A 55,958-nucleotide genomic window follows, 5' to 3' on the forward strand; every position below is an offset into this window, starting at 1 on the left:
ACTGGGCGAGCTGCATCGCCGTGTACGTGTCGTACTGTCCGATTGCATAGTCCAGCACGTTCCCCGGTTTTGGATTGATGCCCTTCTGTCCCGAAAACTCGCTTGGGAGGTCGATCCCCGTTCGGGCACCGAGCCCGAATGAAGCGAAGGAGCCGCGGAACTTATCGATCGTATCCGGCGCGAGCGACAGGCCGGCCCTGCGTTCATAGACGCCTCCGCCGAGCGCGATGGCGATCTTGAACATATAGACGTTCGATGAGCGGGTCAGCGCCATCATGTCGTTGATCGGGATCCGGTTATAGTCTCTTGGGTTGAACAGAGAAGATTTTTTGAGCCCGCCGATCCAGAGCGGTTCGTCGATTTTCACTTCCCCCATCGACGCCGCACCGTACTGGTAGCCTGTCAGCACAGTGGCCATCTTGACGGTGGAACCGACTTCATAGGCCATTCCGTATGTACCGAACGAAATATCCACCACTTCGTACTGGCCGTCTTTGTTTTTCACGATCTGCTTTCCGACCATGGCCAGCACTTCCCCGTTATTCGGGTTGAGCATGACGTAGAATGCACGGTCAAGAATCTGCGAACCGTAGTTGCGCTTGAGCGCGAGCAGCTTTTCGGAAACGATCCGTTCGGCTTCCGTCTGGAGTTCGCTGTCGATCGTCAGCACGAGGTCTTTGCCGGGGCGGCCTTCCTGGACGGCCACCGTGTCGATGACGGTCCCGGTCCGGTCGGTGACGTTTTTGGCGACGGTCTTCTGTCCCTGGAGGACGGATTCGTATTGCTGCTCGATATAGCTCTTGCCGACACGGTCGTTTCGGGAGTAGCCGCGGGACAGGTAATAATCGAGCTTGTCCTGCGGGATCCCCTGTTTCGGAGTCGTCGTCGTGCCGAGCACCGCGAGCGGCGAATTCCTGACGCGCTCCCAGTCGGTCGTCGTGTTGACGCCCGGCATGTCGCCGAGGCGTTCGGAGACGAGCGCGTATTCCTCTTCCGTCACGTCCCCGCTTTTGATGATCTGGGGCGAGTAGTTGTAGCCGGATGCCATTTCGCGGTAGATGGCGAGCACTTCCAGTTCTTCCGGCGTGAATGAATTGATCTCTTCATCGGTGATCCGGTCCCGCACCAGGTTGTCGAGTTCACGCTGGCGCTCGGTCTTGGACTTCGTTTCGCTGCCGTTGATCTTTTTCTTTTCGGCATCCGACACTTTGTCGTAGGCTTCTTCCTTGTGGTTGAGGATCCAGAAGTCCTTTTTGTCGCGAACGGTCACGGCGGACGGATCCTTGTCGATCAGTTCCGCCAGCTTTTGTGCCGTCTTCAGCATGTCTTCCGTCGTCGTTCGCTGCTGCTTCGTGTAAGTGATGGCGTTTTTGGGTTCATTGCCGACAAGGATCTGTCCGTTGCGGTCATAGATGCGGCCGCGCGGAACACTCGTATTCACCGATATTTCCTCGGTCCTTTCGATTTCCCGCTTGTAGTCATCCCCCTTGACGATCTGAAGATAGCCGAGACGGAGGATCAATGTCGAAAACAGCAGGAAAATGGAGAAGAACAGGACATTCATCCTGAACTGCGTATGCTTCTTGAGTTTCTGCTTTGGGGATTCCTGCTTTGAGCGGCTTTTCTTGTTCACCCGCCTCCCCCTTTCCTGATAGATTCACAAAGTTGATTGTATCGCAATCCGACAAAAAAAGCACACACCATTGGGACGGGCCCGGTGTGTGCCTGGTTTCCGCTTTTGCGGATTATTTCGTTGCTTCTTCGTAGCGCTTGGCCACTTCGTCCCAGTTGACGACGTTCCAGAACGCCGCAGCGTATTCCGGACGGCGGTTCTGGTACTTGAGGTAGTAGGCGTGTTCCCAGACGTCGAGGCCGAGGAGCGGCGTCTTCCCTTCCATGTACGGGGAATCCTGGTTAGCCGTGGACGTGATCTCCAGTTCGCCGTTGTTGACGACGAGCCATGCCCAGCCGGAGCCGAAGCGGCCTTTTGCGGCTGTTTCGAATTCTTCTTTGAACTTCTCGAAGCTGCCGAATTTCTTGCTGATCGCTTCAGCGAGTTCGCCGGTCGGCTCGCCGCCGCCGTTCGGGGAAAGGAGCTGCCAGAACAGCGAGTGGTTCGCGTGGCCGCCGCCGTTGTTGCGGACTGCCGTTTTCTTGTCTTCCGGTACGGAATCGAAGTTGCGAAGGACTTCTTCGATCGATTTGTCCGCGAGATCCGTGCCCTCAACCGCAGCGTTGAGGTTCGTCACGTACGTGTTGTGGTGCTTCGTGTGGTGGATCTCCATCGTTTCTTTGTCGATGTGCGGCTCCAGCGCATCGTATGCGTATGGAAGCTCAGGCAATTTGAAAGCCATTTCAACATTCCTCCCGGGTCGTTAAATGATGAGTACAATTCAACATTATCAAAATATCCGGGCCCCTACAAACAAAATGCACCGCCTTTTTGGGCGGTGCATCCGGTCGGGCGGAGGGCTCGGCCGTTTTTACGGAATGACGATGAGGAACAAAATGATCATCACGAGCTGGATGGACGCCTTGGCCGCAACCGATGTCAGGAAGCCGACAAGCGAGCCGATGCCGCTCTTCAGCGCACGGCCGGGAGGCATCCGGTTGAAGATCAGTTCGGCGGCGACCGCTCCGATGAACGGGCCGGCAAGAATGCCCGCCACTGGAATCACGAACGGTCCGACGATCAGGCCGACCGTGCTTCCCCACATGCCCGCCTTCGAGCCGCCGAATCGCTTGACTCCGACGGCGTTTGCCAGGAAGTCGGCCCCGAAAAGCAGGATGAGGAACAGAACTTCCGCCGCCCAGAACCACCAGGGCAGGTCGCCGAACGTGAAGAACAGGCCGTAGATGATGAAGCCGAGGAACACGAACAGCGAGGCCGGGATGACCGGATACAGCAGACCGGCAAATGAAATGATGAAACTGGCCAGGATGAGCGTCCAGGCAATGACCGACATCTGTTTTCCTCCTTTTCATCCGGATCCGGCCGGCGGATCAAAGGTTGCGGCCGAGGATCGCTTCCGCAATGTTCACCGCATGGTCGCCGATCCGCTCCAGGTTGCTGACAATGTCGACGAAGACGATGCCCGCCTGTGCCGAACACTGGCCTTCATTGAGCCGCTGGATATGCTTCTTGCGGAATTTGCGTTCCATTTTGTCGATCAGGTCTTCCTTTTCGGCCACTTCCCGCGCGATTTCCGAATCATGGTGGTTGAGCGCTTCAAGGGAACGCTTCACCGTGTCGATGGTGAGCGTGAACATTTCGTCCAGGTCGCCCATCGCGCCTTCGGTCAGGACGACGCGGTGAGCTTCCCGGTAGTCGATGAGTTCGATGATGTTCTCGAAGTGATCCCCGATCCGTTCAATGTCGCGGACCGTCTCCATCAGGATCACATGCCGCTCCGACTCGACCGTGCTGATCGACTCGGCAGAAACCTGCACTAGGTAATCGGTGATGCTGCGGTCGAGGCTGTTGATCGCATCTTCAAGCTGGTAAGCCGTTTCCGAGTGTTTCTTGTCGCTTGTGGTCAAGTAACGGTACGTTTCATCAAGTCCGCGGACCGCATACTCCCCCATGCGCAGGATTTCTTCTTTCGCCTGGCCGATCGCGATCGACGGCGACTGGTGGATGAAGGACGGATCCAGGTGCTTCGGACGGAATTCAATCGTCACATCTTCTCCCGGGATGATCTTCGTCACGAAGTATGCCCACATTCCGATCAGAGGGAACTGGATGACGGTGTTGAGGACATTGAACGTCCCGTGCGCGAAGGCAATCTGCATTTTCGGCTCCAGGCCCAGGTTCGCGCTCAGCCAGCTGACGTAAGCGGTGAACGGCACGAGGAAGATCATGAAGATGATGGTCCCGAGCACGTTGAACAGGACGTGCGTCGTGGCTGCGCGCCGTGCGGCAACCGATGCCCCGAGCGAAGCGAGGATCGCCGTGATCGTCGTCCCGATATTGTCGCCGAACAGCACGGGCAGTGCACCTTTCAGGTCGATCAGATTTTCGGCATACAGCCCCTGCAGGATCCCGACGGTCGCACTCGAGCTCTGGACGATGAGTGTAAAGACCGTTCCGATCACAACGCCGAGCGTGGAGTGCTCGCTCATGGCGACCGTCATGTCGAGGAATGCAGGCAATTCACGCAGCGGCTTCATCCCGCCACTCATCAGCTCCAGGCCGAGGAACAGGCCGCCGAAACCGAAGATGACTTCGCCGAGGTTCTTCAGCTTGTCCCTCTTGAAGAAGAACAGGAGGAACGCCCCGACGCCCATGATCGGCAGCGCATACGCTCCGACATCAAAACCGATGATGAACGCGGTCACCGTCGTTCCGATGTTTGCGCCCATGATGACTCCGATCGCCTGGCGGAGTTTCATGAACCCGGCGCTGACGAGGCCGACCACGATGACGGTGGTCCCCGAGCTGGACTGGATCAGCACGGTCACGATGATCCCGACAAGGACCCCCATGAACGGATTGGTCGTGAACCGGTCCAAAATGTCTCTCAGTCGGTCGCCCGCCGCTTTCTGAAGGCCGTCCCCCATATATTTAATGGAAAACAGGAAAATCCCGAGTCCGCCGAGAAATTGGAAAAGCATTTCCTGCCAGTTTAGCTCCACTCTTTCATTCAACCCCATTCGACAAATATTCATGCGCTCCCATTATGCTGATTCATCGGGCCGAATGTAAAGTCGGCGGGCGCAAAATTTACAAACCGTTAACATTGGGACCCGGGCGGTTCAAACAACTGTTGAACTTTCTGTCCGGCCGCTCGCATTCCCGTGATAAACTTGAGGATAGCTGGAGGCGATTCAATGAAATTTCACCAACTGTTCAAGGCGGCGCTCCATGAGCCGAAAAAACTTGCCGCATTCCGCCTGCTGCCGCTCGGCAAGGTCGTCAAATATATTTTCATGTTCGTCCTGCTGACGGCCGCCGTTTCATTCGTGAAGTTCGCGCTGACTGCGGATGAAGTCATCAGCGGCACCGACATGCCCGTTGAAGAATTAAAAGGAATCGGACCGCTTCTCTATCCCGCGGCCTTCGTCCTGCAATTCCTCATCGCCACTGTGTATTTCTATGTCAAGGCGAGCATCGCCGCCCTCGCAGGCCTCGGGTTTGTCAAGATCCGGGGCAAGCGGGGCGAATACCGGCATCTTTGGCGCACGGCCGCCATCTCGCTCACCGTGCCGACACTCATCCTGATGGCGGCCAATCTGCTGCCCGCCGGCGTTCCGTATGCCTCGGCGCTGTCATGGGCGGCTGCGTTCGTTTATATTTGGATGGCCGTCGGCTACTATCCCAAGGCGGCACCGAAAAAGAGAACTGCTCATAATTCCCCCTCCCGCTCATAGAATAGCGGAAAGGGGGTTTTTCCATGCGCATCATCCTCTCCGCCATATTAATCCTTGCCATTTCCTGGTTTATCCGCACAGATCTTCAGGTCGGCACGATCCCGATGGCCGCCTTCTACGGAGGGCCCGGCGGAGAGGATCCGGAATGCTCCGAAACGGCTGAACCGGGTTCCATTCCGGTCACCGTCGTCGCCGGTGATACCGTAAGATCCCTTTTTGCGCTGTATCCTGATAAAATGGATTTGCTGGAGCGGCTTTCCGCGTTTTACGAGCTGAATCCTCATCTGCGGAAACGGGATCCCGCGGAAGGCGAAGTGGTCTTCCTCCCGTTGAGTGCCGACCGGCAGGATTGCGACGGCCCGGACGGAACCGGTCCCCGCTCCTGATGTCGCTCACTTGTCATAACGGACCCCACATTGATAGAATAAGCAACAGTGAAGGCACTGCCTGCAAAGGAGAGACCAAAACATGGCTGAAATGACACATCGTTCGAACACTCGTCCCGTGAAGGTCGGAAACTTGACGATCGGGGGCAGCAACGAACTTTTCATACAAAGTATGACCACGACGAAAACACACGACGTCGAAGCGACGGTCGCCCAGATCAAGCGTCTGGAAGAAGCCGGATGCCAGATTGTCCGCGTGGCCTGCCCGGATGAGCGCGCAGCGCGTTCCATCGGCGCGATCAAAGAACAGATCAACATCCCGCTCGTCGTCGATATCCACTTTGACTACCGCCTGGCCCTGATCGCCATCGAGCAGGGCGCCGACAAGATCCGGATCAATCCGGGCAACATCGGCAAGCGGGAGAAAGTCGAAGCCGTCGTCAAGGCGGCAAAGGAAAAAGGCATTCCGATCCGGATCGGCGTCAACGCCGGTTCCCTGGAACGTCATATCCTTGAGAAATACGGGTATCCGACTGCGGACGGCATGGTGGAAAGCGCCCTGCACCACATCAAGATCCTTGAAGACCTCGACTTCCACGACATCATCGTGTCCCTGAAGGCGTCCGACGTGCAGCTTGCCATCGAGGCCTACAAAAAAGCATCGATGGCGTTCGACTACCCTCTCCACCTCGGCATCACCGAATCCGGCACACAGTTCGCCGGATCCATCAAGAGCGCGGCCGGACTCGGCGCCCTTCTCAGCATGGGGCTCGGAAATACAATGCGCGTCTCCTTGAGCGCCGATCCTGTGGAAGAGATCAAAGTGTGCCGCGAACTGCTGAAAGTCTTCGGCCTTTCTTCCAACTCGGCGACGCTCATCTCCTGTCCGACATGCGGCCGGATTGAAATCGACCTGATTTCCATCGCCAATGAAGTCGAAGAATACATTTCGACCATCCATGCGCCGATCAAGGTGGCCGTTCTCGGATGCGCCGTCAACGGACCGGGAGAAGCCCGTGAGGCGGACATCGGCATTGCCGGCGCACGCGGCGAGGGACTGCTCTTCAGGCACGGCAAGACCGTCCGGAAAGTTCCGGAAGAAACGATGGTCGAAGAGCTCAAGAAAGAGATCGACATCATCGCCGAGGAATACTTCGAGAAAAAACGCCAGGAAGAACTGGACATGCAGAAAGAAACTGCAGAATGAAACCGCTCCGCCTCGGCATCGACATCGACGGGACGGTCACGCGGCCGGATGCGTTGCTTCCGCACATCAACCGGAAGTTCAACTCCAGCTTCATCCTGGACGACATCACGGCCTACAGCCTGACCGAATCGTTTCCCATGCTCGACCCGGAAGAGTTTGCAGCCTGGTTCAAGGAGGCCGAACCGGAGATCTACAGGACGTCTCCCGCGCATGAACACGTGCGGGAAATCCTGCGTTCCTGGAACAAGATCCACGAACTTTTCTACATCTCGGCACGCGGCCTCGAAGTGGAGGATGTCACGTTCGGATGGTTCGAGGAACACCAAATCCCCTACCACCACATCGAGCTGACCGGCTCCCACCGGAAAATCGAGGCGGCCCGCCGCCTCGGAGTGGACGTGTTCTTTGAGGACAAGCATGACAATGCCGTTGACATCCATGAAGAAGTCGGGATCCCCGTCCTTCTGTTCGACGCTCCCTATAACCGGATGGCCGTCCCAGACGGCGTCATCCGGGTCCATGATTGGCGGGAAGCCGACGACTGGATCAAAAGCGAATACTCATTGAAAAAAGCGTGAGCCCCCGTCAAGGGCCTCACGCTTTTTCTTTGTTGAAATTTAGGAACTGCAGTCCGGGCACCGACCATATACTTCAAACTTGTGGTCTTCGATCGTAAAGCCCGGCAGCAGTTCGGCCACACGGTCCATCGGGCAAAGGTCGAGCTCTTGGATTCTGCCGCATTCCATGCAGATGAAGTGATGATGATGGCCGTCCCGGTCGCAATGCATGCGGAACTTCCGCTCGCCGCCGAGCTCGGTCTCCTCCAAAATTTCCAGGCCGGCGAACGAAGAGAGATTGCGGTAGATCGTATCCAGGCTCATCCCCGGATGCTCGAATGCCAGGGCGTCGCGGACATCGGATGCCGCCAGATAGCGGCCGTCCGAGGCAAAGAGCCGCAGGATGGATTCCCTGCTCGGGGTGCGTTTCAGCCCGTTTTCCCTCAGAAGTCGGATGGCTTTTTCAAATGTCATGCGGTTCCCCTCCGTTTCTGTTTTTGCCCGCGGCTGCCCGGATGCGTTTCACGGCCAGGATGACGAGCAGGATCAGGACAGAAATGACGACAATCGTGCCGCCGGGTGCAATGTCCAGATAAAACGCCGAAAAGAGGCCGCCGATCACGGACAATTCGCCGAACACGACCGACCAGACCATCGCCTGCCTGAACCCTTTTGCAACCTGCATGGCGGCCGCCACGGGAAGCGTCATGAGCGACGAGACGAGCAGGATGCCGACGATCCGCATGGAGGAAGCGACGACGAGCGCCGTGATGATCATGAACCAGAAGTTCAGCCGGTTCATCGACAGTCCCTGTGCACGCGAGTATTCCGGATCAAACGAAATGGCAAACAGTTCCTTGTAGGCCAGCCCGATAAACACCGCCGTCCCGACCCCCACCGCGGCAATTGTCAGAAGGTCCCCGCGTCCGACGGCGGAGACCGATCCGAACAAGTATCCCATCAGGTCGGCGCTGAATCCCTGGGCCAGCGAGATGAAAATGGCCCCGATCGCAATTCCGCCCGACATGATGATCGGGATGGCCAATTCCTCATAGCTCCGGTAAGTTTCGCGGAGCTTCCCGATCAGCAGCGATCCGGCCACCGAAGACCCCATTCCGAGATAAATCGGGTTGAGCGCCGCAAGCGGCAGATATGACTGGCTGAGAAACAGACTGCCTGCAATGCCGGCAAGCGTCACGTGGCTGAGCGCATCCGCAATGAGCGAAAGCCTTCTGACGACAATGAACAGGCCGAGCATCGGGGCGATGATGCCGATGATGAGGCCCGAGGCGAAGGCATTCTTCAGGAAGCTGTATTCGAAAATGGCGGAAATCATTCGCCTGCGCCCCCCTTGCCGTGATGCACCCTCCGCACCGGATGTCCGTACCAGTCGTTGCGGATGGACGCCTCACGCCTGCTGAACTCCTCTGAAGGCCCGTGGAAATGGATCGACCGGTTCACGCATGCCACGTGGGTCACGAGTTCGGACACCGTGTCAACGTCATGTGTGACGAGCAGGATGGCAATCCCCTGTTCACGGTTCAGCCTGCCGAGCATATCATAGAACGATTCCATGTGCTTCCGGTCAATGCCGACCGTCGGTTCATCCAGGATCATCAGTTCGGGATGGCTGATGAGCGCCCTGGCGATGAACACGCGCTGCTGCTGCCCCCCGGAAAGCTGGCCGATGCCCCGGCCGGCATACGCCTCCATGCCGACCGCCTGCAGCGCCTTCAGCACCTGTTCGTCCGCATCGGCAGGATAACGGCGGAACATGCCTGTTTTTTTGACAAGTCCGCTTCTGACGACTTCACTCACCGTCGCGGGGAACGCGCTGTTGAATGCGTTGGACTTCTGCGACACGTATCCGATCCGTTCCTTGTCCCGGAACATTGCGGCCGGCTCACCGAACAGCCGCACACTGCCCGTCCGCGGCGAAATCAGGCCGAGGATCAGCTTGATCAGCGTCGACTTGCCGGAACCGTTCGGACCGATGACGGCCCAGAACTCCCCCTTTCTCACCTGGAGGGAAACGTGGTCAAGCGCCGTTTCGTCGCCGTACCGGTAGGACACATCCTCCAGTTCAATCAATATATCCGGCATGGTGATTCCTCTTTTCAATTCGGAATGATTACGATTTAACTTAAAGAGTATAGTATGTCCGCGTCCATTTGTAAACGGAAATCAACCAAGAGGAGGGAAATCCGATTAGTTTTCATGCAACGATCGCCGGGATGAGGAAAATGCCGGACATCGAGCTCTGTGCGCTGGCGGCACAGTACGGAATCCGGCTGACCACCAGGGAAGTCAGAAAACTGCGCCCCCTTCTTGATGAAGTGTCGCCCGCCTGGATCCTGACTGGCGTTCCCGACGCATTCATCCAGAAAGTTCGCGATGTGATCGGCGAGCAGCGGACACAGGAACTCATCGACCGGTATTTGTGAACCGGAGGAAAGCGAAAAGGACGATCCCCTCCCGAAAACCGGGACGGTGATCGTCTTTTGTTTTTCACTGTGAAACAGACACGGAACTCAGACCATCATTGCCTCGATCGGCCCTCGGTCGAATGCCTTTTCGCGGAGCATGGCGATTTCACTCTTGTACGGTGCCTTGCGGCTCGCCTTGTCGGCGCCGACCCACGGGGTTTCCAGGATTTTCGGGAGTGCCTGGAATTCCGGCAGGTGGACAATTTCTGCAAGCGCCTCAAATCCGATTTCGCCGAATCCGATGTTCTCATGGCGGTCCTTCGCAGCCCCGCATACATTTTTACTGTCATTCACATGGACGACGGAAATCCGGTCCAGTCCGACTGTGCGTTCGAACTGTGTGAGCACGCCGTCGAGATCATGGATGATGTCGTAGCCGGCATCATGGACATGGCAAGTGTCGAAGCAGACGCTCAGCCGGCTGTTGTTTTCCACGCCGTCGATGATTTTGGCGATTTCGTCAAATGTCCGTCCGCACTCCGTCCCTTTTCCGGCCATCGTTTCAAGCGCAATCCGGACCGGAACATCGGAGGAGAGCACTTCATTCAGACCCTCGATGATTTTCTTGATGCCCTCATCGGCTCCCGCGCCAACGTGGGCGCCGGGATGAAGAACGATCTGGTCAGCGCCGAGTGCGGCCGTGCGCTCGATCTCCTTCTGCAGGAATTCCACACCGAGCGCAAACGTCTCCGGCTTCACCGTATTGGCGATGTTGATGATGTACGGGGCATGGACGACGATGTCGGAAATGCCGTTTTCAGACATGTGCAGGCGGCCCGCCCCGATATTCAGCTCCTCGATCGCCTTGCGCCTCGTGTTTTGCGGGGCGCCGGTATAAATCATGAATGTGGAAGCCCCGTAGGACGCCGCTTCTTCACTCGCTCCGAGGAGCATCTTTTTCCCGCTCATTGAAACGTGTGATCCGATCAGCATGCTTTATTTCCCCCTGCCCTGCCGCTCCCGGCGTTTTTCCTTCCGCCGGATTTCGGCAACTTGTTTTTCGATTTTCTTTTTATAGCCCGGTTTCACTTTCGCCGGCTTTTTGACGAGCCGTCTCGCCTTTTCATCGAGTGCCCGGTCCGTTTTCTGGCGGTTTGCACGGGAATGGCGTTCTTTCAGATCGATCCACTCGCCGTCCTTGACGTCGCGGTGGACAAACGGCACGCCCATCTTCTCGATGCGGACGAGCGCATCGTCATCGGACGGCTCATAAAGGGTGATGACCGTTCCCTCAAGACCCGCACGCGCCGTCCGGCCGGAACGGTGGACGAAGAACTCCAGGTTCTCCGGAAGGTTATAGTTGATCACATGGCTGACACCGGGAATGTCGATGCCCCGGGAAGCGAGGTCTGTCGCCACGATGTACTGATAGTCGAGCGCCCGCACGCGGTTCATCATTTTGCGGCGCTCCCTCGGATTGAGGTCGCCGTGGATCTGCCCGGCCTGGATTCCTTTGTCCGACAGCCATGATGCCACTTCCTCGGCTTCTTTCCGGGTGTTCGTGAAGATGATGGCCAGGTACGGATTCAGGGCCTCCATGACGGCGAGGAGCTTTTTCTTGCGGTCCATCCCCCGCACCGGGACGAGCGGGAACGTGATTCCTTCGGCCACGGGGCGCCGTTCGCCGATCTTCACATGCTCCGGGGACTGCATGTATTTATTCAGGAACGGCTTCAGTTTTTCCGGAATGGTTGCGGAGAACACATACATCTCCAGGTTTTTCGGCATGCGGGATGCAATCCGGTCGATGTCCTCGACGTACCCCATGTCAAACGCCAGATCGGCTTCATCGACGACCAGGACGGAGGCGGTATGCACGAGCAGCGCGCCTTCATTCACAAGATCCCACAGACGGCCGGGCGTGCCGACTGCAATATGGGGCTGCGTGCGAAGTTTTTCGATCGACCGCTGTTTGTCCGTTCCGCCGATGAACAGCCCGGTCCGGATGTCCGTGCCCTGGATGAGGCGCAGCAGTTCCGCATGGATCTGTTCCGCCAGTTCCCTCGTCGGGGCGGTGATGACCGACTGGACGCCGGCGGAGGCGGCATCGGCGCGCTCCACGATCGGAATCAGGAAGCTGTGTGTTTTTCCCGTCCCCGTGTGGGCCTGTCCGATCGTGCTCTTGCCCCGCATCATGAGCGGGATCACGGCCTCCTGGATCGGTGTCGGCTGCTTGAAGCCGATGCTGCGGATGGATTCCCGCAAAAACGGCTTCAGATTCATTTCGTCAAAGTTAGGCATTCATTTTCCTCCTCATTTCCTCTATTTTATCAGCTATCGCCAAGAAGTTCATGCGGGAAAAGCAATTCTTCCCTGACGGTCCGCCGCCCGGGTGGCAAGCGCCGCCGGATTGCATATGATGCAGGGAGAAAGAACTTTTTCAGAAAGGAGCCCGCGCCATGCGATATCAGTCATTTTATCCCTTTTCGGCAAGCGGCAGAACACAGGGAATGCCGGGCGCATTTTCCCCTCCGTCCCGGCCGTTCCCGATGCAGGGAGGGTTCGGCGGTCCAGGGGCCGGCGGATACGGGGGACCCGGGTTCGGCGGTTTCGGTGGAGGCGGTTTCGGTGGAGGAGGATTCGGCAGTGGCGGTGGCGGTGGCGGCATGCCGTTCGGCGGCGGTGGTGCGGGACAAAACCCTTCCCGGCTTGAATCGCTGATGGGCACGGCCGATAAATTTTTGAACACCGCCCAGCAATTGTCGCCGATCATCAACCAGCTGTCGCCGATGATGCAGAATCTTCCCGCCTTATGGCAGATTTACCGCGGCTTTTCGGGAAGCTCCGCTTCGGGCGGAGCCGGGGCAGCCGCGGGCGGAGGCGGAACCGCAGCGGCCGGCGCGGCCGCCGCGCGCGCATCCTCCCCGGGTCCTGCCGCGACCGGCGGAGGACTGTCCGTGCCCCGAATCTTCCAGCCGCCTTCATGAATCTTTGAAACCGGCGTCCCGCTCGGCTATAATGGAGTCAGCGATTCCTTTAAGGAGTGGATTCCATGAAAGTCAATAAAATCACGCCGCGCGGATACTGTTACGGGGTTGTCGACGCGATGGTCATCGCGCGCAACGCCGCAATGGACAAATCGCTTCCCCGGCCGATTTATATATTGGGCATGATCGTCCATAACAAGCACATCACCGATGCCTTCGCGGAAGACGGCATCATCACGCTTGACGGGCCGAACCGCCTGGAGATCTTGGAAAAGGTCGAAAACGGGACGGTCATCTTCACGGCGCACGGGGTTTCTCCGGAAGTCCGGGAGCTTGCCCGCCGCAAGGGGCTCGTCTCCATCGATGCCACCTGCCCGGATGTCACCTCCACGCATGACCTGATCGAGGAAAAGACCGCCGACGGCTATGAAGTCATCTATATCGGAAAAGACGGCCATCCCGAGCCGGAAGGCGCCATCGGGGTCGCGCCCGACAAAGTCCACCTCATCCAGACGATGGAGGATGCCGACCGTCTGGAAGTCACGGCTGAAAAGCTGATTGTGACCAACCAGACGACGATGAGCCAGTGGGATGTCGCCCATATCATGGAGCGGCTCCAAGAACGTTTCCCTCATCTCGAAGTTCACCGGGAGATCTGCATGGCCACTCAGGTGCGCCAGGAGGCCGTCGCCAAGCAGGCGGGCGAAACCGATCTGCTGATCGTTGTCGGGGACCCGAAGAGCAACAACTCCAACCGGCTCGCGCAAGTATCCGCCGAAATTGCCGGCACGACCGCATACCGGATCTCAGACGTATCCGACCTGAAGCTTGAATGGCTGGAAGGCGTGGAAACGGTCGGCGTGACGGCAGGCGCTTCCACGCCGACCCCGATCGTCAAGGAAGTCATCCAGTTTCTTGAGAAGTTTGATCCGGAAGATCCGTCCACACACGACCACGACTCTAAAGTCGCGATCGAAAAGATCTTGCCGAACATCAAAAACCCGAAACCCGTCAACCGGATCGAGCCTTATCCGATCCCATGACGAAGAATGCCCGGAAAGCATCCAGCTTTCCGGGCAGTTTTTTTGAGGTGAGTTTGTGAGTGGAATCATATCGCCGACGAGTGAGCGCGAAGACGGCTCGAGTGGCATCATACGGCCACCGAGTGAGCGCGTTCACGGGGCGAGTGAATTCATTCAATGAAAAACCTCGATTCTATACACGTCACGGGTACCACACAGCACCCCGTGACATCAGACGAACCGGAACGGTTCGGTGATGATTTCCGACTCTTCAAATGTGCAGTCAAGGCCCCTTTCGGCCGCTGCTTTTCGGAGATGGCCTGCGACGCCGCCGACCATGATGCGCTCGATGTGATGACCGGGATCGATGACCGACAGTCCGAGGGCCGCCGTGTCCTGCGCAGTATGATAGTCCATGTCTCCCGTTACGAATGCATCCGCACCGCGTGCAGCGGCGTCGGCTGCATACTTGCCTCCTGAACCGCCAAGAACCGCGACGGTCCGGATCTCCGCGCAGCCGCCGTCGACGATGCGGAGTGCCGGGACGTCCAGCCGCTCCTTCACATGTTTCGCAAACTCATCAAGAGTCATCGGTCGTTCCAGCCTGCCGATCCGGCCGATGCCGTATTCTTCCAGGCGCTGATCCAGGACAAAGAAATCATAGGCCGGCTCTTCATAAGGATGGGCCTTGATCATCGCCCGCTCGACCCGCGAGCGGATGGACGCGGTGAGGACCACCTCGATCTTCGTTTCTTCGACCGCCTCGGGCTTTCCGACTTCTCCGATATACGGATCGGCGCCGCCCGAAGGCGTGAAACGGCCGGTCCCCTCGATTTCATACGTGCAGTTCACATAGTCCCCGATGGCGCCTGCACCGGCCTTCCCAAGCGCTTCCCGGACCTTTTCCACGCTGTCATGCGGCGTGTACACGGCCAGTTTGTAAAGCGGTTCGACATATGTCTCGGTGAGGACGGACGTCTCCTTGATCCCGAGTTGTTCTGCCAGCATGTCGTTGACGCCGCCCGGTGCGACATCCAGGTTCGTGTGCGCCGCAAAAACGGAAATGCCGCGGCGCAGGCATGCCTCGACGAGCCGGCCCTGAACCGTATCGGTCCGGACCGATTTCATCGGGCTGAAGATCGGCGGATGGTGGGCGATGATCAGGCCCGCCCCTTTCTCCTCCGCCTCGTTCACCACTTCCTCCGTCACGTCGAGCGTGACGAGCACGCTGCTGATTTCCGCATCGGGACGCCCGATCTGAAGGCCCACCGGATCCCAGTCATAGGCGAATTTCTTCGGCGCCCATTCCTCCATCAGCCCGATGATGTCACTTACTTTCGTTTTCCCCATCTCCAAGCACCTCCGTCGCCAAGTTGATGGCCTGTTTGAGGCCCTCTTTTCTCAAGCTGATTTCTTCTTCCCTCGAAGATTGCCCCATCTGCTCCAGAATGATTTCCCATGACTTGCGCTCGCGCTCCCATTTTTCACGGAACGCCTCGTTTTTTTCCTTCATGAGGAATGGCCCGAACAGCAATTCCTTTTCGTCATAGGCGGCGCTGCCGCGCTCGAGCACCAGCACTTCGTAGATTTTGCCGTCCTCCTTGAGGATCTGTTCGCCGGTGATGAGCCACCCGTTCGCCATGCCCCATTCCCGGACGGCCTTTGCATTGATGTTTGGCTGGAGGATGAGCCGTGAGACTCCGTCCAGACGGGTGCGGCCGTTTTCCAGGATTGAGGCGATGAGGGGCCCTCCCATCCCCGCGATCGACACCGTGTCTACCCCGTCTTCGGGACGGACGGCGTCCAGGCCGTCCGCGAGCCTCGGCAGGACCTTGCCTTCCAGACCCGCTTCCCTGACGGTCTGGACGGCGGACTCATACGGCCCTTTCGCCACTTCGCCGGCGATGCCTTTTTGTATGCGTCCCTCCAGTGCCAGATGGCAGGGGAGATAGGCATGGTCGCTTCCGATATCGGCCAGTACGGCCCGAGGTCCGACAAAAGCGGCAACGGCAGCCAGACGTTCGGAAAGTCTTTTTGTATTCAAGCACAGGTCCCCTTTCTCTTGATTCAATTCGATGGTTGCCGGCAAGTTTCCTGCATGCCAAAGCCCTTACCCGGCATGCCGGATAAGGGCTCCATTCTTTTCATATCAAGACTCTTGAAGTGAGACAACCCAGTCCGCCATGGCGTCGAGATTCTCGTCCGGCACGAGGCCACCTGGCATGGTGCCTTTGCCGTTCTTCAGAACGTCCTTGACCGTGTCCTTGTCATCCGTAATCTCGTGAAGGTTCGGTCCGATCGACCCTTCAAAGTTCTGGCCGTGGCAAGACACGCATTTCCCTTCAGCAAAAGCCTGAGGGTCGAAGTCGCCGGAGTCAGCTTCTCCGTCGCCGGATGCCGTGCCTTCTCCGCCTTGTTCAGTCTCTTCGTGATCGGCTGCAATCTCTTCTTTTTTATCGAGTCCGTAGAGGGACATGAAGAAGATGAGGCCGATACCGAGGGCCATGATCAAGATATAAGGTACAATAGGATTTCTGTTCATCGACTAAAACCCCCTTTTCCATGAGATACCCTGTACAATACAGTGAACAATTCATATTGTACTTCATTGTGCGGGAAACTGAAAGTATTAGCCGAGAAGTTTTGCGTGTTTGTGACAAATTGGACAAAAATCCGCTTTAAACTCCGATTTGCCGCGCAATGACCATGTGCTGGACTTCCGACGTCCCTTCGCCGATCTCCAGCAGCTTGGCATCCCTCATATAGCGCTCGACTTCATATTCCTTCATGTAGCCGTAGCCGCCGTGCAGCTGGATGGCCTCGTCCGCCACTTCCATCGAAATTTCGGATGCATACAGTTTGCACATGGCGGCTTCCTTGGAAAACGGACGCCCCTGGTCTTTCAGCCAGGCTGCCTTGTGGACCATGTTCCGGGCGAGTTCGATTTTGAGCGCCATGTCGGCCAGCTTGAACTGGTTCACCTGGAACTCCGAAAGGGACTTGCCGAACTGCTTGCGTTCTTTCGAATAGCGCAGCGCCCGGTCAAATGCCGCCTGGGCAATCCCGACCGCCATCGCTCCGATTCCGATCCGGCCGCCGTCGAGCGTCACGAGAAACTGGCGGAAGCCGTTTCCGCGCTTGCCGAGCAGGTTTTCCTGCGGCACTCTGACGCTGTCCATGACGAGTTCGGTTGTATTGGAGGCGTTCAGCCCCATTTTTTCATAGTTGTCGATCACCTTGAACCCGTCGGCATCGGTCGGCACGATGATCGCGCTGATTTCCTTTTTGCCGTTCTGCTCGCCCGTGATGGCGGTGAGCGCCAGGTGCTTGGCGTAGCTTGCGTTCGTGATGAAGACTTTTCCGCCGTTGATGACGAAATCATCGCCGTCTTCCTTTGCCGTCGTCTGCGTCCCTCCCGCATCCGATCCGGCATTCGGTTCGGTCAGGCCGAACGCGCCGAACGATTCGCCCGTGCAGATCGGGGTCAGGTACTTTTCTTTCTGCTCCTCTGTCCCGAACAGGCTGAGCGGTGCGCCGCCGAGAGAAATATGTGCAGAATAAGTAATGCCCGTCGATGCGCAGGCGCGGCTCAGTTCCTCGGTGACGATGGCGAAGCTGACCGTATCCGCTCCGGCACCCCCGTATTTTTCATCGAACGGCAGCCCCATCATTCCCATGTCGGCCAGCTGCCTGAAAATCTCAATCGGAAACTCCTTTGTCCGGTCCCGTTCAATCGCGCCCGGCGCCACCACTTCGTCCGCAAACTCGCGGATTGTCCGCCGGATCATTTCCTGTTCTTGTGTCAGGTCAAAGTTCAAATGGAACATCCCCCTTCGTGAATACGCTTTCATTGCCATTATAACTGAACGAGCGCTCGCTCCACAACCAAAACTATCATCCGGCCAGCCGGCATCCGACCCAAATAGAGTCGCGCGACGGACCGGGTGCCGGTCCCCCGCGGTTCGGCCCAACGCGAAAAACCGCTCCGGCTCAATGTCCGGAACGGCTTTTGCTTGGCTTCAATGATCATTCAAGAAAGTCTTTGAGACGCTTGGAGCGGGACGGATGGCGCAGCTTGCGGAGCGCCTTCGCCTCGATCTGGCGGATCCGCTCCCGTGTGACCCCGAACACTTTGCCGACTTCTTCAAGCGTGCGGGTGCGCCCGTCGTCCAGGCCGAACCGGAGACGGAGCACGTTCTCCTCCCGGTCTGTCAGCGTATCCAGCACGTCTTCAAGCTGCTCCTTGAGAAGCTCGTATGCCGCATGGTCGGAAGGGGACTGCGCGTCCGAGTCTTCGATGAAGTCGCCGAGGTGGGAATCGTCCTCTTCGCCGATCGGCGTTTCAAGGGAAACCGGTTCCTGGGCGATTTTCAGGATTTCCCGGACTTTTTCGGCCGGAAGATCCATTTCTTCGCCGATTTCCTCCGGAGACGGCTCCCTGCCAAGGTCCTGGAGCAGCTGTCGCTGTACGCGGATCAGCTTGTTGATCGTCTCGACCATATGGACCGGAATCCGGATGGTCCGGGCCTGGTCTGCGATCGCGCGGGTGATCGCCTGGCGGATCCACCAGGTCGCGTACGTACTGAACTTGAAGCCTTTTTCATAGTCGAATTTCTCGACCGCCTTGATGAGGCCCATGTTCCCTTCCTGGATCAGGTCGAGGAAGAGCATGCCGCGGCCGACGTACCGTTTGGCGATGGAAACGACGAGACGCAGGTTCGCTTCCGCAAGTTTCTTCTTCGCCATGTCGCCGCGGTCGAGTGCCAGTTCGATTTCCGGTGTTCTCTCGGCACCCTGGTCAAGTTCTTTCAATGCCGCCGCCCCTGCCTCGATCCGCTTGGCAAGTTCGATCTCCTCTTTTGCGGAAAGCAGGTCGACGCGGCCGATTTCCTTGAGGTACATCCTCACCGGGTCGTTGATCTTGACGCCGGGAGGAACGCTCAGGTCGTTGAGGTCAAACTCTTCCTCTTTCTCCCCTTCGCCGTCAGTGCCGTTGTTCCGGTCCAGCTCGATGCCCTGCTCCTCGAGCTGGTCAAGGAACTCCTCAAAGTGATCCGGCTCCATGTCGAAAGCGGACAGCTTTTCGGTCACATAATCAAACGAAAGCTCACCCTGCTTTTTGCCCTGTTCGAGCAATTGCGCCTTCATCTCATCAATGGTCATTTCATGTTCTTGGTCTTTCGGTTGCCCTGAAAGTTCCGCCATTTTACTCCTCCTCCTAGAAGCCGGCTCCCCTATACCGCCGAAAGGGATTTCTTCAACTCAATAATCTGCTTGGATAATTCAAGGGCGCGGAGATGGTCATGCAGCTTCTCGGCTTCCCTGGACTGTTGCATCTTTTCGCGGATCTCCATTTCGATCCGATATTTCCGGATGTGACGGATGCAGTCCTGCACTTCCTCGCCGACATGCTCATCCGAGAGTTCGGACATCGCCGTTTCCATGACAATCCGGCGAAGTTCCGGATCCTGCAGGCTCTCCGCGAACCGGTGTACGTCCGGTTCGCCGAATTCCTCATAAAAACCTGCAAGATTGACGTATATGGCTGTATATTCATCATGGAAGAAAGGATTCCCTTCTTCTGAATCCCGTATACCGGCGAACACCGCGCCATCCCTCAATATATGGGACAACAGGATGCGTTCCGCCCTTGAAACCGGTGTATTTCTCGTTTTCCCGGCCGGTTTTTCGGGCGGTCGCTCTTGTTTGTGCGGTGTCGGCTTCTCCGCACGTACATTTTTGGCCTCCGCCTTGCGGAACTGGGCGGTCAGCGCCTCGGCGGACACGCCGGTCTCCCTTGACAGCTGATTCAGGTAGAGGTCGCGTTCCACGGGCGTCGTGTTGCCGGCCAGTTCTTCCAGCACTTCATGAATATATTGAAGGATGTCGTTTTCGTTGTTCAGGTTTTTGCCGCGCCGGGCATACATCATCGCAAACGACAGAAGTGTATGAGGCTGGCCGATCACCTGCTCCCTGAACTGTTCTCCGCCGTGTTTGCGGATGTAGTCATCCGGATCCATGCCGTCCGGAATGACGGCCACCGTGGCCTCTGTCCTGCCCGTTTTGAACAGCCGGGAAAAACGTCTGGCTGCTTCCCAGCCGGCATTGTCGCCGTCGGTGCAGATGACGACGCTTCGGGTGATCCGGCCGAGCAGGGACAGGTGCTTGTCCGACAGGGCCGTTCCCATGATGGCCACGCCGGATTGTATGCCCGCCAGGTCGGCGGAAATGACATCCATGAAACCTTCGAACAATATTACATTACCCGATTTTCTCGCAGCAAGTCGGGCATTGTGATAATTGTAGAGGATTTCTCCCTTGTTGAAAATCGGCGTCTCGGGGCTGTTGAGGTATTTTGGCTCGTTTTCAGCCTTTTCGATCACCCGCCCCGAGAAGGCGACCGTCCGTCCGTTTGCATCGTGCAGCGGGAACATGATCCGGTTCCTGAAGCGGTCGAACGGGCTGCCGCCGTGCTCGGGCCTGATCACCAGTCCCGCCTCTTCCATCTCTTCCTCGGAAAATCCTTTCCTGGAAAGCAGCCGGGCAAGGGAATCGCTGTTTCCGAGCGAATAGCCGACGCCGAACTTCTCGATCGCCCCGTCAGTGAACCCCCTGCCCCTGAGGTATTCGAGCGCTTCTTCCCCCTCCACCGTATTCAACAATAAATGCTGATAATATTCAGCGGCAAACGTGTGGGCGTCGATGAGACGGCGATGGCTTTCGGGCATCCGCTCCCTGGCACTGCCTTCCGTGTCCGGGACTTCGACTTCCACACCCGCACGCACTCCGAGCTTGGCAACCGCTTCGGTGAACGGGACATTCTCGACGTCCATGACGAACGTAATGGCGTTCCCGCCCGCCCCGCAGCCGAAGCAGTGGAACATCTGCTTGTCCGCAGACACCGAGAAGGACGGCGAATTTTCATCGTGGAATGGGCAGAGCCCAAACCAGTTGCGTCCCCTTTTGGTCAGTTGGACATATTCGCCGATGAGTCCGACGATATCCGTAGCGGAACGGACGGCTTCAATCTTCTCCTCCGGAATCCGCTTCATCGAGATCACCCACACTTTCTTGTCTTATACTTGAATTCGAGATTCACGGCTCAATTCCTTCATCTTTCGACAAAAAAGTGCGCAGAAGGGAGTTAAACGCCCACTTTGCGCATTTTAATCACAATAACTGATTATAAGGTTCCCCGTCACAGAATGCCAGCATTATATCCGGACATTCGAAAAAGCCGGTCTCTGATCAGCCGGCGTGGGGTGTTCTGCGGTTAATTCCGGTTCTGGCGGATGCCGAGTATGACGTTCGCCGTTTCTTCGACAGCCCGGTTCGTCACGTCGATCACATGGCAGCCGATCCGGTCGGCCACCCGGTAGAAGTGATCGATCTCTTTTTTGATCCGTTCAATTCTCGCATAGTTGGCATCGTCTTTCAGCCCGAGCGCCTTCAGCCGCTCTTTCCGGATGGTGTTGAGCTTTTCGGGGGTAATGACGAGCCCGAAGCATATGTCCGGATTGACGCTGAACAGCTCTTCGGGCGGCTCCACTTCCGGCACGAGCGGGACGTTGGCCACTTTTAGCCGTTTGTGTGCCAGATACTGGGACAGCGGCGTCTTTGACGTCCTGGAAACCCCGATCAGGACGATGTCCGCAAGAAGAAGGCCTCTCGGATCGCGCCCGTCGTCGTATTTCACCGCGAATTCAATCGCTTCGATTTTCTTGAAATAGTCTTCGTCGAGCAGGCGCACGCGGCCGGGTTCCTCGGAAGGGGATTCGCCGAGCTTGTTGGAGATCTCCTGGATGACGGGACCGAGGAGATCGACGGCCGGGATGTCCCGGCGTCCGCATTCCGTCCGGAGAAATGCGCGCATCTCTTCCTTGACGAGCGTGTAAAGAATGATGGCGCCCTGGTCTGCGGCAATCACCGTCACTTCCCTCAGCTGTTCCACCGATTCCACGTGTGGAATCCGCCGGACCGCTGTTGACTCGAAGTTTTGCCGGAACTGGCTGATCGCCGCCTTTGCCACGAGATCGCCGGTTTCCCCGAGTGAGTCGGAAACGATGTAGATGTTCAAGTGGTTCATAGGGCACCTCCTTTCAGAAATCGTGGTTTTCTGCCAGCGACAGGAATGCTTTGGTAATGTTCGTTTTCGTGAGCCTGCCCACGACGGACAGGCCGCCGTCCGCATCCTCCACGACCGGCAGTGCATCGATCTGGCGCTCGATCAGCAGCTTTGCCGCCTGCACGAGCGTTTCGTTTTTGTGGCAGTAGGAGATGTTCGGCATCCTCGTCATGATCATGTGGACCGGAATCTTCTCAAGCTCGGTCGTCCCGATTGCGGTTCTGAGCAGGTCCTTCCTCGACAGAATGCCCGACAGGAAAGAGTTGTCGTCCACGACGATGAGCGTGCCGACGTCCTCAAGGAACATCTGCGTGATCGCGTCATAGACCGAGAATGACTCCTGCACGACAACCGGAATCGACTGGAAATCCCGGACTTTCATATTCATCATGTTCTCGGTGAGCTGCTGCTCTTTCTTCTTGCCTGAATAAAAATACCCGACGCGCGGACGGGCATCCAGGAATCCGGCCATCGTCAGTATGGCGAGGTCGGGCCGGATCGTGGCCCGCGTGAGGCTCAGCCGTTCGGCGATCTGCTCGCCGGTGATGGGCCCCTCCGCTTTGACGATCTCCAGAATTTCATCCTGGCGCTTATTGAGTTCCATTCGACTCCCCACCCATCCGTCGGCAACCGGACCGTCCTCGAACGAAAACATTGCCGACCACTTAGTTTATGTATCCGCCGGGCAACCTCCCCGGCTTGCTTCGCCCCGTTCATTATAGCCGATTCGGACTCTGATTGCGAAACGATTGCCCGCATGCTACAATGTTGTCAAAGTCCATACGGCAATGACGGGACAATGAATTAGTATCCGCCGACAGCGAGCAGGGAGAGTGAAAGCCTGCATGGATACGAAGCGGCACCCCGGAGCCGAATCACTGAAAGCGGGCCGGTTTTCCGGCCAATCGGGGTGGAACCGCGGGGCATGATGCACCCGTCCCCGGACCTTGTGTCCGGGGACGGGTGTTTTTTAATTTCAACGAGGAGGAATCAGTCATGGCTACAATGGAAACGATCGTCAATCTGGCAAAGCACCGGGGGTTTGTCTTCCCGGGGTCGGATATTTACGGCGGGCTCGCCAACACATGGGACTACGGTCCGCTCGGCGTTGAACTGAAAAACAACATCAAGAGGGCCTGGTGGAAGAAATTCGTTCAGGAATCCCCTTACAATGTGGGCCTGGATGCCGCCATCCTCATGAATTCCCGTGTCTGGGAAGCTTCCGGCCACGTCGGGAACTTCAACGACCCGATGATCGACTGCAAAGCGTGCAAATCACGCCACCGTGCAGACAAACTGATCGAGAACAAGCTGGAGGAAGAAGGCAACGAACTCGTCGTCGACGGCATGCCGTTTGACAAGATGGAAGAACTGATCAAAGAGCACGGAGTCACTTGCCCGGATTGCGGTGCACAGGACTTCACGCACATCCGCCAGTTCAACCTCATGTTCAAGACGTCGCAGGGTGTGACGGATTCCTCGAGCAATGACATTTACCTGCGTCCTGAAACCGCCCAGGGGATCTTCGTCAACTTCAAGAATGTCCAGCGCTCGATGCGTAAGAAGCTTCCGTTCGGCATCGCGCAGGTCGGCAAGAGCTTCCGGAATGAGATCACGCCGGGCAACTTCACTTTCCGCACACGTGAATTCGAACAGATGGAGCTTGAATTTTTCTGCAAGCCGGGAGAAGACATCCAGTGGTATGAATACTGGCGCGACTTCTCGAAAAACTGGCTTGACAGCCTGAGCATGTCGGATGCAAACGTCCGCATGCGCGAACATGACGAGGAAGAACTGTCCCACTACTCAAATGCCACCGTCGACATCGAATACAAATTCCCGTTCGGCTGGGGCGAGCTTTGGGGCATCGCAGACCGCACCGACTTCGATTTGAAGCGCCACATGGAACATTCAGGCGAGGACTTCACCTATACTGATCCGCAGACCGGAGAAAAATTCGTCCCGTACTGCATCGAGCCTTCCCTCGGCGCCGACCGGGTGACGCTCGCGTTCCTCTGTGATGCGTATGATGAAGAAGAAGTCGGCGATAACGACACGCGGACAGTGCTCCGCTTCCACCCGGCGCTTGCGCCGTTCAAGGCAGCGGTGCTCCCGCTTTCCAAAAAGCTCAGCGACGAAGCCGGGGAAGTCTGGTCCGAACTGCGCAAGCACTTCCCTTGCGACTATGACGACTCCCAGTCGATCGGGAAACGGTACCGCCGGCAGGATGAGATCGGCACACCGTTCTGCATCACGTTCGACTTTGACTCCAAAGAAGACGGCCAGGTCACGGTTCGCGACCGCGACTCGATGGAACAGGTCCGCATGCCGATCGGCGAAGTGAAAGCCTTCATCGAACAGCGGCTGGAATTTTGACCGGACACTGGAATGAATAAAGAAAGCCTGCAGAATGCGCTGAACTGCGCACTGCAGGCTTTTTGTTGTTTTCATGGTCAAGGGGATGGTGTCCACTGTCTCGCAGATTTCTTCTCCTCCTGACTGGAATTCATACAGAGAACAGGGAACAATCTCTTAGAGACCGATTCCTCCGCCTAAGAGTCCGATTCCACTCGCTAAGAGACCGATTCCTCCGCTTAAGAGTCCGATTCCCCTTCGTAAGAGTCCGATTCTCCTCCGGCTTCAGGCGGCGCGGGGTCCTCCGCCGAGTCCGTCGTCGCTTCGGGTTCGGGGGCCCGCTTGAATTCCGGCATGCGGGCGAGCTGATCAAGAAATGCGGCGGACTTCAGCCTGACGCCGACCTGCTCATCATAGATCGTCCGCACGAGCTTGCGCATGAACGCTTTGGTCGCCGGCTTCAGCGTCAGCTTGCCGACCTGGTCGATCGGCACCGTGTAGAACGTCCGGATGAGCCGCACCTGCGCCGGCGAGAGCCGGACCAGATAAGGATCGCGGTCAAAGCACCGGTGGCAGAGAAAGCCGTTTTCCCGAAAGGAAAAAGCGAATTCCCCTTCCGTCGCGCCGCAGCTTGCACACTGGTGCAGCACGGGATACACGCCGGCCACCGGCAGCATCTTCCATTCGACGAACAGCGTGATCGCTTCTGGATCGTATTCCTCATTGATCGCATGGAATGCCTGAAGAAGAAGATTGAATTCGGCCGGGGCCGGGCGTCCGTCCTCGATGAGTTTATCCATCAGCTCCGCAATGAAGCTGGCATAGGCGGCGGCCGTGATGTCCTGGTGCAGGAAGCGCATCGGCTCCAGCGGATCCCCGGACTGGAGCGTCCCCATTCCCCGGCCGGATCTGACGAGAAACAAGCCGTGGGTGAACGGCTGTGTGACGCCGGCAAGGCGGCTTGCCGGCTTTTTGGCGCCGCGTGCCATCGCCGAAATCTTCCCTGCCTCCCCGGTCAGGATGGTGACCACCTTGTTCGACTCCCCGTACGGCCCTGTCCTGAGGACGATTCCTTCCCATTTGTTCAGCATGATGCGTCCCTCCCCGTTTTGCGGGATTGTTAAAGGCGCGGGCCTGCCGCCCGCGCCCTGTCAATATTCATCTTCCCTGAAGCCATACTCCCTAAGCTGGGACTGGCGGTTTCTCCAGTCTTTCTGCACTTTCACCCACAGTTCAAGGTATACCTTGCTGCCGAGCAGCATTTCGATGTCTTTCCTTGCACGGGTCCCGATTTCTTTGAGCAGGGATCCTCTCTTGCCGATGACGATCCCTTTCTGGGAATCCCGCTCCACGATGATCGTTGCCTGGATGTCGACTGTTTCCTCGCCTTGGCGCTTGGCGATCCGCTCGATGACCACGGCGATGGAATGCGGAATCTCCTCGCGCGTCAGGTGAAGCGCCTTTTCACGGATCAACTCGGAAATGATGAACCGCTCGGGATGGTCCGTCACCTGGTCGGCCGGATAATACTGCGGTCCTTCCGGCAGATACGACTTCACCACATCCAGCAGTCGATCGACGTTGTTGCCCTGCAGTGCGGAAATCGGCACGATCTCGGCGAAATCCAGCAGGTTCTTGTAAGAAACGATGGACTCCATCAGTTCATCCGGATGAATCAAATCGATTTTGTTGATGACGAGGATGACCGGCGTCTTGCTTTCGCCGAGCATCTCGATGATGAACCGGTCACCTTTTCCGAGCGGTTCATCCGCGTTCACCATGAACAGGACGGCATCCACTTCCTTGAGCGTGTTGCGCGCGACCTTCATCATGAAATCGCCGAGCTTGTGCTTCGGCTTATGGATGCCCGGCGTGTCGATGAAGATCATCTGGCTGTCGTCCGTGGTCACGACGCCCTGCACTTTGTTTCTCGTCGTCTGCGGCTTGTCGCTCATGATGGCGATTTTCTGCCCGACCACCCGGTTGAGGAATGTCGACTTGCCGACGTTCGGCCGTCCGATGATTGAAATGAAGCCCGAACGGAATCCTTCATTCTGCTGCATGATTCATGTCCTCCGCTCTGAAAGCTCCCGGCAGAAGTCCCGAAACCGTTGTTTCAAGCACATCGCCCTCCAAATTGGTCAAATACACCGGCATGTCGCCGGAACAGAATTCGGTCATCACCTGGCGGCACGCACCGCACGGGGAGACCGGCCCGGGCGTGTCCGCCGTGACGGCAAGCGCCGCAAATTCCGTGTCGCCTTCTGAAATGGCCTTGAAGAAGGCCGTCCGTTCCGCACAGTTCGTCATGCTGAAGCCGGAGTTTTCGATATTGCATCCGTGATACACCTTGCCGCCCTTTGTCAGGAGCGCGGCGCCCACGGGGAATTTGGAATACGGGACATAGGCGCGGTCCCGGGCCGTTTTCGCCTCTTCCATCAACTGCTGTTTGTCCATGGCTCTAACCACCTTCAATTAAATAAATTCCACCATTTCGGCAGGAAAACCACACAACCGATCACGGCGCTCGCCGCCGCATAAATAAGGACGGCCGCGGCTGCCGCATCCTTTGCCTGCCCGGCGAGGGGGTGCCATTCAGGCGATGCCTTGTCCACCACGCGCTCGACGGCCGTGTTCATCAGTTCAAGCGACAGCATCCCCGCGATCAGCAGGAGGATGACCGACCACTCCGCCGCGGACAAGCCCGTGAGTGCGCCGGCAATCACCACGGCGGTGCCTGCCGCAAGATGAAACCGGAAGTTCTGCTCGGTCCGGGCCGTCCGGACGATCCCTTTTGCCGCGTAGCGGAACGATCTGAAAAATTTACGCGCGTCCATCCTGCCCACGTCCGAGTCCGAACGATTGCAGGATTTCGTCCTGCCTGCCGAACATTTTCCGTTCATCCGGATCCGTCATATGGTCGTATCCGAGCACATGGAGAAATCCGTGGAGTGCCAGGAACCCGAGCTCCCGCTCCCGGGAATGGCCGTACTCTCCGGCCTGACGCTCGGCCGTTTCCGTGGAAATCAGGATGTCGCCGAGCATCCGGGGCATGCCTTCCGGCTCCGGCACCGGCTCCTCTCCCTCCGCCGTTTCTTCCATCGCGAATGAAATGACGTCAGTCGGCCGGTCCTTGTCCCGGTATTCCCGGTTCACTTCCCGGATGGAGGCATCGTCCATGAAGGTGACGGAAAGCTCTGCCTCTCTCGTGATTCCTTCCATTTCTGCGGCATGTCCGAGCAGTTCCCGGATCAGCCGTTCGTCTTCGGGCCGGATGGTGCCCGTTTCATCCATTAAATCGATCATCAGCGGCATCGCGTTCACCTCGTTCTTATTCCGGATATTCAATCCGGTTATGGAATATTCCGTTGAGTGTCGTGCAGATGACGGCGCCCACCTGCTTGAGTTCCTTGAAGCTGAGGTCGCATTCGTCAAACTGGCCGTCATTCATTTTATCGCGGATGATCGCCCATACCAGGTTTTCGATCTTTTCCGGCGTCGGCGCCTTCATCGAACGGACCGCCGCTTCGCAGCTGTCCGCGATGGAGATGACCGCAATTTCCCGGGTCTGCGGTTTCGGGCCCGGGTATCTGTATGAATCTTCCGGGACTCCGGGCTGTGTTTCTTTCGCCTTGACGAAAAAGAATTTCAGCAGGCTCGTCCCGTGGTGCTGGCGCGCAATGTCGACCAGCTCTTCCGGCATTTTATGCTCTTTCAGGATGGCCGCCCCGTCTGATGCATGGGCCACGATGATGTCCCGGCTTTTTTCGGGCGGCAGCGAATCGTGCGGGTTGACGCCGTTCATCTGGTTTTCGATGAAGAATGCCGGCCTGACCGTTTTTCCGATGTCATGGTAATAGCTGCCGACACGGGCAAGAAGCCCATTCGCTCCGATTGCCTCGCAGGCGGCGTCGGACAGATTGGCGACCATGACGCTGTGGTGGTACGTGCCGGGCGTCTCCGTCAGGATCTTTTTGAGCAGCGGGTGGTTCGGGTTGGACAGCTCGACAAGCCGCATGTCGGACAGGATGCCGAAAAGTGATTCGAAGAACGGCATGGTGCCGATGGTGAGCGCACCGGACAAAAGCCCAGACGCAAGGGCGGCCGCCATGTAAACCGCCAGTTCATGCACTTCAAGCTGCGAGCTGAGCATGAGCATGTGGAACAGGATGTATACGCCGTTGACCACCGAAACACCGAGGCTTGTCGCCAGAATGCTCGATCGCCTGCCGTCCTCCTGGATGAGATAATAGCCGGCCAGCCCGCCGAATAGCATGTACAGAGCGAATTCCATGTTGATGACGGAGGAATAGCCCTCATGGAGGACAAGCCCGCCCGTGACGGCGACGAGCACCGTCATGATCAGGGCAAGCTTCCGGTCTGCCAGCAGCCTGACGAGCAGCGGAACAAGCGCCGTCGGGAAAGCATAGGCGATCGTCATATCAAAGTCCTTTTCAAGGCCCGCCATGAGCCGCATGGCGATCAAGACCAGAAAGTAAATGACCAGGACGATGGAAAGCCATTTTTTCTTTACCCGGTCCGGCTGTTCCACACGCTTGAAATGACGATAGATGAACCAGAAGATCAGGCCGGTGAACAAGGCGAGCCCTGCTGCCGGCCTCGATGAAGACTGTTCATTCAGGAGGCCCGCAAGCTCCAGCTGCCGGTACACCTCGCGGTCGATGATCTGCCCTTCCTGCACGATGACCTGGCCCTGCAGGATCCGTGTCGGTTCGACGGAAGCCTTCGCCTGGCTGATCCTCTCCTCGGTCTTCACTTCGTCCGGCGTGTCATTGGCGATGATGCTCTCCCGGCCGATCGCGGCGGCCGCGTCTGCGAGCGAGCCCGGGATCGGCGCCTTGCCGATGAGCCGCTCCGTTTCCGCCTTGGCTTCAGCCAGCTCGTTTTCGCGGACGGGCTGCTCCATCGCTCTTTTCACGATGGCGGACACGGCATCCCTTGCCGCCTCCAGGTCCTTTTTATCTGCCTTGATTAGGCCGTTCAGCATGTCATCGTCGAGGCTGAACGAGGCTTCCTTGTCCCCCAGGTGCGACAGCTTGTCTTTTAGGATGACGAGCTGCTTGGCCGGAGCATTGGAAACCGCCTCCTTGTCGTCCGGCTTCGGATCGCCTTTTGCCTCGATCGCAAAGTCGAAAATCGATGTGACGAGGGCAGACCGGTTTTTCGCCGCTTCCTCGTCAAAATCATACACAGGCGTGATCTCGGAGGCGGCCCTTTCCCGTTCCTCCTCCGTCTTGACCGGGTCCTCCACCGTCTTCGGAGCGCGGATGGTCTCGTTGGCAAGCTGGAACAGCCGAATGTCATACGTTTCGTCCCTGACGCTGCCGAGCATGACGGCAAAAGCCAGCACGGCCGCCAGAACAAGCACGGCGGCTGAGAGGACGGCGAACGAAAAACGGTTCAGCAGGTTCCTCAGGCTCTGAAGCATGGTCTCCCCCCTTTGGGCGCATGCGGACGTTCTCTCTCTGTGCGGCCGCATGCCGTTGGACTGGCTGAAAAGGCGAAACAAAAAAGCAGACGGCAGGACTGCAGCGGAAACCCGCAGATCGGCCGGCGCCTCCGGGTTCCCGTCCTGCCGGAAAAGGCCCGGGCAGACGCTTCGGTGCGCTGTCCCGGGCCGACCCGGCAATGACGGCCCTTTCCGGCCGGTCCATCTGCAGATGCCCTGCACCCTGTCCTCTGCATCATAAGATTGATCGCTTAGCGGTCTGCCGCTTTGTCGTAGGCCTCGATGATCCGGGCGACGAGCGGATGCCGCACGACGTCACCTTGTTCAAATTCCTGGAAGTGGATTCCCTGGACACCTTGCAGGATTTTTTCGGTAACGATCAAGCCGGATTCCGTATTGCGCGGCAGGTCGATCTGGGTCTTGTCCCCGGTGACGACCATTTTGGATCCGAATCCGAGACGCGTCAGGAACATCTTCATCTGCGCCTTCGTCGTGTTCTGCGCCTCGTCGAGGATGACGAAGGCGTCGTCAAGCGTCCGGCCCCTCATGTAGGCAAGCGGGGCGATCTCGATCGTTCCCCGTTCAATGAGGCGCTCGGTCTGCTCTGCACCGAGGACATCATTCAGCGCGTCGTAGAGCGGGCGGAGATAAGGATCCACCTTCTCCTTCAGGTCTCCGGGCAGGAAGCCGAGGTTTTCGCCGGCTTCCACCGCGGGCCGCGTCAGGATGATCCGCTTGACCTGTCCGTTTTTCATCGCCTGCACGGCCATGACGACGGCAAGATAGGTCTTGCCGGTCCCGGCCGGCCCGATGCCGAACACCATGTCATGCGCACGGATCGCGTGGATGTACTCCCTCTGTCCGATCGTTTTTGCGCGAATGGCCTTCCCCTTCGTGTTCCGGGCGATTTCTTCGTCATAAAGTTCGGCAAAGTATTCGATTGTCCCGTTTTTCACCATCTCGAGTGCCGTGGATACGTCCCGGAGTCCGATGTTGATCCCTTTGCGGATCACTTTCAGAAGCTGGGCGAGCAGCTCCCTTGCCGTTTCGGCGGCTTCAGGATCTCCCTTGACCGAGATGATGCCTCCCCGGGTGAGGACGCGGATGCCGAGCTCCTCCTCAAGGAGCTTCATGTTCTGGTCGGAAATACCGAGCAGCATGACCGCTTCATTCGGGTCTTCCACATGCAGTTGTACCGTGTTGTCTTCCAAATGATCAGTCTCCTTGGGCTACAAGTTTTCTTACGGCAATATTTTCATTTATGAGAAATAATATGGTCCCCTCTACTTTATCATTATCATAATGCACACGCAAAATTTTTTCATCTTTTACCTTCGCTCCGGGGGTGAGTGACTGGCGCAGTTTTTCCCGCAGCAGGCCGGGCACCAGCTCTTCTCCGTTCTGCTCATCCAGCTTGACCGAAAGCTGCCTCGTTTTCACTGTCTCATCGATGCTGAGCACGCTGCCCAGCACCCCCGGCAGCTTGACCTCGCGCCAGGCTCCTCCGGCGGCCGTTTTCCCGCCGCCCGCACGCGACACCTTGTATTCACGGCCGGAAGACAGGGAATAGCGGACCGTCGACGGCATCGTGAAATTCATTTCAACAAAGAAATCGCCGTACACCTTTCCGGCCGCCCCGGTCAGGACCGACTTCTCCCCCTGGGTTACGATCCCCGATGCCAGTATGTCCCCCTTTTCCACGGTTGTATTCGGCAACACGTGGCGTACGCCGCTCGTCAGCTCAAACCTCGTGACGACCGCACGGCGGGATGCCGCAAGATGTGCGGGCGCTTCCTTCTTGTCCGCATCCAGGCCGGCGGCCGGCGCTTCCACGGCGTGGATGATGAGCCGGCTGCCCCTGCGCTCCATCCTCACCCAGGCCAGTCCGGGATCTGCCGTCATCAGGGCGTTGCGGACCGCTCCTTCATCCGGTACAGAGGCAATCCTCATTGGGGCCGCGACCCCCTGTTTTCCGAGCCAGGCGCCGATCCGCTCTTCCCTCTCCGGAACCCCGCCCTCGACGCCGACCGTCCAGATGAACACCGACAGTAAAAGAGGCGGGATGAGGAACAGGGCCAGCCCCGCAAGGCTCCGCGCGCTGAGGAACAGCGAGCCGCGGTCCGCCTCGCCGGCAAGCCGCAGCCGGACGCGGTGTTTTCTCCGCAACGGCCGCAGCGCAGGCATGTCCGATTTTCTGGCGGAGAAGCGGAGGACTTCCCCTTCCCGCCGGACATTGCGCACCGTGATTCCCCGTGCGGCCGCTTCGGAAAGAAACAGATCCGCCCTTCCTCCGTGCACTTCGACCGAGATTCTTCCCGGACGCTTCAGCCGGTCAGTCCGCATGATCCCGCGTCCTGATCAGTGTGAGCCGGTCAAGCCGGCCAAACGTGATGAGTGCGGCTTCCTCCCCGATTTCATCCACGAGCATCTCTTCCCCTTCCAGCGTCAGCGCAAAAGGGGCGATGCGGATGTTGACTGACCTTGAACCGATCTTTTCCACCTTGAAAACTCCGTTCAGACGCAGCGTGCGGTGGTCTTCGATCTCAAGAAACGGCACCATCCTCAGAAATCTGCGCATAAAAATAACCCCCTTGGCCTTCATTTTATGAAAGCCGGGAGGGGGTCATGATTATTTGCGCCTTGCTTTTGGAGGTCCGAAGATTTCGGAGAAGATCACGCCCCTGACAAGGTCGTCCCTCGTCTCGGGGAGCAGGCGGGACGATCCGATCTCGCCTTGTCTGATCGGATCGTCGGCGGTCTCGCCGAGTCCTTTTCCGGTCAGATCGCCTGCACGGACCGATCCCCTTCTCTGAGAAGGCTCCCGGCCTTTCTTCCGTTCCTTGGCAGCCGGCGCGGGTGAGTCCGGTTGTCCGGGACGGCTTGCCCGCGGGCGCTCCTCACGCTCTTCCCTGCGAGGCTCTTCGCGGAATTCCTTCATTTCTTTCTTGACTTCCTGCTGCAGGTCTTCGTACAGCTGGCGGGTCAGATCCCTGAGGCCGCCTGCACGCCCGGGCTTCGGCTGCGCCGGTCCTTGCTGCAACGGCTTCTGTTGCATCGGTTCCGGGCGCGGCGGCCGGTTTCCGGGTGTTTTCTTTTTGTCGCTCCCCTTCATGAGGGAGCCGACGATGAGGGAAATGATCAGCAGGATGATCGGTTCCATGGCCTCATCCCCTTTCGGTCCGGGTGGCGTTCAATTATTTTTCCCTGCCGGCCCCGGACGATTGGTCGGTGCCCACTTTGCCGAGCGCTTCGCGCATGGCCGTGTCCGCCTGGATGTTGTGGTAATTCACGTAGTCCATGACGCCGATGTTGCCGTCGCGAAGTGCCGCCGCCATGGCAAGCGGAACTTCCGCTTCGGCCTCGACGACCTTCGCTCGCATCTCGCCGACTTTGGCGCGCATTTCCTGCTCGCCCGCAACCGCCATGGCACGGCGTTCTTCCGCCTTTGCCTGGGCGATTTTTTTGTCGGCCTCGGCCTGCTCGGTCTGGAGCTCGGCACCGATGTTCTTGCCGATGTCCACGTCGGCGATGTCGATCGAGAGGATTTCAAACGCCGTTCCGGAGTCCAGGCCCTTTGCGAGGACCGTCTGTGAGATCATGTCCGGATTTTCAAGGACAACGTTGTGGTGCTGTGCAGAACCGATCGTGGAGACGACGCCTTCGCCGACACGGGCAACGATCGTTTCTTCACCGGCACCCCCGACGAGGCGGTCGATGTTCGCACGAACAGTGATCCGGGCCTTCGCCTTCACTTCGATCCCGTTCATCGCCACGCCGGCGATGAACGGTGTTTCGATGACTTTCGGGTTGACGGACATCTGGACGGCTTCCAGCACGTCCCGTCCGGCCAGGTCGATGGCGGCTGCGCGCTCGAACGACAGCGCGATGTTCGCACGGTGTGCGGCAATCAGCGCGTTGACGACGCGGTCCACGTTACCGCCCGCAAGATAGTGGCTTTCCAGCTGGTTGATCGCAACATCAAGACCCGCTTTGTGCGCCTTGATGAGCGGGTTGACGATCCGGCTCGGGATGACCCGCCGGAGCCTCATCCCGACGAGTGTGAAGATGCTGACCTTCACGCCCGCGGCCAGTGCGGAAATCCACAATGTCACCGGCACAAACGTAAAGAAGATGGACAGGGCGATGATCACCAAGAAAATGACGATGACCAGCCCGATCGTTCCAAAACCTAACATACCGTTTCCTCCTATTCGGCGTCCGCTTCCCTCACGACGACCCGGGAACCTTCCACCTTGATCACTTTCACTTGTTTCCCTTTTTCAATGAACCGGCCTTCCGTGACAACGTCCAGCAGCTCGTCGCCGATTTTGACGGCGCCCGACGGCCGGAGGGCGGTCATGGCAGCGCCTTCCCTGCCGATCAGCTCAAGACGGTTCTTGTTCGAGACGTAACCGCTTTCCGTGTCGGTGGAGTCCATGAGCACGAGCTTGCTCAGGAGATGGAGCCGTTTTCCGAAGAACTTCATGAGGATCACCATTCCCATTACCATGATGACGAGCGCGATTGCGACAGAAACTCCCATCACGAGCGGATCGCCTCCCGCCATGATGATCCCCGCCACGACGGCGACGGCCCCGGCAACGCCGAGGAAGCCGCCCGAGACAAAGAGCTCCGCGATGAGCAGCCCCGCACCCAGCAGGAACAGCAGGATCGCTTCATAGCCCGCGAGCCCCGCGACCATATGCCCATAGAAGAACAGCAGCAGCGCCGTGATGCCCATCGTTCCCGGCACCCCGAATCCCGGCGAGTACAGCTCGACGATCAGTCCGAGCCCGGCAATGGACAGCAGGATCGGCACGACAACCGGATTCGTGATGAACCGGGCTATCTTTTCACTGAACGTTTCCTTCATGTTCACGATCTCCGCCCCGTCAAGACCGGTTTTCTTCAGGAGATCGTCAAAACTTGCGACAGTGCCGTCACTGTATTTCACCTGCTCGGCTTCCTTGGCGGAAAGGGTCAGCAGTTCGCCCTTTCCCGCGCGGAATTCCGGCATGTCCATCGACGCATCCGCCATGGCAAGCGCGTATTGCGGATTCCTGCCGTGCGATTCGGCAGCGCTCTTCATCGCGGTGCGCCAGGCGCTGTCCGCCTTCGTATCCGCAGCGTTGCCGGCCTGGTCGATCACCTGCGCGGCGCCGATCCTTCCGGCGGGATCCATGTAGATCTGGTCGGCATGAAGTGCGAGGAACGCCCCGGCGGAAAGTGCGTCGCGGTTGATGTAGGCAATGATGCGCTGATCGGCTGAATCCATCAGGCGGGCAATTTTACCGGCTGCGTCCACGAATCCGCCGGGTGTATTGATCTCAAGGATGATCGTGTCCGCACCGGCTTTTTCCGCTTCACTGAACGAGCGCTCCAGAAACGCATAGAGCCCGCGCTCCACTTCATCTTCCAGCGGGACGTGATACACTTTCTCTCCCTTTGCGCCGGCGGACGGCATGAACAGCAAGACGGCGGCAATCAGCGTGAACAAGATCCGGCCAAACCGGATAGTTTTCAAGTCCTCACCCCCATTCTTTTGAAACAGTGCTCATCTATTCTACGGACGGAGACGGCGCAAAGTTTCATCCATATGAAAAGAAACCGGAAAATCCGTTATGGAATCTTCCGGTCTCACCATATTCGTTCATTCGTTTGAAGGTTTGCCATTCCGGACGCAGAGGTGACCGAGGGGATCAATACTTGCGCTTGCGGGCAGCTTCGGATTTCTTCTTCCGTTTTACGCTTGGCTTATCATAATACTCGCGTTTGCGGACCTCTTGAATCGTACCCGATTTGGACACGGTACGTTTGAAGCGGCGAAGAGCATCTTCGAGCGATTCGTTTTTACGAACGACAGTTTTTGTCATGTCTTTTCCCCTCCCTCCGAGCACACTTCGATACATGAGCAACTCATGTACTCAAAAATTATAGCCTAAACCGGAGCTCCGGTCAATCATTATCTCACAAATTAATAGTCGGAAGAAGAGCTGAGCCCCTGCATGATGGCCACGCCGGAGCTGGCGCCGATCCGGGTCGCCCCCGCCTTGATCATTTTCTCGACGTCTTCCAGGCTCCGGACGCCGCCGGATGCCTTGACGCCCATTTCTTCGCCGACCGTAAGCCGCATGAGCGCCACGTCTTCCACAGTGGCGCCTCCCGTGGAGAAGCCGGTCGACGTCTTGACGAAGTCTGCACCCGCTTCCTTCGCAAGACGGCACGCCGTGATTTTTTCATCATCCGTCAGCAGGCTCGTCTCGATGATCACCTTGACGAGCGTGCCGGAAGCCGCTTCCACGACGGCTTGGATATCCTCGAGCACCGTTTTTTCGTCACCGCTTTTCAAGGCACCGATGTTGACCACCATGTCGATTTCCTGCGCGCCCTTTTCGATGGCGTCTTTCGTTTCAAATGCCTTTGTCTCTTTTGTGTTGGCCCCGAGAGGGAATCCGATGACGGTGCACACTTTCACTTCGGACCCGTCCAGTTCGCGGGCGGCTGTTTCGACCCATGCCGGGTTCACACAGACGGATGCGAACGAATGGACCTTCGCCTCCGCACAGAGCACGATGATCTGCTCGGCCGTCGAATCGGCTTTCAAAAGTGTATGGTCGATATAGGATGCAATATTGGCTGTCATGAGCTGCTCTCCTCCTGTGATTGCGGTTAGTTCTTTTCCCAAAGAAAAAAGACGGCAGGGCATGCGCTTTTCTGCACTGCTCCCTGCCGTGCGGGCGTTGCCGGTCAGACGGCCGGCTCCGGTGAATCTTCCAGCACGCGGACGAACGCACCTTCGTTGTACGGGTAGCCCGCTTTTTGGATTTTGACGCGGACGATCTTGCCGACCATCGACTCATCCGCCGGAACGACGACTTTCAGGTAGTTGTCGGTATAGCCTTCATAAAGGCCGCTTTTCGGATCTTCCTTGTACGGCTCTTCGGGGATCATTTCAAGCACTGTCCCCTCATAGGCGGAAGCATACTCTTTCGCAAGCTGGTCGTTGAGGTCGATGAGCCGGTGGACGCGCTCATTCTTCACTTGTTCGTCGATCTGATCCGTCATTCGCGCGGCAGGCGTGCCGATCCTCTGTGAATAAGGGAACACATGCAGTTCCGCGAAACGGTGATCGCGGATGAACGAGTACGTTTCCATGAATTCCTCTTCGGTTTCGCCCGGGAAGCCGACGATGACGTCGGACGTGAGGGCGAAATCCGGAAGCGCTTCACGGAGCCGCTCCAGCCGCTCAGCGAAGAAGGCCATTGTATACTTTCTGCGCATCCTGCGGAGGACCGTGTCGGAACCCGACTGGATCGGGATGTGCAGATGGCGGACGACGATATTGGATTCTTTCAGGACACCGATGACTTCATCCGTCAGCTGGCTCGCTTCGATCGAGGAGATCCTGAGGCGTTTGAGCCCCTTTACATTCGACTCGATGTCACGCAGCAGCTGTGCGAGATTGTAGTCTTTCAGGTCTTCGCCGTATCCGCCGGTATGGATGCCCGTCAGGACAATCTCCAGATAGCCGGCGTCAACAAGCTGCTGTGCCTGGTGCACGACTTCCTGAGGATCGCGCGAGCGCATGAGGCCGCGGGCCCACGGGATGATGCAGAACGTACAGAAGTTGTTGCAGCCTTCCTGGATTTTGAGGGAGGCCCGGGTCCGGTCGGTGAACGACGGCACGTCCAGTTCCTCGTATACCCGGTTTTTCATGATGTTGCCGACTGCGTTGATCGGCTGCCTTTCCAGGCGAAACTGATCGATGTAGCCGAGCAGGTTCGTGCGGTCTTGTGTGCCGACGACAATGTCCACGCCCGGGATTTCCATGATTTCCGCGGAAGATGTCTGGGCATAGCACCCTGTCACGCAGACGACCGCGTCCGGATTTGACCGGATCGCCCGGCGGATGACCTGCCGGCTTTTCTTGTCGCTCGTGTTCGTGACTGTGCATGTATTGATGACATAGACGTCCGCACGGCGTTCAAAATCCGTCCGTTCGTAGCCGGCGTCCTTGAACAGCTGCCAGATCGCCTCTGTCTCGTAGTGGTTCACTTTGCAGCCCAATGTATGAAATGCGACTGTCGACATGGGGCTCACCTCTTTCCTTCTATTTCGCTGGATATGGCGGCCAGCGCATAAAGCGGCGCAGTTTCCGCGCGCAGGATGCGGGGGCCGAGCGAAGCCGGGATGAATCCTGCCCGGCGGAGCTTTTCCGCCTCTTCCCGGCTGATCCCGCCTTCGGGACCGAATACGGCCAGCACCTTTTGTCCATGATACACGTTTTCCATAAGACCGGCAATCGGGCGCCCGCTCCGGTCCTTGGCGGATTCCTCGTCGGCCATGAGCAGAAGATCGTACTCCGCAGAACGGGCGATCAGTCCCTCAAGGTCCAGCATTCCGCCGATTTCGGGGACAACGCTCCGATGCGACTGTTCGGCGGCTTCTTTCGCGATTTTCTGCAGCCGGCCGATCTTCTTCTCGCTTTTCTGTTTGTCCCACCGGACGATGGACCGTTCGGCGGCAACCGGGATCAGCGCGTGCATGCCGAGTTCGGTTCCTTTCTGGACGATCAGGTCCAGCTTGTCGCCTTTTGGCAGTCCCGCGGCGATGGTCACTTGGACCGGCATTTCGTTTCCGGGCAGGGCACCGCCGGATTTCCGGACGGTGACCGCATCGGACCCGAGTGAAATGATTTCGCATTCAAAGGCCTCGCCGGCCGAGACGGCAATGACCCGGTCACCGATCTGCATGCGCATCACTTTTTCTATGTGGCGCGCGTCCTCCCCTGCGATCAGCGCCGTGTTGCCGCTTTGGAACGCCTCTTCAAGAAAGTAGCGCTGCATCCGTCTCACCTTCCGATGGTTTCCTGGCGATGATCGCCGTCCAGTCTTCCATGACCATCACTTCGACGATGTCAAACCCGGAGTTCCGGAGCGCCTCCTTCACTTCGTCCTTCTTGCGGGAAATGATGCCGGACGTGATGAAGAGACCGCCCGGCTCAATTGTCCGGAACGCGTCGTCCGTGAATGTGATGATCACTTCGGCCAGAATGTTCGCCACGGCGATGCGGGCCGTCCCGCCGTATGCGTCAAGCAGGTTGCCCTGCCTCACGTCGATCCGGTCCGACAGCCGGTTCAGCGCCACATTATCCTTTGCGGCCGCGACCGCCACTTCGTCAAGGTCAAGCGCCGTCACACGGCCCGCGCCGAGCAGTGCGGCGCCGATCGACAGCACGCCCGATCCGGTGCCGATGTCTACGACTTCATCGCCTTCTTGCACGGTTTTTTCGAGCGCCTGCAGGCAAAGGACCGTCGTCGGGTGGGTGCCGGTGCCGAACGCCATGCCCGGATCCAGCTCGATGATCAGTTCATCGGAAGCGAGCCGTTCATAGTCTTCCCAAGTCGGCACGATTGTGAACCGGCGGGAAACCTTGACCGGATGATAGTACGCCTTCCAGGAAGTGGCCCAGTCCTCTTCGTCTACTTCGGACATCGTGACGGTGTTCCGTCCGGTATCCAGACCATATTCGGACAGCCCCGATATTTTCCGCTTCAATGAGCCGACCGTCTCCATCAGGAAACTCGAAACCGGCAGGTATGCCTTCAGGATGACGCCGTCCGCCGGGTAATCTTCCCGGTCGAGGTCGTACAGCTCGCCGAAGCGGTCCTCCCGCTCCAGATCCGGTTCGCGGGAATCCTCGATGACCACGCCGCTGGCCCCGGCTTCGTGCAAAATGTTCGACACGGCTTCCGCCGCCTCGTTTGTCGTATGAACTGCAATTTCAGACCATTTCAATTCAATCCGCCCCTTCAGTCGCCCTTGACTTTCCGTCTCAGCCGGTCGAACAACGAGCTCTGGTATTCTTCAGGAATATCATCTCCGCTGATTTCCGCAAAATCCCGAAGCAGCTGTTTCTGCTTTTCCGTCAGTTTTTTCGGGGTCAAGATGTTCACGACCACGTGCTGGTCGCCGTTTCCGTAGCCGTGCACGTTTGGAACGCCTTTTCCTTTCAGGCGGAACTTCGTGCCGGACTGTGTGCCAGCCGGTATTTTCAGCTTCACTTTCCCGTGGACGGTCGGCACTTCGATTTCATCGCCGAGGGAGGCCTGCGGGAAGGTGATCGGCAGGTGCAGGTAAATGTCATCGTCTTCGCGGATAAACCGGTCATGAGGCCGAACCCGGAATTCCACATACAGATCTCCTGCCGGGCCACCGTTCACGCCCGGTTCCCCCTGGCCTGCAACGCGGAGCTGCTGTCCGTCGTCGACGCCGGCAGGAACGTTCACCCGGATTTTCTTGCGCTTTGTCACTCGGCCCCGGCCATGGCATTCCGGGCACTTCTCCGGAATGATCTTGCCTGTTCCGTGACATGCCGGGCATGCCCGCCGGTTGACCATCTGGCCGAACGGCGTGTTTTGAGTGACGCTGACCTGCCCCGTGCCGCCGCATTCCGTACAGGTTTCCACTTTGGTTCCGGGCTTGGCTCCGTCGCCGTGGCAAGTGCCGCACTCTTCCTCGCGGTCGATTTCGATTTCCGTATCTTTGCCGAATACGGCGTCCATGAAGTCGATCGTCATGGCGTAGCTCAGATCGCTTCCTTTGCGCGGAGCATTCGGGTCGCGGCGCCGGCCTCCGCCTCCGCCACCGAAGAATGTGTTCAAGATGTCGTCGAAGTCAAAGCCCGCACCGCCGGCTCCTCCGAATCCGCCGAAACCTCCGCCGCCGAATCCCGCATTCGGGTCGGTGTGGCCGAACTGGTCGTATTGTGCCCGCTTTTGTTCGTCGCTGAGCACTTCGTACGCTTCCGAAATTTCCTTGAATTTCTCATCGGCATCCGGATCTTTGTTGATGTCCGGGTGATACTGCTTTGAAAGCTTTCTGTAAGCTTTTTTGATTTCTTCCTTTGAAGCGGATTTCGTCAATCCGAGCACTTCGTAATAATCTCGCTTGGCCATTTCTCACACTCCTGACTGACTGCATAAGGGTTATTGTACACTAGACAAAATAGACTTTCAAAAAGGGCAGAAGAAAAGCCAAAGCCGAAACCGACTTTGGCTTTCCGCTAGCGGATTATTTGTTTTGATCGTCGACTTCCTCGAAGTCTGCATCGACGACCCCGTCATCGGAGGCTCCGCCGCCCTGCTGCTGCTGTGCCTGCTGGGCAGCCTGCTCATACATCTTGACGGAGAGTTGCTGAACGATTTCCATGAGCCGGTCTTTCTTCGTCCGGATCTCATCGATTTCGCCTTTTTCAATCGCCGCTTTCAGTTCGTCTTTCGCTTCTTCGGCGTTTTTCTTTTCTTCCTCGGAAACCTGGTCGCCCAGATCCACGAGCGTTTTCTCCGTCATGAAGACTGCCTGGTCGGCTTCGTTGCGAAGCTCGGCTTCTTCTTTTCGTTTCTGGTCGGCTTCCGCATTGGATTCGGCTTCTTTGACCATCCGGTCGATCTCTTCGTCGCTGAGGGAAGTGTCGGACTGGATGGTGATGTTCTGTTCTTTGCCCGTGCCGAGGTCTTTCGCCTTGACGTTGACAATCCCGTTTTTGTCGATGTCGAATGTGACTTCGATCTGAGGGATGCCGCGCGGTGCCGGCGGAATGTCGGTGAGCTGGAAGCGGCCGAGCGTCTTGTTGTCCGCGGACATCGGCCGCTCGCCCTGGAGCACGTGGATATCAACGGCCGGCTGGTTGTCCGCAGCAGTCGAGAAGACCTGGGACTTGGAAGTCGGGATCGTCGTGTTGCGGTCGATCAGTTTCGTCATGACGCCGCCCATCGTCTCGATGCCGAGCGACAGAGGGGTGACGTCGAGGAGCACGACGTCCTGGACATCGCCGGACAGCACGCCGCCCTGGATGGCAGCACCCATGGCGACCACTTCGTCGGGGTTCACGCCGCGGTGAGGCTCTTTGCCGGTTTCTTTACGGATGGCATCTTGTACGGCCGGGATCCGTGTGGAACCGCCGACGAGGATGACCTGGTCGAGCTCATTCGGGGAAAGGCCGGCGTCTTTGAGCGCCTGGCGTGTCGGAACCATCGTCCGCTCGACGAGGCCAGCCGTCAGCTCATCGAACTTCGCGCGGCTGAGCGTCAGTTCCATGTGGAGCGGTCCGGCTTCCCCAGCCGTGATGAACGGGAGGGAGATCTGTGTCGACGTCACGCCGGACAGGTCTTTTTTCGCCTTTTCCGCAGCGTCTTTCAGGCGCTGCATCGCCATTTTGTCCTTGGAGAGGTCGATGCCGTTTTCTTTCTTGAACTCCTGGACAAGGTAGTCGATGACCGCGTTGTCGAAGTCATCGCCGCCGAGGCGGTTGTCTCCGGCTGTTGCACGGACTTCGAACACACCGTCGCCGAGCTCGAGGATCGAGACGTCGAATGTCCCGCCGCCCAGGTCATAGACGAGGATCGTCTGGTCTTCGTCCGTTTTTTCAAGGCCGTAGGCGAGCGCAGCGGCCGTCGGCTCGTTGATGATCCGCTCGACTTCGAGGCCTGCAATGCGTCCGGCATCTTTTGTCGCCTGGCGCTCCGCGTCGTTGAAGTATGCCGGCACGGTGATGACCGCCTTGGTGACTTTCTCGCCGAGGTAGTCTTCGGCATAGCCTTTCAAGTACTGGAGAATCATTGCAGAAACTTCCTGAGGCGTGTATTCACGGTCCTCGGCGGACACTTTTTTGTCCGTGCCCATGAGGCGCTTGACGGACATGATCGTGTTCGGGTTGGTGATGGACTGGCGCTTGGCCACTTCACCGACCTGGCGTTCGCCGTTTTTGAACGAGACGACGGACGGGGTAGTCCGGTTGCCTTCCGGGTTCGGGATGACTTTCGGTTCGCCGCCCTCCAGGACAGCGACGCAAGAGTTGGTCGTACCAAGGTCAATACCGATGATTTTGCTCATTATCCATTCCTCCTAAGAATCACAAGTCGTTCCGCCGCCGTGCGGCGCAGTCACACCGGGATGCATTCAGCGTCCGGCCGCATCCTTCGCCGGATCCGGCCGCCCTGGCATGCCCTTCCCGGTCACTGGTTCACTTTCACCATGGCCGGTCTGAGAATACGGTCTTTCAGCTTATACCCTTTTTGGAGTTCTTCCAAAACGGTGCCGGACGGCTTGCTGTCGTCTTCGCCCTGCATGACGCCGTGGTGGAAATTCGGATCAAACTCTTTTCCTTCGGCTTCGATTTCTTCGAGGCCTTCGCGCTCCATCGCCGTGCGGAAAGACTGAAAAATCATTTCCATGCCTTTCTTGAGGGCGACCGCTTCCTCCGATTCCACTTCCGTATCAAACGCACGCCCGAAGTTGTCGAGCACCGGAAGCAGTTCCGTCATCAGACGCTGGGAGCGGTATTTCTCGGTCGCCTGCAGCTCTGCGGCGTTCCGGCGCTTGAAGTTTTCGAATTCCGACAACAGGCGCAAGTACTTGTCCTCGCTTTTTTCCAGGGCTTCCTCCAACTCGGTGATGCGTTCATCTTTCGGGTCCGGAGAATCGCCGTCCGGAACTTCGGATTCGGCGGGATCCGCGGTTTCCGGGGTTTCCGTTCCGGCGGTTTCCGCTGCTTCCTCCGTGTTTTCCGTCAAGCTTTCTTCATTCGTTTCTTTCTTTTCCTCTGCGGACATGTAAACTCCTCCTTCATCCGGCAACTCAAGGCAGCCGGCCTAGTTCGCGGGAGAGGCCCCGGCTCATATAATCCAGGATCGAAACGACCCTGCCATAGTCCATCCTTGTCGGGCCGACGATGGCAATGGCCCCTTTCCTTCCTTCGCCCGCTGTATAAGAAGCAGTGATGACACTGCAGTCTTCCATGGCCAGATGGCCGTTTTCCGAACCGATCCGGATATGGATGCCTTCTTTGCCGAAATCCAGGAGCATGCCCGCGAGCGGGGCATCCTCCATGTAGTGGATCACTTGACGCGCTTTGTCCGGGTCGTGGAATTCCGGCTGGGAAAGCATGTTCAGCATGCCGCCGAAAATAACCCGGTCATCATCGTTTGCCGAGCTGACGGCCTGGCGGAAGGAAGTGAACATCTTTCCGTACCGGCCGACGTGGCGCTCCAGCAGCCTGGCCATCTCATGGCCGAGGCGGGCGTCCAGCTCATGAAGCGGGATGTTGACGAGCCGGTCGTTCAGCAGGTTCACCATCCGCTCGATGTCGGCCGGATGGACGTCTTCCGGAACGTGGAACGTCCGGTGCTCCACATGCCCGGCGTCCGTGACGATGATGGCCACTGCAGAGTCGGCGGACAGCGGGATGATCTGGAACTTCTTCACCCGGTGCTGCTTGACATCGGGTCCGAGCAGGACGGACGTATAGTTCGTCAGCTCGGACAGGATATCGGCCGTTTTCCGGATCAGCAGCTCGGCCTCAAGGAGCCGGTCGTTGAAAATGCCGCGGATCCTGCTGAGATCTTCTTTGTTCAGATGCTCTTTTTCAAGAAGGTGGTCCACATAGAAACGGTAGCCCTTCTCCGACGGCACCCGTCCGGATGAAGTATGGGTCTTCTCGAGAAAACCGAGTTCCTCGAGGTCGGCCATGTCATTCCGGATGGTTGCGGCGCTGAAAGGGACCGTTTCCAGTTTTGATAGTTGGCGCGATCCGACAGGCTGTGCCGACTGGATGAACCCGTCGACGATCGCTTGCAAAATATGCAACTGACGCTCTGTCATCATGATCATCACCTCTGTTAGCACTCTAGATGATTGAGTGCTAAGCTATGGTTCCAATTTATCAAAATCGGTTGCGTCCGTCAAATAAACTGCACAATCAGCCGATGAACTGTGCGAATACTTCGTTCCCGAGGAAAACGCCCTTTTCGGTGAGCCGGACGCATCCCTCTTCTTCTTCCAGCAGCCCCTGATTTTCCAGGCGGCTGATCTGGTTTCCGTAAACGTCCCGGATATCGCGGCCGAACCGCTTCCTGAACGCCGCTCCCGATACCCCGTCGATCATCCGGAGGCCCAGAAACATTTCCTCTTCCATCTCTTCACCGGCAGTGACCCGGTGTGTTTCAAACACCGGACGGCGTCCTTCCGCCACTGCGTTCATATACTTCTTCAGCGGGCCGTGATTGGAATAGCGTTCCCCGTTCACGTATCCGTGTGCGCCGGCACCCGCCCCCGCATAGGTCCGGTTCTGCCAGTACAGCTTGTTGTGGGCGGACTGGAAGCCTTCCTTGGAGAAGTTGCTGATTTCATATTGTCGCAGCCCGGCGCTTTCCATCCGGTCCATCAGCATCCGGAACATGTCCGCCTCCGCATCTTCCCCTGGCAGAGGCAGCAGGTTTTTGTTCATCAGGTTGTAAAACACGGTCTTCGGCTCGACGATGAGCGAGTAGGCCGAGTAATGCGGCAGGCCGAGCGCCAGCGCGCGATCGAGCGTGTCTTCCCACTGGGCGCCCGTCTGGCCGGGAAGACCGTACATGAGGTCGATGCTCAGGTTTTCAAATCCTGCGTCACGGGCGTCGCGGATCACGCGTTCCGCATCTCCGGGCCCGTGAGTCCTGCCGAGGCGGCGGAGAAGCCCTTCGTCAAACGATTGGACGCCGATGCTGAGCCTGCCGACACCCCTTTCTTTCAGGGAGGCCAGCTTGTCGGGAGTCAGTTCATCGGGATTCGCCTCCGTCGAAAACTCGACGAGCCGGCCTTTCGGGACCGAGCGCTCAATCGATCCAAACAGTTTTTCCAGCTGCCGGACGCTGAGCGCGGTCGGCGTGCCTCCGCCGATGAAAATCGTCAGCGGCCCTTCTCCGAAAATCCCTTCTTCATTCATCATCTGCAATTCCTCGCCGAGCGCATCGAGGTAGCCGTCGACCGGCTGGTTCTCGAAAAACACTTTGTTGAAGTCGCAATAATGGCAGATCTGGTGGCAAAACGGGATGTGGATGTACAGTCCGTCTGTCATGATTCATTCCTTCTTTCATTCCTCAAACACGTTCAGCGAAAATAAAATAAAACGGCGGGGCAAAACGGAAACGACCGCTGCCTGCCCCGTCTCCCGGCGTCCCCGCCGTCTTTATTTTTCCATGAGTGTGATTACTTTTCCTCGTCCATGCTCAGAACGGCCATGAATGCCTCCTGCGGGACCTCGACGGAACCGACCTGCTTCATCCGCTTCTTGCCGGCCTTCTGCTTTTCAAGCAGTTTCCGTTTCCGCGAAATGTCGCCGCCGTAGCACTTGGCCAGGACGTTTTTGCCCATTGACTTGATCGTCGAGCGGGCCACGATCTTGTTGCCGATCGCCGCCTGCACCGGCACTTCGAACTGTTGCCTCGGAATGAGTTCCTTCAGCTTTTCCACAATCGCTTTTCCGCGGTCGTAGGCGAAGTCGTTGTGGACGATGAAGCTGAGGGCATCCACTTTTTCGGCATTGAGCAGGATGTCCATCTTGACCAGCTTGCTCGTCCGGTAGCCGATCAGTTCATAGTCGAAGGACGCGTAACCTTTCGTGTTCGACTTCAGCTGGTCGAAGAAGTCGTAGACGATTTCGGACAGCGGGATTTCGTAGATGATGTTGACCCGCGATGCGTCCAGGTAGTTCATCGTGACAAAGTGGCCGCGCTTGCGCTGGCTCAGCTCCATGACGGCGCCGACATAATCGTTCGGCACCATGATGGACGCCTTGACATACGGCTCCTGCACTTCTTCGATCTTCTGCGGATCCGGCATGAGCGACGGGTTGTCCACTTTGAGGACGGTGCCGTCCGTGAGCACGACGTCATAAATGACGCTCGGCGCCGTCGTGATCAGATCGATGTTGAACTCCCGTTCGATCCGCTCCTGAATGATTTCCATATGCAGGAGTCCGAGGAATCCGCAGCGGAACCCGAATCCGAGCGCCTGGGAAGTCTCCGCCTCGTACGTGAGTGCCGAGTCATTCAGTTCCAGCTTCTCGAGCGCCTCCCGGAGATCATTGTATTTTGCGGTGTCGATCGGATAAAGGCCGCAGAACACCATCGGGTTCATCTTCCGGTAGCCGGGCAGCGGCTCCGCTGCGGGCCGGCCGGCGAATGTGATCGTGTCACCGACGCGCGTGTCGGCCACGTTCTTGATCGAAGCGGTCAGATAGCCGACGTCACCGACGGTCAGTTCCTTCCGCGGTGTGGCACGGGGCGTGAAGACGCCCGCCTCCACGACTTCGAATTCTTTTCCGGTCGCCATCATGCGGATCTTGTCCCCCGGCTTGACGGTGCCTTCCATGATCCGGATGTAGGTGACGACGCCCCGGTACTGGTCGTACAGGGAGTCAAAGATGAGTGCCTTGAGCGGAGCTTCCGGATCACCGGTCGGCGCCGGGACCTTTTCGACGACCTGCTCCAGGATGTCTTCGATTCCGATGCCCGCCTTGGCCGACGCCAGGACGGCTTCGGAGGCATCGAGTCCGATCACGTCCTCGATCTCCTGCTTCACGCGCTCCGGATCGGCAGCCGGCAAGTCGATCTTGTTGACGACCGGCAGGATCTCCAGGTCATTGTCCAGTGCAAGATACACGTTTGCAAGCGTCTGCGCCTCGATTCCCTGCGCCGCGTCGACGACGAGGATGGCACCTTCGCAAGCGGCCAGGCTCCGGGATACTTCATAGGTGAAGTCGACGTGACCCGGTGTGTCGATAAGGTGCAGGATGTATTCCACACCGTCCTTAGCCGTGTAAGTGAGCTGGACGGCATTCAGCTTGATCGTGATGCCCCGTTCCCTTTCCAGGTCCATTGAGTCGAGGAGCTGGTCTTTCATTTCGCGGGATGTCAAAGTTTGGGTTTTTTCAAGAATCCGGTCGGCAAGCGTGGATTTCCCGTGGTCGATATGGGCGATGATCGAGAAATTCCGGATATGCTCCCGCCGGGTGATGCGTTCTTCAGGGTTCATGCTGTCCACTCCTCTACAAACTATTTGAATTATAACAGCGGACAACCGAGACATCAATCTGCGGCCTGCCGCGGCGCCGGGCGGATTTATCATGAAGGTTTGGCGTGATCGGGGGGAAAGAGGAAAAGACAGGCGAGTGACGCAAGTTTGATTCCGAGTGGCGCGAGTTCAGACGTGAGTGGCGCAAGTTTGGCCTCGAGTGGCGCAAGTCCCGCCGTGCGCGATTTTTCCGGAATGCCAAAAAGGCCGCGCGTCATGCGGCGGCCCTTGGGTTTATTGACCGTTTGCAGCGAGCACTTCCGCGGCGGCTTTGGCGATGACGGCGGCGGTCCGGTTGAGTTCGTCTTCCGTGTTTTCGGTGCCGCCCATTTCGATGAGCAGCAGGCGCGGCGAAAGATCCTGATTGTAGATGCCGTTCACGCCCCTCCCGCCCTTCGTGATGATTCCCCGGGAAATGCCGGGGACCAGTTCGTTCATCTTTGCGGAAATTTGTTCGGCGAGCTGACGGTTGTTTTTGTGTCCTGGGTGGTCGACGCCGATGACGAAGGCCGCCTTTGCGTATGTACCGTCTTTGCCGGAAACTGTTGTTTTGTCCCGCCCGATCGAGTCTCTGTGAATATCCAGGATCAGGGAGTAGTTCTTCTCCCCCACCTGCTTTCCGACATACGGGCGGATGGCCGAGTAGGCCCGGCTGTTCGGGACGCCGGCCGCTTTCATCTGCCCGCTGTTGTCGTAGTCCAGCACATCCAGCTGGATGCCGTGGAGTTTAAAATGGGAGGAAAACACCGCCCCGAGGCTCATGATGTTGTCTTGGCCGTGGTAGACGGCAACCGTTCCGTGCTTCGCCTTGACGATCGGGGCGAACGCTTCGTGGGAATGGGTGAAGTACATCAGTGCATCCGTAGAAACACCGGGGGTGCCGGTGAGGGATGCGGGGGCCGGGTCCGCGGGAGCTTCTTCTGCGGAGTCCGTTTCATAGTCGAACAAATTCGCTGCGTAGACAAGCCGCCCGCCGTCCGCGGCAACTTGCCGGCTGCCCGGCTGTTCCGGTCCGGGGAAGTGGATGATCAGGATCGGAAGCAGGAAGAGGAACAGAATGAACAGCGAATGGAACTGCCATGATTTCTTCATGAAAATCCCCTCCTCCCGCACTATATGGCGGAAGAAGGGGATTCAGAACCCGGACTGCCGGGTGCCAGCCAATTGATCAGGCCGGCCGAAATGAGCGTGGCGTACTGCAGGATCCACGCATCCGTTTCTTTCGGGGTGACGAACATTCCCTGTTCGTCCGATGACAGCACTTCTTCAAACAGCTGCTGCTTGTCTTCTTTGGACCACTGGGACCATTCGCCGAAGATCGGCTTCAGCACTTTCTTGTCCGCCGGTTCGGATTTGTCATGGAGCCACGGCGTGACGGCAAGTGCAGATGACGGCGCGTTGCTTTGTTCGATTTTCTGGGCAATATAATTGAACACCGACTCAATGGCATCCGACACCATCACCGGCCCGTCCACGACGGTCGGGATGCCGATCGCCGTCACGGGGATGCCGAGCACCTCGCTGGAAATTTCTTTTCTTGAATTTCCGACACCGGAGCCGGGATGGATGCCGGTATCCGTGATCTGGATCGTCCGGCATAGCCGCGTGCTGTCTCTTGCGGCGAGCGCATCGATGACGATGATCAGGTCCGGCTTCATCCGTTCGCCGAGCGCCGCGACAAATTCGCTCGTTTCAAATCCGGTCTGGCCGGTGACGCCGGCGGCATAGGCGATGATCGTCCGCTCGTCGGCCGGCACGATCGGCACGGATTCCTGGAGCCGGTCGATCGCATACGGTCCGACGGCGTCCGGCGTGACCGACCGGTTGCCGAGCCCCACCACGAGCACTTTCGGAGTTTCCGGCAGACCGAGCGGGCGGTGCATGTCCTTCAGCTTGCGCGACAGGATGGCCTCCAGATCCGCAAAGCCCTCGGCGTCGTCCGCCGTCAGTCCGGGGGCCGTCAGCGTGATATAGGTGCCGGGCTTTCGGCCGATTTTTTCGCCGCCGTCAGCGTTCACACGGATTTCGGTCACGATGAAACGGCCTTCCCGCTTTTCTTCAAACTCGATGCCCGACGACTCGCTCAGCTTGTCTTTTTCCTGCTCGGTGCGGTGGCGCACCATCTCTTCCGACTCGTCCAGCAGATCGGTTCTCCCGAAACTGATTGCCATATCCTTCACCTCCGTCACAGTTTGCCCGGCTGTCAAGGAAATATTCTTGCGGTTTGTTTATTGCAATCGCCGCGCGCTTTTGATAGAATAACTTTTGTTGCACGGAAACGGCATGATCCGAATCGGGCTACTTTACCCCACCCTGAATGGAGGTGAATCCATTGCCAAACATCAAACAAGCGATCAAACGCGTACGCCAGAACGAAGCTGTGAACGCACAGAACACGATGCAGAAATCTGCTATGCGTACGGCAATGAAGAAAGCTGAAACTGCTCTTCAAAACAAAGATGAAAATGCTAACGAGCTTCTCAAGGACGCAGTCCAGAAACTCGACAAAGCGGCAAATAAAGGGCTGATCCACAAGAACACGGCTGCCCGCCAAAAATCCCGTCTGACGAAAAAGGCTCAATAATTTCCGTCCGGGAAAACCCCGTCCGATTTATTCGGACGGGGTTTTTGTCTGCCGCCGGGCGCTCTTGTTCCGAAATGAAGCCATCCGCGGGGAAAACCGGTCCCCGGGATGGCTTTCGGCCGCTTGGTCAGTTGGAATTCGTTCCGTTCAGCCCGTCACCGGGTGCAGCAGCACGAGTTCGAGCACCCGCTCCCGGTTTCCGGACACGGTTTTCAGCCGGAGGTCCGCTTCGGCCAGCCGCGAAAGAACCTGCAGCAGACCGGCTTCGTCCGCCATCCTGCGGTTTTCCAGAATCAGCTTCACCCGGTATGGATGGACTTTCAGCTGCTTGGCGATCTGCGGCTGCTGATACCCTTTGCGCTTCAGCACGCCGACCTGGATCATGAGGCGCACCTGATTCGCAAGCAGCGCGTTCAGACGGATCGGCTCTTCCCGGTTACGGAGGAGGTCCCGGTAGATCGACAGAGCCTCTCCCGTGCGGCCGCCGATATAGGCGTCCAGAAGTTTGAAGGCATCGTCCTCAGGCGTCTTCGGAATCAGGAGGTTCACGGTCTCTTCGCCGATCTCGTGTCCTTCGCCCGCATACAGGTCGAGTTTTTCCATTTCGGTGCCGAGCTTCAAAAGGTCTTCCCCCGCACGCGATATGAAGGTCCGGACCGCGGCGTCCGTGATCCGGCTCCCCTGCCGGGCGGCTTCCTGCTTCACCCACGTCTCGATGTCGTGCGGCTTGAGCGGCTCTGCCTCAAGACAGACGGCCTGCTTTTTGAACTGCTTGACGATTTTCTTTCTGGCATCAAGCTTTTCGTACGGAGCGAGGAAGAGGGTGACGGCGCTTTCCGGCGGATGCTCGAGCCAGTTCGCAAGTCGGTCCAGATCATGGACCACTTTTTCCCTGGATTTATCGGCGGCTCTCAAAAAGTTGGCATTTTTTGCGATCAAGAGCTTCCGGTCGCTGAAAAACGGCACGGTGTCGGCTTCTTCGATCACCGCCTCCACCGGGGTTTCGTCCAGGTCGAACACCGACAGCTCGGAGGTTGCCGCATCCGGAAGGGCTTCCTTCAGCCGTCGGATCGTCTCGTCGAAAAAGTACATTTCCGTTCCGCTGATGAGATAGACAGGCGAGAGCCGGCCTTCCGCAATTTTTCTCCACTGTTCCGTGATCATCGTCGAACACTCCATTCCCCGCTGTTTCTATCCCTATTATACATGAGCCGCCCGCACCTGAGTTTGTGAAGAATTTATGAACGCTTTGAGAACGCGGGACGAACCGCCCGAACAATATAGCTTTTTTCGGTGTCATCCCTTATAATTAGTTTTGAATTAGGAGGGGTAGCAATGAACGAATTCGAACAGGATCCGCAAACGAAGCGCAACGACGTACTTGATGCCGGCATGGGCTTTGTCGTATCTTTTGTTTTCTTTTCTCTTATCTTTGTCATCGCTACGATTGTCGAACTCGTTGCACGCTGATTGAAACAGGGACTCCCGCTTTGCCGGGGGTCCTTGTTTTTTTATTGCCCTTTTTCCTGAGTTGTCGTTTCAATCAGCAGCCGTCCTCTTTTTGAAATGACCGTGATCGAGCCGTGATCGGCGGTGGATGCCGTACTCAGTCCCAGCTCGCCGAACCGGGCGACCACTTCGGGATGCGGATGCCCGTACCGATTGTTCCGGCCGGCCGAGATGATGGTCAGTTCCGGGGCGGCGGCTGCCAGAAACTCTTCGGAGCTGGACGTTTTGCTGCCGTGGTGGCCGGCTTTCAGCACGGTCACCGGCAGGAGCGTCTCCCCGTATTTCTCCACAATCGCCTTTTCGCCTTCCGCTTCCAGGTCCCCTGTGAACAAAAACCGATGTTCCCCTTTTTCCGCATGCAACACGAGCGAGTCATTGTTTCCTTCATAGTCCTTCTCCGGCTCCGGGCTCACATATCGGAAACGGACTCCTCCTGCGGTCCACGCGTGACCCTCCCTCATTTCCCGGATCGGTGATTTCCGCTCCGCCGCCGCTCTCACGGCGGCGGCATACCCCGGATCTCCGTAAGTGTCCGGCCCGATGTGGATTTCCCGCACGCGCAGTTCCCGGATCACTTCGTCGGCCGCTTCGGCATGGTCCGCATCCGGATGGGAAAGGACAAGCTGATCCAGCGCACCGATTCCCCGGCCTTTCAGAAACGGAATGACAATCTGGTTGCCGACTTCAAAGCGGCCCTGCCGCTGCTGCCATTCTTCCGGCTGAAAACGGAGCACGCCGCCCGTATCTGCGAGCAGCACCCCGCGCCGGTGCGGCAGTTCGATCACCGCCGCGTCCCCCTGTCCGACGTCGAGGAACGTGACCCTCAGAGAAGGATCCCCATGGTGCCAAAAAGTGAGGACCAGCACCGGCAGCAGCAATGCGGCGGCTGCTGCCTTCACCGGCTTCCATCTCTTTTCCACGAGCACGAAAAACAGCAGGATGCCGGCGGTGAGCAGCAGCAGCCCGGCAATCTCCGGCCGGCCGGGCGTCCAGACGGAATACGGAAGATCTCCCGCGATCCGGATCCATTCGCCGAGAAGGCCGCGGACCGGCACATAAAGACCGAACAGCAGGTCCGCAACCGGCGGGACGGCATAGCTCAGGAACAGGAACAGCAGATTGGCAGGCAGGACGACGGCAGAAAACAGCGGGACGAACAAAAGATTCGCCAAGAAGGCGGAAATGGACGTTTCAAAAAAGTGGATGAGCAAGATGGGGGTGACGGCGATCTGGCAGACCGCCGTGACGAGGAATGATTGCTGAAGCGCGTTGGCGGCGCGTGAGAGGATGGCTTCTGAATGGATCAGCGAAAAAGCGGCTGCATAGCTCATCTGGAAGCCGGGCTTGAAGACGGCGTGGGGGTCGATGAGCAGAAACAGGATCATGCCGGCGGTCAGATAAAGGTCCAGCCTCCGGGTGCGGAGTCCCCCGCCGCCGATGAGAAGGAGGGACGACACGAGCACCGCCCGCCAGACGGACGGTGCCCCTCCGGCGATCAGCGCGTAGCAGGGCAGGAACATCAGCAGGAGGAGACGGACCAGATGGGTTCGGAGGCGGATTCTCAGCAACCCTTCCCGCAGCAGAAAAGTCAGGATGCCGACATGCAGTCCGGAGATCGCGAACAGATGCGTGATGCCGAGACGGCGGTAGGCCCGCTCGTCTTCCGGATCGACCCCAGTACGTTCGCCGATCAGCAAGGCCTCCGCCTCGGCGGCGACAGGCTCGGGAAAGGTTTTCCGAATATGCGTCCTGAGCCGCTCGCGGTGTCTCCGGAGTGCCGCCGCGGGGCCGGGTGCAGGGCCGGCATACACCGCTTCCTCGATTTCGATCACACCTGCGGCTCCTTCCGAACGGAGCCACTTTTCCATATTGAATGCATACCGGTGTGAGGGAGGCGCCGGGGTTGACCGGATGGCCTTGACGCCAAAACGGCGCCCGGCCGCCCCGGCGGAAACATACTGTTCTTTCTCGGCTGGGTTGCGGAACCGGTAAGTCGCATACCAGCGGCGGCCTTCCTCACCGCGCACAAAGCCTCTCATCGTATCGCCGTCGATCGCCACCCGGTCCGTCCACTCGATCAGGTCCGGCGCCTGACCGGGATCAGGCGGCGGTTTTTCACCGGCAGACATGAAGGCAAAGATGACGGCTGCGGCAACGAGAGAGGACAGCCAGGCCTCCGGCGGTTCGCGGCCGAACAACAAAACGGCCCCCGCCGGCAGGACCAGCAGCAGATACACCGGTGATCCCGCCGCGGAGGCCGCGGCTGCAACGGCCGGCAACGCAAGGAAGACGACCGGATTGTCCAGCAATGTCAGACGAATAGCTCTTTCACCTTCTTTTCATAATCGGCGACCATGCCGGGATCGGCGCCCGCTTCTTCCAGGCGCCCGATCAGTTCCTCATACAGGCCGAGCTTTCTTTCCGCCAGAAAATCGATTTTCCCTTCTTCAAAAGGAACCTTGACCACCTGGACGCCGGCCTGTGCCAGCAATTCGACCGCATATTCGTGGTTCTTGTAGTCTTTTGCATAGACCAGTTTGGAGATACCGGCCTGGATAATGGATTTCGTGCACTGAAGGCAGGGGAAATGCGTCACGTAAATTTCCGAGCCCGCCACCGGTATCCCGTACTTGGCACACTGGAGAAGTGCATTCATTTCAGCGTGGATCGTGCGGATGCAGTGATTGTCGACCACATAGCATCCCTTGTCGATGCAGTGGTCCCCGCCCGAAATGGAGCCGTTGTAGCCGCCGGCGACAATCCGGTTGTCCCTGACGACGGTGGCCCCCACCGCGAGCCGGGTGCAGGTGCTGCGCAGGGCAAGAAGATGGCTCTGCGCCATGAAAAACTGGTGCCATTCAATTCGCTCCATGGAGTACGCCTCCCGTTGATGTTTGTCCATCTAAGTGTATCGGTTGAAGAAATTGCCGGCAAGCTCTTTTACCGGGCAATGATGAGTTCTTCCAGCCGGGCGAACGTCTTTTCGCCGATCCCCGAAATCTGCATGAGGTCCTCGGGGCTGCCGAACGGCCCGTTTTGCTCACGGTGGGCAATGATCGCTTCCGCCTTCGCCGGGCCGATTCCCGGCAGTGTCATCAGCTCTGCCGCATCCGCCGTGTTGAGGTTCACCCGGCCGTCATCTCCTCCCCAGACGGGAGGACCGGGCGCCGCGGACGCTCCGGCCGTTTCTTCCTCCCCGCCCTCTTGGAGCAAAAACGGCACGTAGATGACCATCTCATCCCTCAGCCGTTCGGCATGATTGACGGCGTCCGGCACCGCATCCGGCAGGAAGCCCCCCGCCCGGCCGACGGCATCGATCACCCGGTCCCCTTCTTCCGCGCTGTAGACGCCCGGCTTGGCCACCGCCCCCTTGACATCGACAAAAATGACCGCAGCGGAAGAATCCGCCCGGTCATCGGCAGTCACGCCGGTCACCCCTTCGTCGGAAGCGATGAACAGATCCGTCGGTTGGACCGCGGATCGGCTTGACATTGTATACAGGATGATGCAGAGAACGAAGAAGGAAGCGGCAATCGGGGGGATCAGCTTCCTCCAGTACATCTTCAGCCAGGCCGCGATGAAAGGCTCAGTCCTTCCTTCGGGCGGCGGGCCATGGAGTCCCCTCCACTATAACCGATTTGGCTCATGGAAGGAAGCCCTCATTTCACCGCATGGAAAAACAGCCGCTCGCTTTCCGGCTGAGGCGGCCCGTCCGTCCAGTCCGCCGTGATGCCCGGAACCGAAAATCCCTGTTGCACGAGAAGTTCCGCGTACACTTCCGGCGGGAACGACCGCTGCAGATGGAATTCCTCCCGCCTCTCGTACAGGCCGTCCGGCCGTCGGATGAAGAAACTCAGCTCCGACTCGACCGACAGCGGCTCGTCTCCCGGATAGGTGTGCCAGATATAAGACACCTCATCCAAATCTGCAGTGAACGGGCCGTCGAGGAACAGATCGGTCATCTTGAACGGGGAATGGACATCAAAAATGAAATGGCCGCCCGGCGACAGCGCGTCCCAGACGCCCCTGAACACCGACCGTACCTCGTCGAGGCCCGCCACGTAGTTC

The 55,958-nt window shown here is 58.1% G+C and carries 57 protein-coding genes (2 of these 57 running past the window's edge); 10 read left to right on the forward strand and 47 right to left on the reverse strand.

Translation table 11 applies throughout. The features are described from left to right. The 4 genes from ACFFIY_RS10925 to ACFFIY_RS10940 form a co-directional block, all read right to left on the reverse strand. Positions 1-1,633 carry the 5' portion of a peptidoglycan D,D-transpeptidase FtsI family protein gene (locus ACFFIY_RS10925; protein WP_354195259.1) on the reverse strand. It extends 560 nt beyond the left edge of the window, so the window shows 1,633 of its 2,193 coding nt (coding positions 1-1,633); it begins with the start codon at positions 1,631-1,633; its stop codon lies beyond the left edge, outside the window. Between the two features lie 112 nt (positions 1,634-1,745). Then, positions 1,746-2,354 (reverse strand): superoxide dismutase SodA, encoded by a 609-nt coding sequence (gene sodA / locus ACFFIY_RS10930; protein ID WP_354195257.1) that lies wholly within the window; start codon positions 2,352-2,354, stop codon positions 1,746-1,748. Positions 2,355-2,483: 129 nt separating this feature from the next. Then, complete coding sequence (locus tag ACFFIY_RS10935) at positions 2,484-2,966, reverse strand: DUF456 domain-containing protein (protein WP_354195255.1); 483 nt, start codon at positions 2,964-2,966, stop codon at positions 2,484-2,486. Positions 2,967-3,003: 37 nt separating this feature from the next. Continuing rightward, the gene (locus tag ACFFIY_RS10940) at positions 3,004-4,614 is read right to left on the reverse strand and encodes a Na/Pi cotransporter family protein (protein WP_376837273.1); all 1,611 of its coding nucleotides are present in this window, start codon (positions 4,612-4,614) and stop codon (positions 3,004-3,006) included. A gap of 216 nt (positions 4,615-4,830) precedes the next feature. Here ACFFIY_RS10940 and ACFFIY_RS10945 point away from each other — a divergent pair, with 216 nt between their 5' ends. The 4 genes from ACFFIY_RS10945 (at position 4,831) to ACFFIY_RS10960 (ending at position 7,541) form a co-directional block, all read left to right on the forward strand. Next, a complete protein-coding gene (locus ACFFIY_RS10945) occupies positions 4,831-5,370 on the forward strand; it encodes a DUF1189 family protein (RefSeq protein ID WP_354195251.1) in 540 nt (179 codons plus the stop codon). A gap of 23 nt (positions 5,371-5,393) precedes the next feature. Next, positions 5,394-5,756: a protein YqfZ gene (gene yqfZ / locus ACFFIY_RS10950; protein ID WP_354195249.1), complete on the forward strand. Its 363-nt coding sequence runs from the start codon at positions 5,394-5,396 to the stop codon at positions 5,754-5,756. An 82-nt stretch (positions 5,757-5,838) separates the two neighbouring features. Further along, the gene (gene ispG, locus ACFFIY_RS10955) at positions 5,839-6,963 is read left to right on the forward strand and encodes a flavodoxin-dependent (E)-4-hydroxy-3-methylbut-2-enyl-diphosphate synthase (RefSeq protein WP_354195247.1); all 1,125 of its coding nucleotides are present in this window, start codon (positions 5,839-5,841) and stop codon (positions 6,961-6,963) included. Beyond that, positions 6,960-7,541, forward strand: a complete 582-nt coding sequence (locus ACFFIY_RS10960; RefSeq protein ID WP_354195245.1) for a 5' nucleotidase, NT5C type — start codon at positions 6,960-6,962, stop codon at positions 7,539-7,541. The genes ispG and ACFFIY_RS10960 overlap by 4 nt, the downstream gene beginning before the upstream one ends. Positions 7,542-7,580: 39 nt before the next feature. Here the strand turns inward: ACFFIY_RS10960 and ACFFIY_RS10965 are convergent, their stop codons facing one another. From ACFFIY_RS10965 to ACFFIY_RS10975, 3 genes are read right to left on the reverse strand one after another with little or no spacing between them, the layout of a single operon-like run. Next, entirely contained in the window at positions 7,581-7,994 is a 414-nt protein-coding gene (locus ACFFIY_RS10965; protein ID WP_354195243.1) for a Fur family transcriptional regulator, read from the reverse strand. Next, on the reverse strand, positions 7,984-8,856 hold the full coding sequence (locus tag ACFFIY_RS10970) for a metal ABC transporter permease (RefSeq protein ID WP_354195241.1): 873 nt from the start codon (positions 8,854-8,856) through the stop codon (positions 7,984-7,986). Before ACFFIY_RS10970 ends, ACFFIY_RS10965 begins: the two co-directional genes overlap by 11 nt. Then, on the reverse strand, positions 8,853-9,623 hold the full coding sequence (locus ACFFIY_RS10975; protein WP_354195239.1) for a metal ABC transporter ATP-binding protein: 771 nt from the start codon (positions 9,621-9,623) through the stop codon (positions 8,853-8,855). The genes ACFFIY_RS10970 and ACFFIY_RS10975 overlap by 4 nt, the downstream gene beginning before the upstream one ends. 131 nt (positions 9,624-9,754) lie before the next feature. On the opposite strand from ACFFIY_RS10975, the gene ACFFIY_RS10980 reads away from it, so the two are divergent. Next, entirely contained in the window at positions 9,755-9,964 is a 210-nt protein-coding gene (locus ACFFIY_RS10980; RefSeq protein ID WP_354195237.1) for a hypothetical protein, read from the forward strand. A gap of 87 nt (positions 9,965-10,051) precedes the next feature. Here ACFFIY_RS10980 and ACFFIY_RS10985 read toward each other — a convergent pair whose 3' ends face one another. Together ACFFIY_RS10985 and ACFFIY_RS10990 are read right to left on the reverse strand one after the other, a co-directional pair. Further along, positions 10,052-10,939: a deoxyribonuclease IV gene (locus tag ACFFIY_RS10985; RefSeq protein WP_354195235.1), complete on the reverse strand. Its 888-nt coding sequence runs from the start codon at positions 10,937-10,939 to the stop codon at positions 10,052-10,054. A 3-nt stretch (positions 10,940-10,942) separates the two neighbouring features. Further along, positions 10,943-12,247 (reverse strand): DEAD/DEAH box helicase, encoded by a 1,305-nt coding sequence (locus ACFFIY_RS10990; protein WP_354195233.1) that lies wholly within the window; start codon positions 12,245-12,247, stop codon positions 10,943-10,945. Positions 12,248-12,405: 158 nt separating this feature from the next. On the opposite strand from ACFFIY_RS10990, the gene vrrA reads away from it, so the two are divergent. Further along, positions 12,406-12,933, forward strand: a complete 528-nt coding sequence (vrrA, locus tag ACFFIY_RS10995) for a VrrA/YqfQ family protein (RefSeq protein WP_354195231.1) — start codon at positions 12,406-12,408, stop codon at positions 12,931-12,933. A gap of 65 nt (positions 12,934-12,998) precedes the next feature. Further along, positions 12,999-13,976 (forward strand): 4-hydroxy-3-methylbut-2-enyl diphosphate reductase, encoded by a 978-nt coding sequence (locus ACFFIY_RS11000; protein WP_354195229.1) that lies wholly within the window; start codon positions 12,999-13,001, stop codon positions 13,974-13,976. Between the two features lie 210 nt (positions 13,977-14,186). Here ACFFIY_RS11000 and ACFFIY_RS11005 read toward each other — a convergent pair whose 3' ends face one another. The 8 genes from ACFFIY_RS11005 to ccpN form a co-directional block, all read right to left on the reverse strand. Next, complete coding sequence (locus tag ACFFIY_RS11005; RefSeq protein ID WP_354195227.1) at positions 14,187-15,305, reverse strand: Nif3-like dinuclear metal center hexameric protein; 1,119 nt, start codon at positions 15,303-15,305, stop codon at positions 14,187-14,189. After that, a complete protein-coding gene (locus ACFFIY_RS11010) occupies positions 15,283-15,999 on the reverse strand; it encodes a tRNA (adenine(22)-N(1))-methyltransferase (protein WP_354195225.1) in 717 nt (238 codons plus the stop codon). Before ACFFIY_RS11010 ends, ACFFIY_RS11005 begins: the two co-directional genes overlap by 23 nt. A gap of 105 nt (positions 16,000-16,104) precedes the next feature. After that, entirely contained in the window at positions 16,105-16,497 is a 393-nt protein-coding gene (gene cccA / locus ACFFIY_RS11015) for a cytochrome c550 (RefSeq protein ID WP_354195223.1), read from the reverse strand. Positions 16,498-16,633: 136 nt separating this feature from the next. Beyond that, positions 16,634-17,773 (reverse strand): acyl-CoA dehydrogenase family protein, encoded by a 1,140-nt coding sequence (locus ACFFIY_RS11020; RefSeq protein ID WP_354195221.1) that lies wholly within the window; start codon positions 17,771-17,773, stop codon positions 16,634-16,636. A 208-nt stretch (positions 17,774-17,981) separates the two neighbouring features. Continuing rightward, positions 17,982-19,160, reverse strand: a complete 1,179-nt coding sequence (gene rpoD / locus ACFFIY_RS11025) for an RNA polymerase sigma factor RpoD (protein WP_354195219.1) — start codon at positions 19,158-19,160, stop codon at positions 17,982-17,984. Between the two features lie 29 nt (positions 19,161-19,189). After that, positions 19,190-21,007 carry a DNA primase gene (gene dnaG, locus ACFFIY_RS11030; protein ID WP_354195217.1) on the reverse strand — a complete coding sequence of 606 codons (1,818 nt, stop codon included), beginning with the start codon at positions 21,005-21,007 and terminating at the stop codon, positions 19,190-19,192. Between the two features lie 221 nt (positions 21,008-21,228). Further along, positions 21,229-22,041, reverse strand: coding sequence for a pyruvate, water dikinase regulatory protein (locus ACFFIY_RS11035; RefSeq protein ID WP_354195215.1), 813 nt, complete (start codon positions 22,039-22,041; stop codon positions 21,229-21,231). A gap of 13 nt (positions 22,042-22,054) precedes the next feature. Beyond that, positions 22,055-22,684: a transcriptional regulator CcpN gene (gene ccpN, locus ACFFIY_RS11040; RefSeq protein WP_354195213.1), complete on the reverse strand. Its 630-nt coding sequence runs from the start codon at positions 22,682-22,684 to the stop codon at positions 22,055-22,057. A gap of 392 nt (positions 22,685-23,076) precedes the next feature. On the opposite strand from ccpN, the gene ACFFIY_RS11045 reads away from it, so the two are divergent. Further along, entirely contained in the window at positions 23,077-24,456 is a 1,380-nt protein-coding gene (locus ACFFIY_RS11045) for a glycine--tRNA ligase (RefSeq protein WP_354195211.1), read from the forward strand. Positions 24,457-24,674: 218 nt separating this feature from the next. Here ACFFIY_RS11045 and recO read toward each other — a convergent pair whose 3' ends face one another. From recO to gpr, 25 genes are all read right to left on the reverse strand, one after another. Beyond that, on the reverse strand, positions 24,675-25,526 hold the full coding sequence (gene recO, locus ACFFIY_RS11050; protein WP_354195209.1) for a DNA repair protein RecO: 852 nt from the start codon (positions 25,524-25,526) through the stop codon (positions 24,675-24,677). Positions 25,527-25,586: 60 nt separating this feature from the next. Further along, entirely contained in the window at positions 25,587-26,498 is a 912-nt protein-coding gene (gene era, locus ACFFIY_RS11055; protein ID WP_354195207.1) for a GTPase Era, read from the reverse strand. Beyond that, a complete protein-coding gene (locus tag ACFFIY_RS11060; protein ID WP_354195205.1) occupies positions 26,485-26,892 on the reverse strand; it encodes a cytidine deaminase in 408 nt (135 codons plus the stop codon). The genes era and ACFFIY_RS11060 overlap by 14 nt, the downstream gene beginning before the upstream one ends. Before the next feature lie 14 nt (positions 26,893-26,906). Further along, positions 26,907-27,272, reverse strand: a complete 366-nt coding sequence (locus ACFFIY_RS11065; protein WP_354195203.1) for a diacylglycerol kinase family protein — start codon at positions 27,270-27,272, stop codon at positions 26,907-26,909. Continuing rightward, positions 27,259-27,750: an rRNA maturation RNase YbeY gene (gene ybeY, locus ACFFIY_RS11070; RefSeq protein ID WP_354195202.1), complete on the reverse strand. Its 492-nt coding sequence runs from the start codon at positions 27,748-27,750 to the stop codon at positions 27,259-27,261. Before ybeY ends, ACFFIY_RS11065 begins: the two co-directional genes overlap by 14 nt. Before the next feature lie 16 nt (positions 27,751-27,766). After that, a complete protein-coding gene (locus ACFFIY_RS11075) occupies positions 27,767-29,884 on the reverse strand; it encodes an HD family phosphohydrolase (RefSeq protein ID WP_354195201.1) in 2,118 nt (705 codons plus the stop codon). A gap of 272 nt (positions 29,885-30,156) precedes the next feature. Continuing rightward, on the reverse strand, positions 30,157-31,116 hold the full coding sequence (locus tag ACFFIY_RS11080; RefSeq protein ID WP_376837274.1) for a PhoH family protein: 960 nt from the start codon (positions 31,114-31,116) through the stop codon (positions 30,157-30,159). 4 nt (positions 31,117-31,120) lie between these two features. Beyond that, positions 31,121-32,248: a sporulation protein YqfD gene (locus ACFFIY_RS11085; RefSeq protein ID WP_354195200.1), complete on the reverse strand. Its 1,128-nt coding sequence runs from the start codon at positions 32,246-32,248 to the stop codon at positions 31,121-31,123. After that, positions 32,238-32,483 (reverse strand): hypothetical protein, encoded by a 246-nt coding sequence (locus ACFFIY_RS11090; protein ID WP_354195199.1) that lies wholly within the window; start codon positions 32,481-32,483, stop codon positions 32,238-32,240. Before ACFFIY_RS11090 ends, ACFFIY_RS11085 begins: the two co-directional genes overlap by 11 nt. Positions 32,484-32,534: 51 nt before the next feature. Then, on the reverse strand, positions 32,535-33,065 hold the full coding sequence (locus tag ACFFIY_RS11095) for a hypothetical protein (RefSeq protein WP_354195197.1): 531 nt from the start codon (positions 33,063-33,065) through the stop codon (positions 32,535-32,537). Positions 33,066-33,099: 34 nt separating this feature from the next. Beyond that, a complete protein-coding gene (gene floA, locus ACFFIY_RS11100) occupies positions 33,100-34,101 on the reverse strand; it encodes a flotillin-like protein FloA (RefSeq protein ID WP_354195195.1) in 1,002 nt (333 codons plus the stop codon). A gap of 11 nt (positions 34,102-34,112) precedes the next feature. Continuing rightward, positions 34,113-35,420, reverse strand: a complete 1,308-nt coding sequence (locus ACFFIY_RS11105; protein WP_376837291.1) for an NfeD family protein — start codon at positions 35,418-35,420, stop codon at positions 34,113-34,115. Positions 35,421-35,604: 184 nt separating this feature from the next. Further along, a complete protein-coding gene (gene rpsU / locus ACFFIY_RS11110; protein WP_040228853.1) occupies positions 35,605-35,778 on the reverse strand; it encodes a 30S ribosomal protein S21 in 174 nt (57 codons plus the stop codon). Positions 35,779-35,879: 101 nt separating this feature from the next. After that, complete coding sequence (gene deoC / locus ACFFIY_RS11115; RefSeq protein ID WP_354195192.1) at positions 35,880-36,548, reverse strand: deoxyribose-phosphate aldolase; 669 nt, start codon at positions 36,546-36,548, stop codon at positions 35,880-35,882. Between the two features lie 104 nt (positions 36,549-36,652). Further along, positions 36,653-37,996 carry a tRNA (N(6)-L-threonylcarbamoyladenosine(37)-C(2))-methylthiotransferase MtaB gene (gene mtaB / locus ACFFIY_RS11120; protein WP_354195190.1) on the reverse strand — a complete coding sequence of 448 codons (1,344 nt, stop codon included), beginning with the start codon at positions 37,994-37,996 and terminating at the stop codon, positions 36,653-36,655. Positions 37,997-38,001: 5 nt separating this feature from the next. Further along, positions 38,002-38,751: a 16S rRNA (uracil(1498)-N(3))-methyltransferase gene (locus ACFFIY_RS11125; RefSeq protein ID WP_354195188.1), complete on the reverse strand. Its 750-nt coding sequence runs from the start codon at positions 38,749-38,751 to the stop codon at positions 38,002-38,004. Then, a complete protein-coding gene (prmA, locus tag ACFFIY_RS11130; protein ID WP_354195186.1) occupies positions 38,732-39,703 on the reverse strand; it encodes a 50S ribosomal protein L11 methyltransferase in 972 nt (323 codons plus the stop codon). The genes ACFFIY_RS11125 and prmA overlap by 20 nt, the downstream gene beginning before the upstream one ends. A 14-nt stretch (positions 39,704-39,717) precedes the next feature. Beyond that, positions 39,718-40,863, reverse strand: coding sequence for a molecular chaperone DnaJ (gene dnaJ, locus ACFFIY_RS11135; RefSeq protein ID WP_354195184.1), 1,146 nt, complete (start codon positions 40,861-40,863; stop codon positions 39,718-39,720). A gap of 115 nt (positions 40,864-40,978) precedes the next feature. After that, on the reverse strand, positions 40,979-42,799 hold the full coding sequence (dnaK, locus tag ACFFIY_RS11140) for a molecular chaperone DnaK (RefSeq protein ID WP_354195182.1): 1,821 nt from the start codon (positions 42,797-42,799) through the stop codon (positions 40,979-40,981). A 122-nt stretch (positions 42,800-42,921) separates the two neighbouring features. Further along, on the reverse strand, positions 42,922-43,518 hold the full coding sequence (gene grpE / locus ACFFIY_RS11145) for a nucleotide exchange factor GrpE (protein ID WP_354195180.1): 597 nt from the start codon (positions 43,516-43,518) through the stop codon (positions 42,922-42,924). 25 nt (positions 43,519-43,543) lie between these two features. Then, complete coding sequence (hrcA, locus tag ACFFIY_RS11150; protein ID WP_354195178.1) at positions 43,544-44,569, reverse strand: heat-inducible transcriptional repressor HrcA; 1,026 nt, start codon at positions 44,567-44,569, stop codon at positions 43,544-43,546. 94 nt (positions 44,570-44,663) lie between these two features. Beyond that, a complete protein-coding gene (gene hemW / locus ACFFIY_RS11155) occupies positions 44,664-45,800 on the reverse strand; it encodes a radical SAM family heme chaperone HemW (RefSeq protein ID WP_354195176.1) in 1,137 nt (378 codons plus the stop codon). Between the two features lie 131 nt (positions 45,801-45,931). Continuing rightward, complete coding sequence (gene lepA / locus ACFFIY_RS11160; RefSeq protein WP_354195174.1) at positions 45,932-47,758, reverse strand: translation elongation factor 4; 1,827 nt, start codon at positions 47,756-47,758, stop codon at positions 45,932-45,934. A 273-nt stretch (positions 47,759-48,031) separates the two neighbouring features. Further along, the gene (spoIIP, locus tag ACFFIY_RS11165) at positions 48,032-48,889 is read right to left on the reverse strand and encodes a stage II sporulation protein P (protein ID WP_354195172.1); all 858 of its coding nucleotides are present in this window, start codon (positions 48,887-48,889) and stop codon (positions 48,032-48,034) included. A gap of 20 nt (positions 48,890-48,909) precedes the next feature. Beyond that, positions 48,910-49,968 carry a GPR endopeptidase gene (gpr, locus tag ACFFIY_RS11170; RefSeq protein ID WP_354195170.1) on the reverse strand — a complete coding sequence of 353 codons (1,059 nt, stop codon included), beginning with the start codon at positions 49,966-49,968 and terminating at the stop codon, positions 48,910-48,912. A 161-nt stretch (positions 49,969-50,129) separates the two neighbouring features. Here gpr and rpsT point away from each other — a divergent pair, with 161 nt between their 5' ends. Beyond that, a complete protein-coding gene (gene rpsT, locus ACFFIY_RS11175) occupies positions 50,130-50,381 on the forward strand; it encodes a 30S ribosomal protein S20 (protein ID WP_354195168.1) in 252 nt (83 codons plus the stop codon). A gap of 147 nt (positions 50,382-50,528) precedes the next feature. On the opposite strand, the gene holA is transcribed toward rpsT, so the two are convergent. Continuing rightward, on the reverse strand, positions 50,529-51,545 hold the full coding sequence (gene holA, locus ACFFIY_RS11180; protein ID WP_354195166.1) for a DNA polymerase III subunit delta: 1,017 nt from the start codon (positions 51,543-51,545) through the stop codon (positions 50,529-50,531). A 171-nt stretch (positions 51,546-51,716) separates the two neighbouring features. On the opposite strand from holA, the gene ACFFIY_RS11185 reads away from it, so the two are divergent. Next, a complete protein-coding gene (locus tag ACFFIY_RS11185; RefSeq protein WP_354195164.1) occupies positions 51,717-51,851 on the forward strand; it encodes a YqzM family protein in 135 nt (44 codons plus the stop codon). Between the two features lie 41 nt (positions 51,852-51,892). Here ACFFIY_RS11185 and ACFFIY_RS11190 read toward each other — a convergent pair whose 3' ends face one another. The 4 genes from ACFFIY_RS11190 to ACFFIY_RS11205 all read right to left on the reverse strand — a co-directional run. Continuing rightward, positions 51,893-54,199: a DNA internalization-related competence protein ComEC/Rec2 gene (locus tag ACFFIY_RS11190; protein ID WP_354195162.1), complete on the reverse strand. Its 2,307-nt coding sequence runs from the start codon at positions 54,197-54,199 to the stop codon at positions 51,893-51,895. Positions 54,200-54,201: 2 nt separating this feature from the next. After that, positions 54,202-54,762: a ComE operon protein 2 gene (locus ACFFIY_RS11195; protein ID WP_354195160.1), complete on the reverse strand. Its 561-nt coding sequence runs from the start codon at positions 54,760-54,762 to the stop codon at positions 54,202-54,204. A 68-nt stretch (positions 54,763-54,830) separates the two neighbouring features. Further along, a complete protein-coding gene (locus ACFFIY_RS11200; protein ID WP_354195158.1) occupies positions 54,831-55,451 on the reverse strand; it encodes a helix-hairpin-helix domain-containing protein in 621 nt (206 codons plus the stop codon). Between the two features lie 98 nt (positions 55,452-55,549). Then, positions 55,550-55,958 carry the 3' portion of a class I SAM-dependent DNA methyltransferase gene (locus ACFFIY_RS11205; RefSeq protein WP_354195156.1) on the reverse strand. Its footprint extends 335 nt past the window's final position, so the window shows 409 of its 744 coding nt (coding positions 336-744); the start codon falls outside the window, past its right edge; it ends in the stop codon at positions 55,550-55,552.

Source organism: Bhargavaea ullalensis (genome assembly GCF_042432615.1).
GTDB classification, from domain to species: domain Bacteria; phylum Bacillota; class Bacilli; order Bacillales_A; family Planococcaceae; genus Bhargavaea; species Bhargavaea ullalensis.

Excerpts from the sequence above, each read along its gene's own strand:
- ACFFIY_RS10945 (WP_354195251.1), top strand. The coding sequence starts at position 4,831 with ATGAAATTTCACCAACTGTTCAAGGCGGCGCTCCATGAGCCGAAAAAA.
- deoC (WP_354195192.1), bottom strand. The coding sequence starts at position 36,548 with ATGACAGCCAATATTGCATCCTATATCGACCATACACTTTTGAAAGCC.
- ACFFIY_RS11090 (WP_354195199.1), bottom strand. The coding sequence starts at position 32,483 with ATGCGCAGATTTCTGAGGATGGTGCCGTTTCTTGAGATCGAAGACCAC.
- floA (WP_354195195.1), bottom strand. The coding sequence starts at position 34,101 with ATGTTAGGTTTTGGAACGATCGGGCTGGTCATCGTCATTTTCTTGGTG.
- ACFFIY_RS11200 (WP_354195158.1), bottom strand. The coding sequence starts at position 55,451 with ATGTACTGGAGGAAGCTGATCCCCCCGATTGCCGCTTCCTTCTTCGTT.
- ACFFIY_RS11195 (WP_354195160.1), bottom strand. The coding sequence starts at position 54,762 with ATGGAGCGAATTGAATGGCACCAGTTTTTCATGGCGCAGAGCCATCTT.
- grpE (WP_354195180.1), bottom strand. The coding sequence starts at position 43,518 with ATGTCCGCAGAGGAAAAGAAAGAAACGAATGAAGAAAGCTTGACGGAA.
- ACFFIY_RS11005 (WP_354195227.1), bottom strand. The coding sequence starts at position 15,305 with ATGGGGAAAACGAAAGTAAGTGACATCATCGGGCTGATGGAGGAATGG.
- ACFFIY_RS11075 (WP_354195201.1), bottom strand. The coding sequence starts at position 29,884 with ATGCTTCAGAGCCTGAGGAACCTGCTGAACCGTTTTTCGTTCGCCGTC.
- rpsU (WP_040228853.1), bottom strand. The coding sequence starts at position 35,778 with ATGACAAAAACTGTCGTTCGTAAAAACGAATCGCTCGAAGATGCTCTT.
- ACFFIY_RS10970 (WP_354195241.1), bottom strand. The coding sequence starts at position 8,856 with ATGATTTCCGCCATTTTCGAATACAGCTTCCTGAAGAATGCCTTCGCC.
- holA (WP_354195166.1), bottom strand. The coding sequence starts at position 51,545 with ATGATCACGGAACAGTGGAGAAAAATTGCGGAAGGCCGGCTCTCGCCT.
- ACFFIY_RS10985 (WP_354195235.1), bottom strand. The coding sequence starts at position 10,939 with ATGCTGATCGGATCACACGTTTCAATGAGCGGGAAAAAGATGCTCCTC.
- ybeY (WP_354195202.1), bottom strand. The coding sequence starts at position 27,750 with ATGCCGCTGATGATCGATTTAATGGATGAAACGGGCACCATCCGGCCC.
- ACFFIY_RS11065 (WP_354195203.1), bottom strand. The coding sequence starts at position 27,272 with ATGGACGCGCGTAAATTTTTCAGATCGTTCCGCTACGCGGCAAAAGGG.
- ACFFIY_RS10940 (WP_376837273.1), bottom strand. The coding sequence starts at position 4,614 with ATGCTTTTCCAATTTCTCGGCGGACTCGGGATTTTCCTGTTTTCCATT.
- hemW (WP_354195176.1), bottom strand. The coding sequence starts at position 45,800 with ATGACAGACGGACTGTACATCCACATCCCGTTTTGCCACCAGATCTGC.
- yqfZ (WP_354195249.1), top strand. The coding sequence starts at position 5,394 with ATGCGCATCATCCTCTCCGCCATATTAATCCTTGCCATTTCCTGGTTT.
- era (WP_354195207.1), bottom strand. The coding sequence starts at position 26,498 with ATGCAGCAGAATGAAGGATTCCGTTCGGGCTTCATTTCAATCATCGGA.
- ispG (WP_354195247.1), top strand. The coding sequence starts at position 5,839 with ATGGCTGAAATGACACATCGTTCGAACACTCGTCCCGTGAAGGTCGGA.
- ACFFIY_RS11095 (WP_354195197.1), bottom strand. The coding sequence starts at position 33,065 with ATGGAACCGATCATCCTGCTGATCATTTCCCTCATCGTCGGCTCCCTC.
- ACFFIY_RS11125 (WP_354195188.1), bottom strand. The coding sequence starts at position 38,751 with ATGCAGCGCTACTTTCTTGAAGAGGCGTTCCAAAGCGGCAACACGGCG.
- sodA (WP_354195257.1), bottom strand. The coding sequence starts at position 2,354 with ATGGCTTTCAAATTGCCTGAGCTTCCATACGCATACGATGCGCTGGAG.
- lepA (WP_354195174.1), bottom strand. The coding sequence starts at position 47,758 with ATGAACCCTGAAGAACGCATCACCCGGCGGGAGCATATCCGGAATTTC.
- ACFFIY_RS11045 (WP_354195211.1), top strand. The coding sequence starts at position 23,077 with ATGGCTACAATGGAAACGATCGTCAATCTGGCAAAGCACCGGGGGTTT.
- ACFFIY_RS11035 (WP_354195215.1), bottom strand. The coding sequence starts at position 22,041 with ATGAACCACTTGAACATCTACATCGTTTCCGACTCACTCGGGGAAACC.
- ACFFIY_RS10975 (WP_354195239.1), bottom strand. The coding sequence starts at position 9,623 with ATGCCGGATATATTGATTGAACTGGAGGATGTGTCCTACCGGTACGGC.
- ACFFIY_RS11060 (WP_354195205.1), bottom strand. The coding sequence starts at position 26,892 with ATGGACAAACAGCAGTTGATGGAAGAGGCGAAAACGGCCCGGGACCGC.
- dnaK (WP_354195182.1), bottom strand. The coding sequence starts at position 42,799 with ATGAGCAAAATCATCGGTATTGACCTTGGTACGACCAACTCTTGCGTC.
- ACFFIY_RS10980 (WP_354195237.1), top strand. The coding sequence starts at position 9,755 with ATGAGGAAAATGCCGGACATCGAGCTCTGTGCGCTGGCGGCACAGTAC.
- gpr (WP_354195170.1), bottom strand. The coding sequence starts at position 49,968 with ATGGCAATCAGTTTCGGGAGAACCGATCTGCTGGACGAGTCGGAAGAG.
- hrcA (WP_354195178.1), bottom strand. The coding sequence starts at position 44,569 with ATGATGACAGAGCGTCAGTTGCATATTTTGCAAGCGATCGTCGACGGG.
- ACFFIY_RS10935 (WP_354195255.1), bottom strand. The coding sequence starts at position 2,966 with ATGTCGGTCATTGCCTGGACGCTCATCCTGGCCAGTTTCATCATTTCA.
- ccpN (WP_354195213.1), bottom strand. The coding sequence starts at position 22,684 with ATGGAACTCAATAAGCGCCAGGATGAAATTCTGGAGATCGTCAAAGCG.
- ACFFIY_RS11085 (WP_354195200.1), bottom strand. The coding sequence starts at position 32,248 with ATGCGGACTGACCGGCTGAAGCGTCCGGGAAGAATCTCGGTCGAAGTG.
- dnaG (WP_354195217.1), bottom strand. The coding sequence starts at position 21,007 with ATGAAGCGGATTCCGGAGGAGAAGATTGAAGCCGTCCGTTCCGCTACG.
- vrrA (WP_354195231.1), top strand. The coding sequence starts at position 12,406 with ATGCGATATCAGTCATTTTATCCCTTTTCGGCAAGCGGCAGAACACAG.
- mtaB (WP_354195190.1), bottom strand. The coding sequence starts at position 37,996 with ATGTCGACAGTCGCATTTCATACATTGGGCTGCAAAGTGAACCACTAC.
- rpoD (WP_354195219.1), bottom strand. The coding sequence starts at position 19,160 with ATGGCGGAACTTTCAGGGCAACCGAAAGACCAAGAACATGAAATGACC.
- cccA (WP_354195223.1), bottom strand. The coding sequence starts at position 16,497 with ATGAACAGAAATCCTATTGTACCTTATATCTTGATCATGGCCCTCGGT.
- spoIIP (WP_354195172.1), bottom strand. The coding sequence starts at position 48,889 with ATGAAGAAATCATGGCAGTTCCATTCGCTGTTCATTCTGTTCCTCTTC.
- dnaJ (WP_354195184.1), bottom strand. The coding sequence starts at position 40,863 with ATGGCCAAGCGAGATTATTACGAAGTGCTCGGATTGACGAAATCCGCT.
- recO (WP_354195209.1), bottom strand. The coding sequence starts at position 25,526 with ATGCTGAACAAATGGGAAGGAATCGTCCTCAGGACAGGGCCGTACGGG.
- ACFFIY_RS11185 (WP_354195164.1), top strand. The coding sequence starts at position 51,717 with ATGAACGAATTCGAACAGGATCCGCAAACGAAGCGCAACGACGTACTT.
- ACFFIY_RS11000 (WP_354195229.1), top strand. The coding sequence starts at position 12,999 with ATGAAAGTCAATAAAATCACGCCGCGCGGATACTGTTACGGGGTTGTC.
- ACFFIY_RS10965 (WP_354195243.1), bottom strand. The coding sequence starts at position 7,994 with ATGACATTTGAAAAAGCCATCCGACTTCTGAGGGAAAACGGGCTGAAA.
- ACFFIY_RS10960 (WP_354195245.1), top strand. The coding sequence starts at position 6,960 with ATGAAACCGCTCCGCCTCGGCATCGACATCGACGGGACGGTCACGCGG.
- ACFFIY_RS10990 (WP_354195233.1), bottom strand. The coding sequence starts at position 12,247 with ATGCCTAACTTTGACGAAATGAATCTGAAGCCGTTTTTGCGGGAATCC.